General features: G+C 59.6%; 62 protein-coding genes and 1 tRNA gene (2 of these 63 cut by a window edge). 43 read left to right on the top strand and 20 right to left on the bottom strand.

Annotated features, from left to right (window positions below; all coding sequences use genetic code 11):
- The 6 genes from AC13RC_RS22620 to AC13RC_RS22595 all read left to right on the top strand — a co-directional run.
- On the top strand, positions 1–242 hold the 3' portion of the coding sequence (locus AC13RC_RS22620) for a virulence factor (RefSeq protein WP_145316129.1). Its footprint begins 1156 nt before the window's first position; only the last 242 of its 1398 coding nucleotides appear in the window; its start codon lies beyond the left edge, outside the window; the stop codon is at positions 240–242.
- Between the two features lie 141 nt (positions 243–383).
- On the top strand, positions 384–1112 hold the full coding sequence (locus AC13RC_RS22615; protein ID WP_488558456.1) for an HAD family hydrolase: 729 nt from the start codon (positions 384–386) through the stop codon (positions 1110–1112).
- Positions 1113–1217: 105 nt separating this feature from the next.
- Positions 1218–1805, top strand: coding sequence for a 5-formyltetrahydrofolate cyclo-ligase (locus AC13RC_RS22610; RefSeq protein ID WP_488558455.1), 588 nt, complete (start codon positions 1218–1220; stop codon positions 1803–1805).
- 3 nt (positions 1806–1808) lie between these two features.
- Positions 1809–2633: a TIGR00282 family metallophosphoesterase gene (locus AC13RC_RS22605; RefSeq protein ID WP_069611843.1), complete on the top strand. Its 825-nt coding sequence runs from the start codon at positions 1809–1811 to the stop codon at positions 2631–2633.
- A 237-nt stretch (positions 2634–2870) separates the two neighbouring features.
- A complete protein-coding gene (locus AC13RC_RS22600; RefSeq protein WP_488558454.1) occupies positions 2871–3713 on the top strand; it encodes an MBL fold metallo-hydrolase in 843 nt (280 codons plus the stop codon).
- A 134-nt stretch (positions 3714–3847) separates the two neighbouring features.
- A complete protein-coding gene (locus AC13RC_RS22595) occupies positions 3848–4594 on the top strand; it encodes a YebC/PmpR family DNA-binding transcriptional regulator (protein WP_069611841.1) in 747 nt (248 codons plus the stop codon).
- 54 nt (positions 4595–4648) lie between these two features.
- On the opposite strand, the gene AC13RC_RS22590 is transcribed toward AC13RC_RS22595, so the two are convergent.
- On the bottom strand, positions 4649–5446 hold the full coding sequence (locus AC13RC_RS22590; protein ID WP_488558453.1) for an anti-sigma factor family protein: 798 nt from the start codon (positions 5444–5446) through the stop codon (positions 4649–4651).
- Positions 5443–6219, bottom strand: a complete 777-nt coding sequence (locus tag AC13RC_RS22585; protein WP_488558452.1) for a sigma-70 family RNA polymerase sigma factor — start codon at positions 6217–6219, stop codon at positions 5443–5445. The genes AC13RC_RS22590 and AC13RC_RS22585 overlap by 4 nt, the downstream gene beginning before the upstream one ends.
- A 321-nt stretch (positions 6220–6540) precedes the next feature.
- Between AC13RC_RS22585 and AC13RC_RS22580 the strand changes: the two genes are divergently transcribed.
- From AC13RC_RS22580 to AC13RC_RS22570, 3 genes are all read left to right on the top strand, one after another.
- Complete coding sequence (locus AC13RC_RS22580; RefSeq protein WP_113355145.1) at positions 6541–7515, top strand: MBL fold metallo-hydrolase; 975 nt, start codon at positions 6541–6543, stop codon at positions 7513–7515.
- A 25-nt stretch (positions 7516–7540) separates the two neighbouring features.
- Positions 7541–8002: a tetratricopeptide repeat protein gene (locus AC13RC_RS22575; protein WP_488558451.1), complete on the top strand. Its 462-nt coding sequence runs from the start codon at positions 7541–7543 to the stop codon at positions 8000–8002.
- A 106-nt stretch (positions 8003–8108) separates the two neighbouring features.
- On the top strand, positions 8109–8546 hold the full coding sequence (locus AC13RC_RS22570) for a DoxX family protein (protein ID WP_488558450.1): 438 nt from the start codon (positions 8109–8111) through the stop codon (positions 8544–8546).
- Between the two features lie 63 nt (positions 8547–8609).
- On the opposite strand, the gene AC13RC_RS22565 is transcribed toward AC13RC_RS22570, so the two are convergent.
- Entirely contained in the window at positions 8610–9608 is a 999-nt protein-coding gene (locus tag AC13RC_RS22565) for an LLM class flavin-dependent oxidoreductase (protein WP_488558449.1), read from the bottom strand.
- Positions 9609–9798: 190 nt separating this feature from the next.
- On the opposite strand from AC13RC_RS22565, the gene ruvC reads away from it, so the two are divergent.
- The 8 genes from ruvC (at position 9799) to AC13RC_RS22525 (ending at position 14854) form a co-directional block, all read left to right on the top strand.
- Positions 9799–10311 carry a crossover junction endodeoxyribonuclease RuvC gene (gene ruvC, locus AC13RC_RS22560; RefSeq protein ID WP_015340996.1) on the top strand — a complete coding sequence of 171 codons (513 nt, stop codon included), beginning with the start codon at positions 9799–9801 and terminating at the stop codon, positions 10309–10311.
- A 60-nt stretch (positions 10312–10371) separates the two neighbouring features.
- Positions 10372–10623 (top strand): AbrB/MazE/SpoVT family DNA-binding domain-containing protein, encoded by a 252-nt coding sequence (locus AC13RC_RS22555; protein WP_069611835.1) that lies wholly within the window; start codon positions 10372–10374, stop codon positions 10621–10623.
- A 2-nt stretch (positions 10624–10625) separates the two neighbouring features.
- Positions 10626–11039, top strand: a complete 414-nt coding sequence (locus AC13RC_RS22550; protein ID WP_113330351.1) for a type II toxin-antitoxin system VapC family toxin — start codon at positions 10626–10628, stop codon at positions 11037–11039.
- A 12-nt stretch (positions 11040–11051) separates the two neighbouring features.
- Positions 11052–11666 carry a Holliday junction branch migration protein RuvA gene (gene ruvA / locus AC13RC_RS22545; RefSeq protein ID WP_488558448.1) on the top strand — a complete coding sequence of 205 codons (615 nt, stop codon included), beginning with the start codon at positions 11052–11054 and terminating at the stop codon, positions 11664–11666.
- A gap of 153 nt (positions 11667–11819) precedes the next feature.
- Positions 11820–12860 (top strand): Holliday junction branch migration DNA helicase RuvB, encoded by a 1041-nt coding sequence (gene ruvB, locus AC13RC_RS22540; RefSeq protein ID WP_113250509.1) that lies wholly within the window; start codon positions 11820–11822, stop codon positions 12858–12860.
- Positions 12861–13763, top strand: a complete 903-nt coding sequence (locus AC13RC_RS22535) for a metallophosphoesterase (RefSeq protein ID WP_113395230.1) — start codon at positions 12861–12863, stop codon at positions 13761–13763.
- A gap of 5 nt (positions 13764–13768) precedes the next feature.
- On the top strand, positions 13769–14278 hold the full coding sequence (locus AC13RC_RS22530) for an NUDIX hydrolase (protein WP_186449433.1): 510 nt from the start codon (positions 13769–13771) through the stop codon (positions 14276–14278).
- Between the two features lie 12 nt (positions 14279–14290).
- Entirely contained in the window at positions 14291–14854 is a 564-nt protein-coding gene (locus AC13RC_RS22525) for a DinB family protein (protein ID WP_488558447.1), read from the top strand.
- On the opposite strand, the gene AC13RC_RS22520 is transcribed toward AC13RC_RS22525, so the two are convergent.
- The 3 genes from AC13RC_RS22520 to AC13RC_RS22510 are packed head-to-tail and all read right to left on the bottom strand — an operon-like array spanning position 14799 to position 17832.
- Positions 14799–15752, bottom strand: a complete 954-nt coding sequence (locus AC13RC_RS22520; protein ID WP_488558446.1) for an NAD-dependent epimerase/dehydratase family protein — start codon at positions 15750–15752, stop codon at positions 14799–14801. The two genes, AC13RC_RS22525 and AC13RC_RS22520, sit on opposite strands and share 56 nt — an antisense overlap.
- Entirely contained in the window at positions 15749–16612 is an 864-nt protein-coding gene (locus AC13RC_RS22515; RefSeq protein ID WP_488558470.1) for a glycosyltransferase, read from the bottom strand. Before AC13RC_RS22515 ends, AC13RC_RS22520 begins: the two co-directional genes overlap by 4 nt.
- The gene (locus AC13RC_RS22510; RefSeq protein ID WP_488558445.1) at positions 16612–17832 is read right to left on the bottom strand and encodes an NAD-dependent epimerase/dehydratase family protein; all 1221 of its coding nucleotides are present in this window, start codon (positions 17830–17832) and stop codon (positions 16612–16614) included. Before AC13RC_RS22510 ends, AC13RC_RS22515 begins: the two co-directional genes overlap by 1 nt.
- A 135-nt stretch (positions 17833–17967) precedes the next feature.
- Here AC13RC_RS22510 and ybgC point away from each other — a divergent pair, with 135 nt between their 5' ends.
- The 11 genes from ybgC to glmM all read left to right on the top strand — a co-directional run bounded on the left by ybgC (position 17968) and on the right by glmM (position 30018).
- Positions 17968–18423, top strand: coding sequence for a tol-pal system-associated acyl-CoA thioesterase (gene ybgC / locus AC13RC_RS22505; protein WP_069611881.1), 456 nt, complete (start codon positions 17968–17970; stop codon positions 18421–18423).
- A gap of 416 nt (positions 18424–18839) precedes the next feature.
- On the top strand, positions 18840–19562 hold the full coding sequence (gene tolQ, locus AC13RC_RS22500) for a protein TolQ (RefSeq protein WP_047629119.1): 723 nt from the start codon (positions 18840–18842) through the stop codon (positions 19560–19562).
- A 27-nt stretch (positions 19563–19589) separates the two neighbouring features.
- Positions 19590–20048: a protein TolR gene (gene tolR, locus AC13RC_RS22495; RefSeq protein ID WP_069611827.1), complete on the top strand. Its 459-nt coding sequence runs from the start codon at positions 19590–19592 to the stop codon at positions 20046–20048.
- Between the two features lie 9 nt (positions 20049–20057).
- On the top strand, positions 20058–21281 hold the full coding sequence (locus AC13RC_RS22490) for a hypothetical protein (protein ID WP_112720710.1): 1224 nt from the start codon (positions 20058–20060) through the stop codon (positions 21279–21281).
- Positions 21282–21367: 86 nt separating this feature from the next.
- A complete protein-coding gene (locus AC13RC_RS22485; protein ID WP_488558444.1) occupies positions 21368–21697 on the top strand; it encodes a hypothetical protein in 330 nt (109 codons plus the stop codon).
- A gap of 28 nt (positions 21698–21725) precedes the next feature.
- Positions 21726–23030, top strand: coding sequence for a Tol-Pal system beta propeller repeat protein TolB (tolB, locus tag AC13RC_RS22480; protein ID WP_069611824.1), 1305 nt, complete (start codon positions 21726–21728; stop codon positions 23028–23030).
- Between the two features lie 153 nt (positions 23031–23183).
- The gene (gene pal, locus AC13RC_RS22475) at positions 23184–23717 is read left to right on the top strand and encodes a peptidoglycan-associated lipoprotein Pal (RefSeq protein ID WP_069611823.1); all 534 of its coding nucleotides are present in this window, start codon (positions 23184–23186) and stop codon (positions 23715–23717) included.
- A 161-nt stretch (positions 23718–23878) separates the two neighbouring features.
- Positions 23879–24886: a tol-pal system protein YbgF gene (ybgF, locus tag AC13RC_RS22470; protein ID WP_113330344.1), complete on the top strand. Its 1008-nt coding sequence runs from the start codon at positions 23879–23881 to the stop codon at positions 24884–24886.
- A 5-nt stretch (positions 24887–24891) separates the two neighbouring features.
- A complete protein-coding gene (tilS, locus tag AC13RC_RS22465) occupies positions 24892–26217 on the top strand; it encodes a tRNA lysidine(34) synthetase TilS (RefSeq protein WP_488558443.1) in 1326 nt (441 codons plus the stop codon).
- A gap of 116 nt (positions 26218–26333) precedes the next feature.
- Positions 26334–28277, top strand: coding sequence for an ATP-dependent zinc metalloprotease FtsH (gene ftsH, locus AC13RC_RS22460; RefSeq protein ID WP_113330342.1), 1944 nt, complete (start codon positions 26334–26336; stop codon positions 28275–28277).
- Between the two features lie 388 nt (positions 28278–28665).
- On the top strand, positions 28666–30018 hold the full coding sequence (gene glmM, locus AC13RC_RS22455; RefSeq protein WP_113330341.1) for a phosphoglucosamine mutase: 1353 nt from the start codon (positions 28666–28668) through the stop codon (positions 30016–30018).
- Between the two features lie 87 nt (positions 30019–30105).
- Here glmM and AC13RC_RS22450 read toward each other — a convergent pair whose 3' ends face one another.
- Positions 30106–30588 carry an SH3 domain-containing protein gene (locus tag AC13RC_RS22450; protein WP_233788675.1) on the bottom strand — a complete coding sequence of 161 codons (483 nt, stop codon included), beginning with the start codon at positions 30586–30588 and terminating at the stop codon, positions 30106–30108.
- Positions 30589–30986: 398 nt separating this feature from the next.
- Between AC13RC_RS22450 and AC13RC_RS22445 the strand changes: the two genes are divergently transcribed.
- Positions 30987–31838, top strand: coding sequence for an outer membrane protein (locus AC13RC_RS22445; RefSeq protein ID WP_069611818.1), 852 nt, complete (start codon positions 30987–30989; stop codon positions 31836–31838).
- 244 nt (positions 31839–32082) lie between these two features.
- Complete coding sequence (locus AC13RC_RS22440; RefSeq protein WP_488558442.1) at positions 32083–32898, top strand: outer membrane protein; 816 nt, start codon at positions 32083–32085, stop codon at positions 32896–32898.
- 10 nt (positions 32899–32908) lie between these two features.
- Here AC13RC_RS22440 and AC13RC_RS22435 read toward each other — a convergent pair whose 3' ends face one another.
- Positions 32909–33694 (bottom strand): glycosyltransferase family 25 protein, encoded by a 786-nt coding sequence (locus AC13RC_RS22435; RefSeq protein WP_229002024.1) that lies wholly within the window; start codon positions 33692–33694, stop codon positions 32909–32911.
- Positions 33695–33961: 267 nt separating this feature from the next.
- Between AC13RC_RS22435 and AC13RC_RS22430 the strand changes: the two genes are divergently transcribed.
- The 8 genes from AC13RC_RS22430 to AC13RC_RS22395 all read left to right on the top strand — a co-directional run bounded on the left by AC13RC_RS22430 (position 33962) and on the right by AC13RC_RS22395 (position 41452).
- On the top strand, positions 33962–35140 hold the full coding sequence (locus tag AC13RC_RS22430) for a phosphoserine transaminase (RefSeq protein ID WP_488558441.1): 1179 nt from the start codon (positions 33962–33964) through the stop codon (positions 35138–35140).
- Between the two features lie 139 nt (positions 35141–35279).
- Positions 35280–36875 carry a phosphoglycerate dehydrogenase gene (serA, locus tag AC13RC_RS22425; RefSeq protein WP_488558440.1) on the top strand — a complete coding sequence of 532 codons (1596 nt, stop codon included), beginning with the start codon at positions 35280–35282 and terminating at the stop codon, positions 36873–36875.
- A 208-nt stretch (positions 36876–37083) separates the two neighbouring features.
- Positions 37084–37731: a lysophospholipid acyltransferase family protein gene (locus tag AC13RC_RS22420; protein WP_488558469.1), complete on the top strand. Its 648-nt coding sequence runs from the start codon at positions 37084–37086 to the stop codon at positions 37729–37731.
- A 2-nt stretch (positions 37732–37733) separates the two neighbouring features.
- Positions 37734–38684, top strand: coding sequence for a phosphatidate cytidylyltransferase (locus tag AC13RC_RS22415; protein WP_145316169.1), 951 nt, complete (start codon positions 37734–37736; stop codon positions 38682–38684).
- Complete coding sequence (locus AC13RC_RS22410; RefSeq protein WP_488558439.1) at positions 38681–39073, top strand: hypothetical protein; 393 nt, start codon at positions 38681–38683, stop codon at positions 39071–39073. Before AC13RC_RS22415 ends, AC13RC_RS22410 begins: the two co-directional genes overlap by 4 nt.
- Before the next feature lie 13 nt (positions 39074–39086).
- A complete protein-coding gene (locus AC13RC_RS22405) occupies positions 39087–39740 on the top strand; it encodes a CDP-alcohol phosphatidyltransferase family protein (RefSeq protein WP_488558438.1) in 654 nt (217 codons plus the stop codon).
- A gap of 273 nt (positions 39741–40013) precedes the next feature.
- Positions 40014–41213 carry a tRNA 2-thiouridine(34) synthase MnmA gene (gene mnmA, locus AC13RC_RS22400; RefSeq protein ID WP_488558468.1) on the top strand — a complete coding sequence of 400 codons (1200 nt, stop codon included), beginning with the start codon at positions 40014–40016 and terminating at the stop codon, positions 41211–41213.
- Positions 41214–41375: 162 nt separating this feature from the next.
- Positions 41376–41452 (top strand) — tRNA-Met (locus AC13RC_RS22395).
- A 94-nt stretch (positions 41453–41546) separates the two neighbouring features.
- Here AC13RC_RS22395 and AC13RC_RS22390 read toward each other — a convergent pair.
- The 7 genes from AC13RC_RS22390 to AC13RC_RS22360 all read right to left on the bottom strand — a co-directional run bounded on the left by AC13RC_RS22390 (position 41547) and on the right by AC13RC_RS22360 (position 44682).
- Complete coding sequence (locus tag AC13RC_RS22390; protein WP_488558437.1) at positions 41547–41756, bottom strand: hypothetical protein; 210 nt, start codon at positions 41754–41756, stop codon at positions 41547–41549.
- Between the two features lie 212 nt (positions 41757–41968).
- A complete protein-coding gene (locus AC13RC_RS22385; RefSeq protein ID WP_488558436.1) occupies positions 41969–42223 on the bottom strand; it encodes a PilZ domain-containing protein in 255 nt (84 codons plus the stop codon).
- Between the two features lie 287 nt (positions 42224–42510).
- On the bottom strand, positions 42511–42930 hold the full coding sequence (locus tag AC13RC_RS22380) for a hypothetical protein (RefSeq protein ID WP_488558435.1): 420 nt from the start codon (positions 42928–42930) through the stop codon (positions 42511–42513).
- A gap of 100 nt (positions 42931–43030) precedes the next feature.
- Entirely contained in the window at positions 43031–43282 is a 252-nt protein-coding gene (locus tag AC13RC_RS22375; RefSeq protein ID WP_069611806.1) for a DUF6074 family protein, read from the bottom strand.
- A gap of 121 nt (positions 43283–43403) precedes the next feature.
- Positions 43404–43658: a DUF982 domain-containing protein gene (locus tag AC13RC_RS22370; RefSeq protein WP_069611805.1), complete on the bottom strand. Its 255-nt coding sequence runs from the start codon at positions 43656–43658 to the stop codon at positions 43404–43406.
- Positions 43659–43972: 314 nt separating this feature from the next.
- A complete protein-coding gene (locus AC13RC_RS22365; protein ID WP_183813135.1) occupies positions 43973–44230 on the bottom strand; it encodes a DUF982 domain-containing protein in 258 nt (85 codons plus the stop codon).
- Positions 44231–44421: 191 nt separating this feature from the next.
- The gene (locus AC13RC_RS22360; RefSeq protein ID WP_092712227.1) at positions 44422–44682 is read right to left on the bottom strand and encodes a DUF982 domain-containing protein; all 261 of its coding nucleotides are present in this window, start codon (positions 44680–44682) and stop codon (positions 44422–44424) included.
- A gap of 259 nt (positions 44683–44941) precedes the next feature.
- Between AC13RC_RS22360 and AC13RC_RS22355 the strand changes: the two genes are divergently transcribed.
- Together AC13RC_RS22355 and AC13RC_RS22350 are read left to right on the top strand one after the other, a co-directional pair.
- Entirely contained in the window at positions 44942–45637 is a 696-nt protein-coding gene (locus tag AC13RC_RS22355; protein ID WP_488558434.1) for a DNA-3-methyladenine glycosylase I, read from the top strand.
- 54 nt (positions 45638–45691) lie between these two features.
- Complete coding sequence (locus AC13RC_RS22350; RefSeq protein WP_488558433.1) at positions 45692–46723, top strand: hydroxyacid dehydrogenase; 1032 nt, start codon at positions 45692–45694, stop codon at positions 46721–46723.
- A gap of 63 nt (positions 46724–46786) precedes the next feature.
- Here the strand turns inward: AC13RC_RS22350 and AC13RC_RS22345 are convergent, their stop codons facing one another.
- The 4 genes from AC13RC_RS22345 to AC13RC_RS22330 form a co-directional block, all read right to left on the bottom strand.
- Positions 46787–47443, bottom strand: coding sequence for a methionine ABC transporter permease (locus AC13RC_RS22345; protein WP_069611800.1), 657 nt, complete (start codon positions 47441–47443; stop codon positions 46787–46789).
- Positions 47433–48515 (bottom strand): methionine ABC transporter ATP-binding protein, encoded by a 1083-nt coding sequence (locus AC13RC_RS22340; protein WP_488558432.1) that lies wholly within the window; start codon positions 48513–48515, stop codon positions 47433–47435. Before AC13RC_RS22340 ends, AC13RC_RS22345 begins: the two co-directional genes overlap by 11 nt.
- 371 nt (positions 48516–48886) lie before the next feature.
- A complete protein-coding gene (locus AC13RC_RS22335) occupies positions 48887–49735 on the bottom strand; it encodes a MetQ/NlpA family lipoprotein (protein WP_113330324.1) in 849 nt (282 codons plus the stop codon).
- 213 nt (positions 49736–49948) lie between these two features.
- Positions 49949–50452 (bottom strand): cupin domain-containing protein, encoded by a 504-nt coding sequence (locus AC13RC_RS22330; RefSeq protein WP_113355231.1) that lies wholly within the window; start codon positions 50450–50452, stop codon positions 49949–49951.
- 332 nt (positions 50453–50784) lie between these two features.
- Here AC13RC_RS22330 and AC13RC_RS22325 point away from each other — a divergent pair, with 332 nt between their 5' ends.
- Positions 50785–51174, top strand: a complete 390-nt coding sequence (locus tag AC13RC_RS22325) for a BRA0787 family protein (protein WP_069611796.1) — start codon at positions 50785–50787, stop codon at positions 51172–51174.
- A gap of 56 nt (positions 51175–51230) precedes the next feature.
- Here the strand turns inward: AC13RC_RS22325 and AC13RC_RS22320 are convergent, their stop codons facing one another.
- Positions 51231–51644 (bottom strand): carboxymuconolactone decarboxylase family protein, encoded by a 414-nt coding sequence (locus AC13RC_RS22320; protein ID WP_113330323.1) that lies wholly within the window; start codon positions 51642–51644, stop codon positions 51231–51233.
- Positions 51645–51880: 236 nt separating this feature from the next.
- On the opposite strand from AC13RC_RS22320, the gene AC13RC_RS22315 reads away from it, so the two are divergent.
- Both AC13RC_RS22315 and AC13RC_RS22310 read left to right on the top strand, forming a co-directional pair.
- Complete coding sequence (locus AC13RC_RS22315) at positions 51881–53041, top strand: CaiB/BaiF CoA transferase family protein (RefSeq protein ID WP_488558431.1); 1161 nt, start codon at positions 51881–51883, stop codon at positions 53039–53041.
- A 41-nt stretch (positions 53042–53082) separates the two neighbouring features.
- Positions 53083–54311 carry the 5' portion of an L-fuconate dehydratase gene (locus tag AC13RC_RS22310; protein ID WP_488558430.1) on the top strand. The gene runs 49 nt beyond the window's last position, so the window shows 1229 of its 1278 coding nt (coding positions 1–1229); it begins with the start codon at positions 53083–53085; its stop codon lies beyond the right edge, outside the window.

Genomic DNA, 54311 nt, shown 5'->3' with positions numbered 1-54311 from the left:
GCTGGCTTGGTGCTTCGAGCGAGGGTAAGGGCGGCAATCCCGTCAACGACCTCAAGTCGATCAATCCGAAAATGGTGCAATGCGTCTATGGTAAGGATGACGACGAAGATGTTGCCTGCCCGCTGCTGAAGGGCACTGGCGCGGAAGTCATCGCCATGGATGGCGGTCACCATTTCGACGACGACTATGAGGCGCTGGCGAACCACATCATCAATGGACTGAAGAGCCGCCTCGGCGAGTAATTGCAAGCGGCGCGCGGCATGTATCATTGCCGCGCGCCCTTTCTCATCTTTCCCCACCGTCTCCAGCCGACTTTCTCGAGCGTCCTGCGCAGCATTTATTTGCTTCTTTCGACGGCTGCCGTTAGTCGAGAAGGGCATATCATGAGCGTCGCGTTTGCCGCAGGTGCTCACCGTCTCATCCAGAAAGGTCCGCCCTTGTCCGCCGCAACGAATTCTGCCTTCACCAAGACCTTTTCCGGCTTCCTGTTCGACATGGACGGCACGATCATCAATTCGATTGCTGCCGCCGAGCGCGTCTGGGGCAACTGGGCTCGCGCTCAGGGTCTTGATGTCGAGAAGTTCATGCCGACGATGCATGGCAAGCGCGGGGTCGATACGATCGGCCAGCTGAACCTGCCTGGTGTCGATCCAGTCGCGGAAGCGCTGAAGATCACCGAAGCCGAGATTGCCGATGTCGAGGGTGTCGTCGCGCTACCGGGCGCCGTCGATTTCCTTGCATCGCTGCCGCCGGAGCGTTGGGCGATCGTCACCTCGTCGCCCTACCGGCTGGCGCTGGCGCGGCTGGACGCCGCCGGGATCCCGGTTCCGCGCTTCATGGTCACCGCCGAAGACGTGAAGGTCGGCAAGCCTGATCCGCAGGGCTATATTCTTGGCGCCCAGCGCCTTGGCCTCAGCCCTTCGGAATGCCTGGTGTTTGAAGACGTCTTGGCCGGTGTCAAGGCTGGCGAAGCGGCCGGTGCCGATGTGGTGGTCATCACGGCGACGCATTCGCACCCGATCGAAACCGGTCACACGATGCTGCGAAATTACGAAAATGTCCGCGCGCATGTGGATGGCGACGGAAAATTGTCGATCATCCGCAAGGATTGAAAGAGCAGACTTCCTTCTGCGACGGCTGGATGTCGCTTTCGCGCTTTGCAACGGGCGGTCGGCTCATTATGTTTTCGTGATATCATAGATATTTGCGAAGATCCGATGAGCCTCAAAGAGCTGAAAGCCCAATATCGCAGCGAGCGCCTGGCGGCGCGAGATGCTATTCCAGCGGAAGATCGCATCGAAAAGGCCCTCGCGATGGCGACGCATGGTGGCCAGGCAATCGATGTCGGGCCGGCGGAGATCATCTCCGGTTTCCTGCCGATACGCTCCGAAGTGGATATAAGGCCGTTGATGGCGCGGTTGCGCGAGCGCGGCGCGCGGCTTTGTGTGCCTGTTATTCTTGATCGCAACACCATCGTCTTTCGCGAGCTTGTTGCAGGCGCGCCCTTGGTTCCGGTCGGATTCGGAACTTTTGGACCGGGGCCTGAAGCGGCTGAGCTGGACCCCGATGTCATGCTGGTGCCGCTTTCCGCTTTCGACAGGACCGGTCATCGTATCGGCTACGGAGCGGGTCACTACGACCGCGCAATCGAGCGTTTGCATCAAAAAGGCCTGAATCCGCGGCTGATCGGCATTGCATTCGATTGCCAAGAAGTGTCATCAGTGCCGGCTGAGCCGCATGACGTCCGTCTTGACGCGATTTTGACCGAGAGCGGGCTCAATTTCGTTTCGGAAGTGATTGGATAGCGAATGCGGCTGCTTTTTCTGGGAGATATGGTCGGCAAGACGGGACGGACCGCGGTGTGGGAACGCCTGCCGGGCCTCGTATCCGACCTGAAGCTCGATTTCGTCATCGTCAATGGCGAAAACGCCGCCGGCGGCTTCGGTATCACCGAGGATATCTTCCTGGAAACGATCAATGCCGGCGCCGATGTCGTAACGACCGGCAACCATGTCTGGGACCAGAAGGAAGCTGTCGTTTTCTGCGAGCGCCACGACCAGTTCCTGCGCCCCGCCAACTATCCGGCCGGCACGCCCGGCCGCGGTTCCGGCCTCTATTATGCCCGTAATGGCGCCCGCGTGCTTGTTGCCAACATCATGGGGCGCGTCTTCATGCATCCGGAGCTGGACGATCCCTTCAAGTCGGCAGAAGCCATCCTCGATGCCTGTCCGCTGAAGGAACAGGCCGATGCCATCGTCTTCGATTTCCATGCGGAGGCGACGAGCGAAAAGCAGTGTTTCGGCCACTTCGTCGATGGCCGTGCGAGCTTCGTCGTCGGCACACATACGCATGTGCCGACTGCGGACGCGCAGATCCTGAACGGCGGCACCGCCTATATGTCGGATGCCGGCATGTGCGGCGATTACGATTCATCGCTCGGCATGGAGAAGGAAGAGCCGCTCAACCGCTTCATCTCGAAGATGCCGAAGGGACGTTTCGAGGCGGCTTCGGGGCCTGCCACCATCTGCGGCGTCGGCGTCGAGATCTCCGACGCAACTGGACTGGCGGAAAAGATCGCACCGCTCCGGCTTGGCCCAAGGCTTGCGGAGACCATTCCGGACTTCTGGCGCTGATCGCCGCACTAGAGCCGGATGATTTTAGGTCAGGTCGACCTAAATCTGAATCCGCTCTAGAATCAAACAAGTAGAGCGTGATGTCGTCCGAAAACCGCATACACTTTTCGGCATCACGCTCTATAATTCATCATCACCATATGATGACGCGATTGTGAGCAATCTTGTCTGATTGCCGCTGGACCCATTTCCGGTCATGCCGCATCCTTCGGTCACTATCTGGCTTGAGGGGATGGCATGTTACAGCGATTTCCTGTCTTTGCCGCGTTTTTCCTGGCGCTGATTTTTTACTGGAGCGCGGCTGACGCCCAGCAAAAGCCTTCTCGTCCGCAACCCAGCCAATGCCAGGCGATCGCGCAATCTCTTCCGAGAGCGACTTTCGCCAGCTTTTCTTCTCCCGGTCCGACGCTCGCCAATGATCCCGTTGATGGCGAGGTGAAGATCACCTTCCTCGGGCATGCTACGCTCTTCATCGAAACGCCGGGCGGCGTTTCTATCGCCACAGATTATAGCGGCGCCTATCCGCCGCCCTATACGCCTGAGGTCGTCACGATGAACAAGGCGCATCCGAGCCACTACACGCTGACGCCGGACCCGGCGATCAAATACGTGCTGCACGGCTGGAGCGACACGCCGGGGGAGCCGGCAAAGATCCGCATGACCGTCGGCGATACGTTGATCCGCAATGTCGTCACCGACATTCGCTCCTGGGGCGGCGGCATCGAAGCCAATGGCAATTCGATCTTCATCTTCGAGGTGGCTGGTCTCTGTATCGGCCATCTCGGGCATCTGCATTTCGAACTCACCGACCAGCAATATGCGGAGATCGGCCGGCTCGACGTGGTGATGGTGCCGGTCGATGGCGGCCTGACCATGGGGGCCGATAGCATGAGCCGCGTGGTGAAAAGGCTGCGTTCCTCGTTGATCCTGCCCATGCATCGCTGGGGTCCACCGGTCGATCAGTTTCTCGCCCTGTTCGGTCCCGACTTCGACGTCGCCTATGCTCCGACCCCGAGCGTCACGGTCTCGGTGAAGAGCTTGCCGCACAAGCCGCTGATCTATGTGCTCAAGGGGCTTTGACCATCGCGATCACTTTTGAGATCTTCTCGATCGCGACCGCTCTCCATCCCCATTATCCGGCTTTTCACTTGAATGAAGGCCGCTTCGCTCTTATAAGGCGGCCATTCCCAACAAAAGACGTGAACAGGGGTGCCATGGCTGGCCATTCACAGTTTAAAAACATCATGCACCGCAAGGGCCGTCAGGACGCGGTGCGCTCGAAAATGTTCTCGAAGCTGGCGCGCGAAATCACGGTCGCTGCCAAGACGGGTCTGCCCGATCCGGCCATGAACGCGAGCCTGCGTCTGGCGATCCAGAACGCCAAGGCGCAGTCGATGCCGAAGGACAACATCGATCGTGCCATCAAGAAGGCTTCCGGTGCCGACACCGAGAATTACGATGCGATCCGTTACGAGGGCTACGGTCCGGGCGGCACCGCGATCATCGTCGAAGCACTGACCGACAACCGCAACCGCACGGCGTCCAACGTCCGCTCGATCTTCACGAAGGCCGGCGGTGCGCTGGGCGAAACCGGTTCGGTTTCCTTCTCCTTCGACCATGTCGGCGAAATCACCTACAAGCCTTCCGCCGGCGATGCCGACAAGGTCATGGAAGCGGCGATCGAGGCCGGGGCTGATGACGTCGAAAGCGATGAAGAAGGCCATGTGATCATCTGTGCGTTCGAATCCCTCGGTGAAGTCGCCAAGGCGCTCGAAGCGACGCTCGGTGAAGCCGAAACCGTCAAGGCGATCTGGCGCGCGCAGAACAACGTGCCGGTCGACGAAGAAAAGGCCCAGTCGCTGATGAAGCTCATCGAAAACCTTGAAGACGATGACGACGTTCAGAACGTCTATTCGAACTTCGAAGTTTCGGACGAAGTTCTGGCCAAGCTCTCAGCCTGATCCTTTGTAGTTATTCAAAAAAGCCGGCTGCAGCGATGCGGCCGGCTTTCTGCGTTATGGGGCTGTCGCGCGGATAAAATCGTCGCGGAAGGTGGAGAGGTCCGGTGCGGCGACATCGGAGACAGCCCAGAAGACCAGTCCATCCGCATGCCATTCGACGAAATTGTAGCCCTCCTTCTCGGCATTGGTTTTAGCTCTCGCAGCACCGGGCCAGATGAAGAGGTTAATGACATGGCCATGCCGGCGATAGATCAGTGCCGCCACCACCCGCCCGTCGAGATAATCCACCCTGCCGCCGACGAGAGGGAAGCCCTGTGTCGCCAGATCGACCACGGGCGGGGAGAAATCGATCTTGCCGTTGAACCATGGTTTGACGGTGTGCTGGTCCGAGGTCAGCACGTCGGTGAGGTGATCGGCGAGCATCGAGCGCACATGGCTGGCAAGAAGCTGATCCTCGATCGTGTGGCTCTGCTGCGGCACGTTCAGAACCAGCATGAGGCTGGCGGCGAGAACGGCAAGCGAGGGCACGAAGCTCCATTCGCGCACGAGCCGCCACACACGCTGCCACCGGCTCTCCGTGTGGCTCGCGGCTGCGCGCCTCATCATGGATTGCTCCAGCGTGAGTGCCGCCTGCACGCGGGCATGGACGATATCAGGCGCCTGCCATTTCACACCCTCGCGTGCTGAAAGACGCTTGACCATCAGGGCATTCTCCATCTCGCCGGCACAGTCCCGGCAGGTCGCCAGATGCGCCTCGAAACGGGCAGCATTGGCCGCGTCCAGTTCGCCGTCGATGAAGCCGTGCAGCAGCTCGTTCCACTCGCCGTGATCATTATGGTCTCCGCCGCTCATCGTGCCGCCTCCGGTCCTTCGAGGCTATGCCAGACTTCACCGAAATCGCGGCGGGCGCGGGCGAGGCGCGACATGACGGTGCCGATCGGTGCGTCGATGATCTCGGCGATTTCCTTGTAGGAGAGATCCTCGAGTTCGCGCAGAACCAGAACCTCGCGCATGGCATCAGGCAACCGGTTGATGACCTCGCGCACCCGTTGCGCTTCCGATTTACGTACGAAGGCCGCCTCCGGCGTATCCTCCTCGGAGGCAGGATCAGGGGAGGGCGAACCTTCATCCGAATCCCGTTCGTCCGTCATCGGCTGCTCATAGCGGCTCTTGCGCCGCCCCTCCTGCAGCCAGGCGTGATAGCAGTTGCGGACGATGGTGAAGGTCCAGGCGCGGGCATCGCCATCGCGAAAGCCGCCAAAGCCGCGATAGGCGCGCAGATATGCCTCCTGCACGATATCCTGCGCGGCATCGGCGTCGCGGCTCAGGAAACGCGCAAAGTTATAGGCGGCGTCGAGATGCGGGATGATCGTTTGCTGGAAGCGGCGCATGCTCTCGTCAGGCGAGACGATGACACGTTTCAATGGCGCCGCGCTGGCAGTGGATTGAGCGACCGCCATCTGGACGGCGTGATTGCTGGGCTTCGCCTCGGCAATGAAACGACGCAGGCGAGCCAGAAATCGCGCAAACCTGCTGATCGCGGTGTTTTGCGGCGAGTGCCATGTCCATGGGTGGAACTGGCCGCCGAGCGTTATCGAACTCACAAGTCGGGCGTCTGTCATCATGATCCCCGCAAAACGCCGATACCGACTGTAAGCTTCGGATAAGGCGCTTGCAATGTTGCCTGAGAGGCTAGATCGCGCTCGCGCGGGTTTTATTCCCGGTCGGATGAAAAAATTCAACGCGAGGGAATGCGGAGTGTCCATCATCCAATCCGTTAATCTCCCGCCGCTAAAATAATCGAATGGATTTCAATGGCTTGCAAGAAATCTTCGGTCGAGGGGGAATAAGCGCTCATCACCATCGATCTTCTTCCTCAGCGGACGGCCGCAGTCGCTTGCGACCTCCGCCTGGCCCGAAAGCCATAACCCTGAGGAGATATTGCGATGTTTGATATGACCCGCCGCGCCGTGCTCGGCACGGCTGCAGCTGCGGCAGCCTTCGGGCTGTCGTCGAAGCTCGAATTCATACCGCAAGCCTTTGCCGCCACGCCGCTGGAGCCGACGGTCGGCTTCTACAAATACAAGGTCGGTTCGATCGAGGTCACAGCCATCTATGACGGCATCTGGCGCAAGCCGCACGATCCGGCCTTCATCAAGAATGCTTCCGTCGAAGACACCAAGGAAGCGCTTTCCAAGGCCGGTCTCACCACAGACTTCATGCCCATTCCGTTGACCGTCGTCGTTCTCGATATCGGTGGACGCAAGATCATGATGGATGCCGGCTCCGGTGTCGGACAGTGGCAAACCAATGCCACCCATCTGCCGGCCAACATGGCTGCCGCCGGCATCGACTACAAGAAGATCGATACGATCATGATCTCGCATTTCCATCCGGACCACGTCTGGGGCCTAATGGAAAAGGGAACGAATGCGGCCGTCTTCCCGAATGCCGAGCTGATCGTCAACGCGGCCGAATACAACTGGTGGACCGATCCCGGCCGTGTCGACAAGCTGGCGGAGGGCCGCAAGGAAGCCGGCCGGCGCATCGCCTCCGTCTTTCCGACATGGAAGAACTGGAAGCTGGTCGACGACAATGCCGAAGTGGTGCCGGGCGTGCATATGCTCGCCGCCTATGGTCACACACCCGGCCATTCGGTCTTCCTCATCGATGGCGGCAGCGAACAGCTGATGGTCTCAGCCGACATCATGTATGTGCCGGCGCTGCTTGCACCTCATCCGGAATGGGAAGGCGCCTACGACCAGGACGGCCCGATGGCCGTCGCCACCCGCCGCAGGCTGATCGACCGCGTCATTGCCGACAAGATCCGGATTTGCGGCTCGCACTTCCCATTCCCTGGCTCCGGCACCTTCGTCAAGGACGGCAATGCGTACGGCTTCACCCCCACCATCCAGGCCTGAGCGGCCAGAAAGAGGAGCAACTACCATGTTCAGACATGCCATTTTCGGGATCGCCGCCTTGAGCGTCGTCGCCATCCTGCCTGCCGCAACGGCAGGCGTCGCCTTTGCCGTCGATAATATGGAATCGACCGATGCACCGGACCTGACCTCCGTGCGTGCCAAGATCGATGCGAAGGACTATGCCGGCGCGCTTGCCGAGCTTCGCGATATCGCCGAAGAGCATCAGCAGGCTGATGTCTACAATCTGATGGGCTTCACCCTGCGCAAGACCGGCGACTTCAAGACGTCGCTCACCTACTACACCAAGGCTCTCGAATTGCAGCCTGATCACAAGGGCGCGCACGAATATCTCGGCGAACTCTATGTCGAGACCGGCGACATGCCCAAGGCCCGCGAGCAGCTGGCAACTTTGACCAAGCTTTGCCCTAATGGATGCGAGGAGCTTGAGGATCTGACCAAGGCGATATCAGCCAAGGCCAGCAACTGAACCCGATCTCCATCGTTCCGGCGGCATTTCCCTTTGACCATGTCTTGGAGGTGCTGCCGGAGATGATCGGAGCTTCGGTGAACTTATCACGGGAAGGAGAAAGGTCATGGAATTTGAAGAGGAGAATGCCATTCTGGTCAACTTCGCCGATATGGCGCTGCTGTTCGGCCGTATCCTCTTATCGCTGCTCTTTCTGGAAGAGGGTATCGAACTTGCCAGCAATTTTGACGTTGCATTGGAGGCCATGGCCAAGCTTGGCGTCACGGCTCCCATCGCGATTGCAACCATCGTGCTGCAACTTGGCGCCGGGTTTGCCATTGCGTTCGGGTTGATGACCCGCCTGGCGGCATTCGGTTTGGGCCTGTTCTGCTTGTTGACGGCAATGCTCTTTCACACGAACTTCGTCAGCCACAACGAATTGCTGCATTTCGAAAAGGATCTGGCGATCGCGGGCGGTATGTTTGCCCTGATCGTCGCCGGCGCCGGCAAGCTGTCGCTCGACATGCTCATCCGGCGTCATTGGAAGACGAGGCTGGTGGCCTGAGCATATCGAGCACCCGGTGAGCCGCGTATATGAGATCGGCTCACCGCGTAGTCTGCCTGAAAGTCAGGAGACCTTCTTAAAGCTGGGAAGCGATGCGAACAGCTCTACCGACTTCAAGCGCGCCTCGATGTCATGGATCGGCATCGAAATGATGACTTCATCGGCTTCCGTGTCCTTGATGAACTGTGAAAGCTTCGCCTCCGCTGTCGCCGGCGAACCGACGACGGCATAGCGCAGCGTATTTTCCACATTCAGTTTTTCCATCGGCGTCCAGAAATCGTCCATGTCGCTGCGTGGGCGCGGGAAGGGGCCACGCACGTTGCGGCGGAGATTGACGAATTGCTGCTGTGCGGAGGTGAAGTGATATTGCGCCTCGTCATCCGTATCCGCCACAGCACCCATCGCGCCGACCATGACATAGGGCTTGTCCAATGTGGCCGAAGGCGTGAAGCGCTCGCGATAGATGGCGATGGCGTCCATCAGGGCTTCCGGTGCAAAATGCGAGGCGAAGGCGTAGGGGAGACCGAGCATGGCGGCGAGATGGGCGCTGTAGAGGCTGGACCCGAGCAGCCAGATAGGGATGTTGGCGCCATGGCCGGGAACGGCGAGGATGATCTGGTTGTCGTCGGCTGGGCTGAAGAGATGCTGTAGTTCGACGATGTCCTGCGGGAAGCTCTGCGCGCCGGCCTCGATATTCCGCCGCAGGGCTTGCGCGGTGCGCATGTCGGTGCCCGGTGCGCGCCCAAGGCCAAGATCGACGCGGCCGGGGAACAGGGCCTCCAGCGTGCCGAACTGTTCGGCAATGACGAGCGGCGAATGGTTCGGCAGCATGACGCCGCCCGAACCGATGCGGATGCGCGAGGTTGCCGCGCCGACATGGCCGATGACGACCGATGTCGCGGCGCTGGCGACACCCGGCATGCCGTGATGCTCGGCGAGCCAGAATCGGTTGTAACCAAGTTCTTCCGCCTTCTGCGCCATGCGCTTCGAACTCTCGAAGGACTGGCTGATGGTGCTGCCTTCGGCAACGGGCGAAAGATCGAGGATGGAAAAGGGGACCATGGCAAGAAACCTGCGTGGTGGAAGGGAGGGTCGCTAACACATGTAGGAGCGCGAGTTCCTCATTCCAAACCCTGACGCCGCAATTTCGTCACGATGTTTGCAGCGCGGCTCTGGCAACCCAATCCAGGCCTTGTTTTTGTTTTGTTCACATTTTGCTGGCACATGTGAGGCCTGAAAGATAGGGTGACCCATGCAGAATACGATTCGCATCATCGGCATCGATCCGGGCTTGCGCCGCACCGGCTGGGGTATCATCGATACGCTTGGCAATTCCCTGCGCTTCGTGGCGTCGGGGACCGTGACCTCGGATGGCGATATGGATCTCGCATCCCGCCTTTGCCAGCTTCATGACGGGCTCGCTGATGTCGTTCACAGCTACAAGCCGGATGAGGCTGCCGTCGAACAGACTTTCGTCAACAAGGATGCGGTGGCGACGCTGAAGCTCGGCCAGGCGCGTGGCGTCGTCATGCTGGTGCCGGCACGCGCCGGCCTGCCGGTGTCGGAATATGCGCCAAATGCGGTCAAGAAGGCCGTCATTGGCGTCGGCCATGGCGAAAAGCAGCAGATCCACATGATGCTGAAGATCCTGATGCCCAAGGTCGAGTTCAAGGGTAATGACGCCGCGGATGCGCTCGCCATCGCTGTCTGTCATGCCCACAACCGCGGTGCCAGCCGGCTGCGGCAGGCGGCGTTGGCAGGATAGTATGTTCTTGACTTGTTCTTATGGTAATGATAATTCTTACTCTGTAATTGGAGAGTAAGAATGCGTGTGACATCCAAAGGACAGGTGACCATCCCCCGCGACTTGCGTCAGTTGGCTGGCATAGAGCTCAATAGCGAGGTCATATTCTCCATCGAGGATGGAAAGCTGGTTGTCTCGCCCAAGAACGGCAAGCGAGAGATCGAGGATCGGCAGCGGCTCGATCGGTTCATGGCTACCCTCAAGCGCCTGGAAGGCACCGGTGATCAGGATATCGACGCCGAAGCGCTGATGTCGATGACGCGTGACCGGTAGGCATGGTCACCATCGTCGACACAAATGTGTTGGTTGACCTGGCGATATCTGGTTCAGCCTGGCACGGCTGGTCCAGTGGGCAGGTTCTTTCCGCTTTCAAGCGAGGACCGGTGGTTATCAATCCCATCATCTATGCGGAATTCTCGGTGCGTTATAGCAGCATGGATCAAGTGGATGAGCTGCTGCCGCAAAGTGAATTTCGCCGTGAAAGCCTTCCCTGGCCAGCAGCATTCGCCGCAGCGGCGGCTTTTAGGGTCTATCGCCAGGCTGGCGGTGGGAAAGAGCACATTCTTCCAGACTTTCTGATCGGAGCACACGCTGCAGTGCGGGGCTACTCTATATTGACGCGAGATCCCAAGGGCTACCGCTCCTACTTCCCCTCCCTCGACCTCATCACCCCAGAAACCCATCCCTGACGGACATTATCCATGATCGGCAAGCTGAAAGGCACAATCGAAGAGATCGGCGAGGACTATGTGCTCGTGGACGTGCACGGCGTCTGCTACGTCGCCTATTGCTCGGCCCGGACGCTGTCGAAGCTCGGTTCCATCGGCGAGGCCTGCATTCTCTTCATCGAGACCTATGTGCGCGAAGACCAGATCCGCCTTTTCGGCTTTATGACGGCGCTGGAACGCGAGTGGTTCAATATCGTGCAGACGGTTCAGGGTGTGGGCGCGAAGGTGGCGCTGGCGCTGCTGTCGACGCTGACGCCGGCCGAGCTGGCCAATGCGATCGCCTTGCAGGATCGCGCCGCCGTTTCGCGGGCGCCGGGTGTCGGTCCGAAGGTTGCCATGCGCATCGTGACGGAACTGAAGAACAAGGCACCCGCCTTTGCCGGTGATGTCGCCAATATCGGGCTCAAGCAGGAGCTTGGAGAGGGTGTTGCCGCAGCACCCGTTGCCGACGCGGTTTCGGCGCTCACCAATCTCGGCTATTCCCGCGATCAGGCCGCCAACGCCATTGCCGCGGCGATGAAAACGGCCGGTGAGGGCGCCGACAGCGCAAAGCTGATCCGCCTCGGCTTGAAGGAACTGTCGCGGTGAGGCTTTGCACCTTCCGCAATCCTGACTATTGTCGCAAAGTCGGGAGATCGACATGGGGTGCTTTGTTGTCGAAGACTATTTTGAGTGCGGCAGAACGAATGCTGCCTTCGGCGCGGGACCTGCGAAACGCATACCGGGAATGGAACCTCTGACATGAGTGAAGCCGCACGTCTGATATCGCCGGAAAAGCGGGGCGAAGACATCGATGCGACGCTCAGGCCGCAATCGCTGGACGAGTTTACCGGCCAGGCGGAAGCGCGCGCCAATCTGAAGGTCTTCATCGAAGCGGCCAAGGGGCGCGGCGAGGCGCTGGATCATGTCCTGTTCGTCGGCCCGCCCGGCCTCGGCAAGACGACGCTGGCGCAGATCATGGCAAAGGAACTCGGCGTCAATTTCCGCTCGACGTCCGGTCCGGTCATCGCCAAGGCGGGTGATCTTGCGGCGCTGCTCACCAATCTCGAAGAGCGGGACGTGCTCTTCATCGACGAAATCCATCGTCTCAATCCGGCTGTCGAGGAAATTCTTTACCCGGCGATGGAGGATTTCCAGCTCGATCTGATCATCGGCGAGGGCCCGGCGGCGCGTTCGGTGAAGATCGATCTCGCCAAGTTCACGCTGGTCGCCGCGACTACCCGCCTCGGCCTGCTGACAACGCCGCTGCGCGACCGTTTCGGCATTCCGGTGCGGTTGAGCTTCTATACGGTGGAGGAGCTGGAGCTGATCGTTCGGCGCGGTGCCAGGCTGATGGGCCTCGGTATGACCGACGAGGGCGCGCGCGAGATTGCAAGACGCGCTCGCGGCACGCCGCGCATTGCCGGCCGCTTGCTGCGTCGCGTGCGCGATTTTGCCGAAGTCGCCAAGGTCGAAGCGGTGACGCGCGAGATTGCCGACGAGGCCTTGACCCGGCTTCTCGTTGATAATGTTGGTTTCGACCAGCTCGACAAGCGCTACCTCAATATGATCGCGGTCAATTTTGGCGGCGGGCCTGTCGGTATCGAAACTATTGCAGCCGGGCTTTCCGAGCCGCGGGATGCCATCGAGGATATTATCGAGCCCTATATGATCCAGCAGGGCTTTATTCAGCGTACACCGCGCGGCCGTGTTTTGACCGCGATTGCCTGGAAACATCTCGGCATGCAGCCGCCCAAGGATTTGGAGGCCGCGCAGTTCGGGTTGTTCCGGGAGGAAGATTGAATGCTCGGCCGTCGTGCCTTCCTGAAGCTTTTCGGCGGCAGCATATTCGGATTGATGGCACTCGGGGGATATGCCCTCGGATACGAGCCGGTCGTTCGTCTCAACGTCACCCGCTATGCGCTGACCCCACCGGGATGGACCTCCGGATTGAAACTCAGAATCGTTGCACTCGCCGATTTCCATGCGTGCGAGCCGTGGATGAATGCCGAGCGCATCGCATCGATCTGTGCCCGCGCCAATGAGCTTGGTGGCGACATCATCTTGCTGCTCGGCGATTACACGTCAGGAACAGATCTCATTACCAGCCGTGTCGATCATCGCGTCTGGGCGGCAGAGCTTGCGAAGCTGAAGGCGCCGCTCGGTGTCCATGCTATCATCGGCAATCACGACTGGTGGCATGATTCGACTGCGCAAAGAACCGGTCATGGCCCGACATTCAGCCATCGGGCATTGGAAGCTGTCGGTATTGAAGTCTATTCCAATCGCGCGGCGCGCCTGGAGAAGAATGGACAAGGCTTCTGGCTTGCCGGCGTCGAGGACCAGTTGGCCTTGCGCCGCAGCATGCGCTGGAAGAGGCCGCTTACCAAAGGACTGGACGATCTCGGCGGCACGATGGCGCAGATCGGCGACGACGCACCGGTCATCCTTCTCGCCCATGAGCCCGATATCTTTCCTGCCGTTCCCCAGCGTGTCTCGCTCACTTTGTCGGGGCATACGCATGGCGGGCAGGTGAGGATTTTCGGCTGGTCGCCTTATTCGCCCTCGCGTTACGGTGACCGGTATGTTTATGGCCATATCGTCGAGGAGGAGCGCCATATTATCGTGTCCGGCGGCCTTGGCTGCTCCATCGCGCCGGTACGCTTCGGCGTGCCGCCTGAAATCGTCGTGATCGACGTGGGATAGGGATGATGTCGAAACGCAAGCTCATCAGATTGAATGCCGGTTCCCAGCGCTTCCAGATGCGCATCGCGGGGCTTGGATTTCGCGACGGCCATGTCTTGGTGCATCGCGCCGTGCATGAGACGTTTTGGACCTTTCCGGGCGGTCGGGCGGAGATCGGCGAGACCTCGGAGGAGACCCTGCGGCGTGAGATGATGGAAGAGATCGGCGTTAACGTTACGGTCGGGCGTCTGCTCTGGTCGGTCGAGAATTTCTTCCATTACGAAGAGATGGATTGGCATGAGCTCGGCCTCTACTACCTGATGGAGATTCCGGCGGATTTTCCCTTCGATCCTGCGAAGATCGTGCATCGGATCCAGGATGGCGCTGATGAGCTGGAGTTCAAATGGGTGCGAGCGACACGGGAAGCGCTGGTGGCGCTCGATATCCCACCCTACTTCATCGCCGAAGAAATCGAAAACCTGCCGCTGATGTCTCGCCATCTTGTCTGGCGGGATGGTGATCTCGACAAGGCTTGAGGAGGAGGCTTTATGTCCGCTTTCGATCCGGTTCGCAGCTTTCGCAAGCTTGCCTATAACAGCGCATTGGCGAATGTCCGGCTGCATCGTGCCTGTGCGGCCCTGCGGCCCGGCGAATTCGAGGCCAAGCGCGTCAGCTTCTTTCCGTCGATCAAGGCAACCCTCAATCATATCCTGACGGTGGATTGGTTCTATGTCGATGCGCTGGAAGGCGGGACTCTGGGCCTCAAAGCTTTTGACATCGAGGAGCCCTATGATCGGCTGGACGAGCTGAGCCAGGAACAGGCCGATGTCGATCGCAGGCTGGTCGCGTTCTGCGAGGTGCTGACGCCGGAGACTGCGATGCGGATCATCGATATCCAACGCGACGGCCGCATCCAGCGCGAGAGGGCGGACGATGTGCTGAACCATCTGTTCCAGCATCAGACGCATCATCGCGGGCAGGTGCATGCGATGCTCGCTGGAACCAGCGTCGCGCCGCCCCAGCTCGACGAGTTCATCGTTTCAGACGATGCGCGCTTCAGGGGCGATGAATTGGCAGCGCTTGGTTGGGACGAAACGAAGCTGATGCGTTGATACAGGCCTTTTGGTGCGCCGATTTAGCCAGTGTCTCTATTGTTTGTTTGAGCAGGGCCTTTCCGCCGCCTTGCCAGCCAAGGGCTTGGATTTTTGACGTATCCATGACGTTGACTGCGCCGCGCTCCGCTGGCGCCGGCGGCGCGTGCGGACAGCCGGTTGCTGTCTGGAGATGGCTAAGGATCTCGCGCGTGTCGGTCAGAATATCCGACAAGTTGAAGGCCTCACCGTCCATGCGGCCGGCTTCTGTTTCCAGCAGAAGACGAACCGCACGACCGAGGTCGCGGCCGTGAACCTCGGTTCCTGACCGGAAAGGAACCGGCTTGCCATCCAGATAATCGTCGAACAGGTCATCCCATTTATTGGGCCGCAGGTCACCATAGACGCCCGTCGCCCTCAAGCTCGCGGTTATGAAACCGGGTGCGGACAGAGAAAAAAGTGCGTGTTCGGCGTCGCGCTTCACCTCGCCGTAGAGCGTGTTTGGCATCGGCTTGATCGCCTCGGTCAGCTCCTCTCCGGAAATCCCGTCTCCATAGACGGCGCGGGAGGAGAGAAAGATGCAGCGACGAATGCCGGCCTTCCGCGCCGTCTCGAATAACTTAACCGTCCCATTGAGATTGAGCCGGCGAAAGCCTTCCGGATCTTCCCCTTCGCCACCGCGATATTTACCGGCGACATGGCTAAAGGCAGCGTGCACAAAAAAATAGGCATCGTCGAAAGCGCCGCTCTGATTTCCCGTTGGATCAAGGCTCAAGGGGACGAAAGAGACGGGCTGAGAAAAGAGGCCCGATGGAGGCGGATTGCGCCCGCCGATCGCAACCTTGTATCCGGCTGATAGCAGCTCTTCGGCGATGTATCGGCCGACGAGGCCTGTTCCGCCCGAGATGAGGACCTTCATGCCGCGGCCTGCGGATTTGTAAGTGTGGCGATATCGGGCAGGCTCCGGCCGGTATGGAAGCTATGCCACAGCTCGATCAGCGGTCTCAGCTGCTCGGCCTTGGGATGGTTTTCCTCCCAGGGCTTTTCATATTGATAGTGCAGGATCGAGATGCTGTTCCAGTTCCAGAGCTCAGGCATGCTGAACCAGACATATTGCAGCATGTTCATGAAGATCGGCAGTCCGTGCCAATCCGGGAAGAAGGCCTCGAGAAAGGTCTGGTCCGTGCGCCGCCAGAAGACGTCGGGGCGATCGAGCCGTTCCAGCATGTGCCGAAAGGTCGCAAGCGACGGCTTGGCGACGAAGACGCCGGAATTCAACCGATGGAAATCGGCAAGGCTTTCGTAGACATTCGGTGCTGCCGAAAATTCCGGATAGTCGAAGAGCCTGTCGACATTGCGCAGCACCAGAGCATCTGCATCGATGAAGACACAAGTGTCATATTCGATCAGCTGCCAGAGCCGCAGTTTGCAGAAATTGTCGAGCGGCGTGTGGAAGGAAGGCTTGCGACCCTTGGTAAAGGGGGCGGCGGTGTGCAGGTTGCCGCGGGCATGCCGCTCGTTGAAGGCATCCGACAAGGGAAGATGCTCGACTTCCACCAGCCGGCAGTCGAGTGCTGCCAATGGGGCGAGGTCGTTTTCGCTAACCCCTTCCGTATGCAGCACGACGATATCGGCCTTGGTGCCGCTGTGGACGATCGAGCGCGCCAGCGCAACGGCACCCATGGCATAATCAGCATTCGTGACGAGCGTCACAAACGCTTGGCCGGCGCGGGGCCGGGTTTGCGGGCGCAATCCCTGCAGCATTTCGCTACCCGGCATCATGACACGGATTTCAACCTCTTGCCTTCGGGATCATGGTTGACCGTCGCGGCGAGATCCTTGGTCCAGGCGGAGATGGCCGGGACGCGCGAGCGGTCGACGCGATAGGCATATTTCCTGGCGACATCAACGATTTCGCCGAGAAGACCCGCCTCGAGTGTAATCGGCGCAAGGCCGAGATCGAGGAATTTGTCGTTCTTGACGATCAGCTCGTTCTCCGGAGCTTCCTTGCGCGGATTGGGTAGGCGCACGATTTCCGCGCCGCTCATCTTGGCGATCATCTCGGCGAGATCGCGCACCCGATGCGTTTCCGTCATCTGGTTGAAGATTTCCACGCGGGCGCCGCGGGCCGGCGGGTTCTTTAGCGCCAGTTCGATGCAGCGCACCGAGTCCTGGATATGGATGAAGGCGCGGGTCTGGCCGCCGGTGCCGTGCACGGTTAGGGGATAGCCGATCGCCGCCTGGATGAGGAAGCGGTTGAGCACCGTTCCATAGTCGCCGTCATAGTCGAAACGGTTGATCAATTGTTCGTGACGGCGCGTCTGCTCCGTATGGGTCCCCCAGACGATGCCCTGATGCAGATCGGTAATCCTCAGCCCGTCATTCTTGGCATAAAACTGAAAGAGCAGCTGATCGAGGCACTTCGTCATATGGTAGATGGAGCCAGGATTGGCCGGATAGAGGATCTCCTGGCTGACGGTGCGGCCATCGGTCGTCTCGATGCCGACCGGTAGATAGCCTTCGGGGATAGCGGCGCCGATCGTCGAATAGCCATAGACGCCCATCGTGCCGAGATGCACGAGATGCGAGTCGAGGTTGAGCTCGACGAGCGCGTTCAGGAGATTATGCGTGGCGTTGACGTTGTTGTTGACCGTGTAGTTCTTGTGCCGGTCGCTCTTCATCGAATAGGGGGCGGCGCGCTGCTCGGCGAAATGCACGATGGCATCGGGGCGATGCTCGGCCAGCCACTTCTTCAGGAGCTCATAGTCCTTGGCCAAATCGATCAGGTGGAAATGGATCCGGCGGCCAGTTTCGGCGTGCCATATGCGGGTGCGTTCCTGAATCGAATCCATCGGCGTCAGCGACTGGACACCCAGCTCGGTATCGATCCATCGGCGGGAAAGATTGTCGAGGATATGGATCTCATGACCGGCGTCGGAGAGGTGAAGAGAGGTTGGCCAACCGATGAATCCGTCACCGCCCATAACCGCAATTTTCATAGGATCTTCCTTCCATGCCGATCCGCTAGCCGGTGCGATTCCGGATAGTCGGAGTTTATGACAATTGTTCAAAGCTTGCTTGATGGCAGAACTTCGGCCAAAGAGGTGCCGGACATTCAAGGAGATGCGGCAACGATGAACAGCCCCTTTCTGATTGCTGGGGAACTGGAAGCCGGAAGCCACCGGCTGGTGCAGCGAGTCTACTACGAGGATACGGATTTTTCCGGGCTCGTCTATCACGCGCGCTACCTTCATTTCCTCGAGCGGGGACGCACGGACTATCTGCGTTGTCTCGGCGTGGAACAGCGTGAACTCCTGAATGCCGACGAGGAGGGGCTGGTTTTTGTCGTCCATCGCATGGAGATCGATTTCAAGGGGCCGGCGCGCATGGATGACGTGCTGACGATCCGGACCGTCACCGAAAAGGCTGGCGGCGCCAAGATGGTGCTGTCCCAGGAGATCCGGCGCGACGATATGCTGCTGATAGCAGCTAAGGTCATCATCGCTGTCATCAACGCCAAGGGGCGCCCGCGCCGGCTGCCGGAAAAGCTGGCGGCACAGATGCTGACCGCATCGGAAAGTGCCGGTTGAACTCAAGTTCTCCTTGATCAGTGACGACAGTCTCGTCGAGGGCCGACGGTGATTGACAACTGGCAGCTTGCAATAACTTGAGTTTTATGTGAAGGAATTCGCCGCGCAAGATTTGTCTGCGTTTGCCGCCGGTTTCGTCCGGTCAGTTCTTCCCTGGAGTTAGAATAACCTTCGCCGCCGTTAAATCCTTCATGTTTCGACGCTAACATTCTTTTAACCATAATAGTGTCTTACTGGTTATGTCGGAGTTTGTGCGGTGCACGCCTTCCTTTGACCAAATTTGACGGCAAGAAGGCAGTTGTAAGCTTGGAAGGCTTGACCAGGGCGTTCAGCGGCGGCTGCCAAACAATTCTTGTGAGATCACTTTTAGCCGCCCGGTCTAGCGCCGGGCGTTTGGATTCGGGGATTTTGGATCAATGGAACAAGTAGCACTGGCAGCGGCCACCACACCGGACATCACCCTCTGGTCGCTCTTCATGCAGGCGGGCCTGGTGGTCAAGCTCGTTATGATCGGCCTGCTGGCAGCGTCCGTATGGACCTGGGCGATCGTCATCGACAAATATCTGAGCTACGCGCGGGCACGCCGGCAGTTCGATCATTTCGAGCAGGTCTTCTGGTCTGGCCAGTCGCTCGAAGAACTCTACCGCACGCTTTCGGAGCGCAACAATACGGGCCTCAGCGCCATCTTCGTCGCGGCCATGCGCGAATGGAAGAAATCCTTCGAGCGCGGCGCCCGTTCGCCGATCGGCCTGCAGATGCGTATCGACCGCGCCATGGACGTGACGCTCGCGCGTGAATCGGAACATCTGGTCGCCCGCCTGGGTTCGCTTGCCACCATCGGTTCGGCCGGCCCGTTCATCGGTCTCTTCGGCACCGTCGTCGGTATCATGACCTCGTTCCAGGCGATCGCCGGTTCGAAGTCGACCAACCTTGCGGTTGTTGCGCCGGGTATCGCCGAAGCGCTGCTCGCGACCGCCATCGGTCTGGTCGCGGCTATTCCCGCGGTTATCGCCTACAACAAGTTCTCGGCCGATGCCGGCAAGCTCTCGGGGCGCATGGAAGGTTTTGCGGATGAATTCTCCGCCATTCTTTCGCGTCAGATCGATGAGAAGCTGCAGCCGCGTCAGGCAGCACAGTAAGTAGCGGACAGAACCGGAGTAATTCACATGGCAATGTCTGTTGGAGGCAAGGGTGGCGGCGGTGGCCGCCGAGGCGGTCGTCGCGGCGGCGGCCGGGGCGGCCCGATCGCCGATATCAACGTGACGCCGCTGGTCGACGTCATGCTCGTGCTGCTGATCATCTTCATGGTGGCGGCGCCGATGATGACGTCGGGCGTGCCGATCGACCTGCCGCAAACGCAGGCGGGCGCGCTGAACGCCCAGACCCAGCCCATCACCATCTCGATCAAGGCAGATGGCCAGGTGTTCCTGCAGGAAACGCAGATCGACGTCGCCGAAATCGCCGCCAAGCTGCAGGCGATCGCGACCACGGGCTACAACGAACGCATTTTCGTGCGTGGCGACGGCAAGGCGCCCTACGGCGTGATCGCCGACGTCATGTCGCGTATCCAGGAAGCCGGTTACAAGAATATCGGCCTGGTTACGCAGCAGATAACGGACCACTGACGAACCGACATGAAGCGCAGTCTTGCTACCTCTGCTGTCATTCACATCCTGGTGCTGATCGGCGCCATGGTGACGCTGAGTGCGCCGGCGCCGCTTGAGACGCCGGAAAGCACGGCGATGGATGTCGATATCGTGACGGCGGATCAGCTGCAGCAGGGCGAAAAGAAGGCGCCGGTGACGGATCACGCCGCACGCAAGCCGACGACCAAGCAGGATCAGGTCGCCAACGCCCAGAATACCGGCGAGAACAAAGTCGATATCAAGAACCCGGTCGTGCCGACGCAAAGGCCGGAGAGCGAGACTGCGGCCCTGGCGCCGAAGAAGGTGGATGCGCCCGTTCCGCAGGACGATCCGAAGCCGAACGACGTCAAGACGATCGAACAGAAGGATACCGAAGCCGCGCCCAAGGAAGTGGCCGCCATTCCGCAGCAGAAGCCGGATGTAGTGCCGACGCCGAAGCCCGATCCCACGCCGCCGACCCCGAAGGCCGACGCCACGCCGACCCCGCCGACGCCGCAGCCGACGGAACAAGCTGAAATTCAGCTGCCAAACAACGTCCCCGTGCCGGATGTGAAGCCGCAGCCGACGCCGCCGAAGGCTGCCGAGCCGAAGCCGGAAGTAAAGCCGACGCCGAAGCCGGACGTGAAGGTCGCCGACGCCAAGCCGACGGACAAGACGACGACGCAGAGCACAAGCAAGACCACCTCGGCAGACGACGGCAAGAAGGACGCCGACAAGAAGCGCCAGACGCCAAAGGCCTCCAGCAAGGGCCTTGACGATGGTCTCGCCGATCAGATCAACGATCTTCTCAACAACACCTCGTCGAAAGGCGGCGCGAAGCGCTCATCGCAGCAGGCTTCCGCAGGCGCCGATACCCAGGTCGCTTCGCTTGGCGGCAAGAAGTCGCTTGGCGCCGGAAAGCTCAGCCAGAGCCAGCAGGACGGTTTGCGCGATCTGATTCAGAAATACTGGAACCTCCCACCCGGCCTTGAAGGCGCTGGCGACGTGCGAATCAAGGTGCACTTCAAGCTCGACAAATCCGGACAGATCGTCGGTCAGCCGGAAGCCACGACGAATGGCGGACCGGCTTCGACACAAGGTGCCATGCAATCTGCCGCTGTACGCGCGGTTCTTCGCGCGCAATCGGAGTTCATGACGATTCTTCCGGCGGACAAATATGAGGATTGGCAGGAAGTCGTCGTCAATTTCAGCGCAGCGGATCTGGGGATGTGATGCGGGGAGTGCGGCTTTTGACGAACCACTGTCCCCGTCTCGGCATGAGCTTGCTTGCGGCTTTGGGGATGATGTTGGCTAGTTCCATGTCGGTGCAGGCTGCAAGTCCTACGCAGCCGCATGAAAATTCGACCAGGGACAGTATTCGCTACGCCGTCGCGAGAAACTGGAATGTCGCTCCTGGCCTGGAGGGAGCGAAGCATGTCCGCGTCCATGTGCATTTCAAGCTCAGCCGAAGCGGAGAAATCGCGGGCGAGCCAAAGGTTACCGCAACCGGCGGTCCCAAGGCGACACAGCAAGCCATCGCGGCAAGCGCGATGCGAGCCGTGCTCCGGGCTGCCCCGTTCAAGAATCTGCCAACAGATCACTATGACGACTGGAAAGAAGTCACCCTCAACTTCGAACCGGCTCTCTGACGAATTAATGCTGAAAGGCTTGATACATATGATCAGAAACTCCCTCGTTCGTCTCCTGCTGGTGCTAGCAGGCCTGATGGCTGTGGCATCCACTCCGGCCTATGCCGTGGTCGAGCTCAACATCAACAAGGGCAACGTCCAGCCCATGCCGATCGCTATCACAGACCTTCTGTCGAATGATACGCTCGGCCCGCAGATCTCGAGCGTGATCGCCGCCGACCTGCAGCGCTCCGGACTGTTCGCTCCGATCAACAAGCAGGCCTTCATCGAGAAGATCACCAACCCGGATTCGACCCCGCGCTTCCAGGACTGGACCTCGATCAACGCGCAGGCTCTGGTGACCGGTCGCGTCACGCAGGAAGGCGGCCGCCTTCGCGCCGAATTCCGCCTCTGGGATACGTTCGGCAACAGCCAGATGATCGGCCAGCAGTTCTTCGCCCAGCCGGATAACTGGCGCCGTGTCGCGCATATCATCGCCGATGCGATCTATCAGAAGATCACCGGCGAAAAGGGCTATTTCGATACCCGCGTCGTTTTCGTCGCCGAAAGCGGTCCGAAGACGGCCCGAAAGACGCAGCTCGGCATCATGGACCAGGACGGCGCCAATGTGCGCATGCTGACCGACGGCAGTGACCTCGTGCTGACGCCGCGCTTCTCGCCGAACCGGCAGGAAGTGACCTACATGTCCTTCGCCAACCAGCAGCCGCGCGTCTATCTGCTGCAGCTGCAGACGGGCCAGCGCGAACTGGTCGGCAACTTCCCCGGCATGACCTTCTCCCCGCGCTTCTCGCCGGACGGGCAGCGCGTGATCATGAGTCTGCAGCAGGAAGGCAATGCCAATATCTACACGATGGACCTGCGCTCGCGCACCACGACACGCCTGACGTCGACGGCCGCGATCGATACCTCGCCGTCCTATTCGCCCGACGGCACGCAGGTCGCCTTCGAAAGCGACCGCGGTGGACAGCCGCAAATCTATGTCATGAATGCCGATGGCTCCAATCAGCGCCGCATCTCGTTCGGTAACGGCTCCTACTCCACGCCGGTCTGGTCGCCGCGCGGCGATCTCATCGCCTTCACCAAGCGTGCCGGCGGCAATTTTTCCATCGGTGTCATGAAGCCGGACGGTTCCGGCGAGCGAATCCTGACCTCCGGCTCCTACAGTGAGGGACCGACCTGGGCGCCGAACGGCCGCGTCATCATGTTCTTCCGCGCGCCGTCCGGCGCAAGCGGGCCGCAAATTTATTCGATCGACCTGACCGGTTATAACGAACAGAAGATCCCGACGCCGGGCTTCGCTTCTGACCCGGCATGGTCGCCGCTTCTCGAGTAATGAAGGGCTCGCCACTTTATCGCCGCAAAGTCCTGTGACTGGACCGTTTGGCGACAATTTTAGGACATCATTAACCATACTTGTTGGAATCGGATTAACCGAACCCGGTTACAGTCTGGCAACCCTGATAGAGACTTATAGGAGAGACCGGCCATGAGCCGTACCGCAACCCAGGCCGTTGGCCACATGCAAAACCTCGCACGCAACCCGATCATGATCGCGCTTTTCGTCGGCCTTTCTCTGGCTGGCTGCGCTTCCAAGAAGGGTTTGCCGAACGATGCCAACGGTCTTGGCCTGAACGGTGCCGGCAATGCTACTCCGGGCTCGCCGCAGGACTTCACGGTCAATGTCGGCGACCGCGTTTTCTTCGTTGTTGATAGCTCCTCCATCAGCTCCGAAGCTGCCCAGACGCTCGATCGTCAGGCCCAGTGGCTCGCCCGTTATCCGAACTACTCCATCACGGTCGAAGGTCATGCCGACGAGACCGGCACGCGCGAGTACAACCTTGCTCTTGGCGCACGTCGCGCAGCAGCTGCGAAAAACTACCTCGCTTCGCGCGGTGTTCCCGCGAACCGCATGAAGACGATTTCCTACGGCAAGGAGCGCCCGGTCGCTACTTGCGACAACGAATCCTGCTGGTCGCAGAACCGCCGCGCTGTCACCGTGCTCAACGGCGCCGGCTCCTGATAGGCGAAGAAAGAGCGATCGAAATGCAAAAGGCGGCCTCCTGGCCGCCTTTACTTTTTTGACCACACTTTGGCCGAACTCCGTTGCTTTTTGAGAGCAATTGTAAAAATCTCCTGTTCGAGCCCTCCGGCCCGAAGAATCAATAGGACAGGAAGATCCATATGAAAAAACTTGTCGTGGCGAGCATGCTTTGTCTCGCTGCCGTCGTGGGCAGCGAACGCGATGCTTCTGCCTTGTCGTTGTTCGGAATCCATCTCGGGGGCCGCGAGGCTTCCGCGCAATCGGCTTCCGGCAATTCCCAAAGACAAGCACAATACGGCCAGGCGCCGGTCATCAACGTTCAAAACAGCGATGCCGAAGTTCGCCTGCAGCAACTTGAGGACCAGATGCGCCAGCTGAATGGCCGTGTCGAGGAAATGAGCTATCAGCTGTTGCAGATGCAGGAGACGATCCGCAAGGCGCAGGAAGACAATGAATTCCGCTTCCAGCAGCTTGAAAAGCGCGGCGGCGGTGCTGCGCCGGCTGCCGGTGGAACGATGAAGAAGAGTGAGGCCGACGCGCCTGCCCAGAGCGGCGGCCAGCAGGACGATATTGCCGGCGTCATCACCGATTCGCAGAACGGCAGCGCCGCGCCGCGCGGCGCCGGCGGTGGCAAGCCGCCGAGCCAGCTTGGCTCTATCCAGTTCGACCAGAGCGGCGATCAGATCGGTTCCTCGATGACGGGGGCCAACAATGGTTCGGGCGCGCCGCCAAGCGCGGGCTCCGGCTCGCAGACGGCTTCGCTCGGCAGCGAGAACGACCAATACAAGGCTGCCTACGGTCATGTCCTGTCCGGCGACTATAGCGTCGCCGAACAGGAGTTCCGTCAGTATCTCGACAGCTACCCGAGCAGCTCCCGGGCTGCGGATGCGAATTTCTGGCTCGGCGAAGCGCTTTATTCACAAGGCAAGTATAACGAGGCCGCCAAGACTTTTCTGAATGCGCATCAGAAATATAGCACCTCCGAAAAGGCGCCCGAAATGCTGCTGAAGCTCGGCATGTCGCTTGCGGCGCTCGACAACAAGGACACGGCCTGCGCCACGCTTCGCGAAGTGACCAAGCGTTATCCCAAGGCCTCCAAGGCTGTGACCGGCAAGGTTGCCAGCGAAGAGAAGCGGCTTGCCTGCTGATTGCCATGCCCATTGACGCTGTGACCAGCGGTGCCACAGTCCTGATGCCCGAAGCCGCCGCGACGGAATTTCTTCATTCTCTTTCGAAGCCTGCTCATGTTCTGGTCGCCGTTTCCGGCGGCAGTGATTCCACCGGGCTTCTGATTGCCCTTGCCGAGCGGCTGAAATCTCATCCTCACAAAGATATTACTCTGAGCGCTGCGACCATCGATCATGGTCTGCGCGCCGCAGCAGCAGATGAGGCGCGCGAGGTTGCGGCATTCTGTGCTTCGCGCAGCATTTCGCATTTCGTCCGCCGCTGGGAGGGGGAAAAGCCCGAGACCGGCATCATGGCGGCTGCGCGCGAAGCGCGCTACGGATTGCTCGCAGGCCTGGCCTCCGATGTTTCGGCCGATGTGATCGTAACAGCCCATACGCTTGATGATCAGCGCGAGACGATGGCGATGCGCAGCGCGCGCCGCGGGCAGGGCGGTCATGGCACAGGCATTGCCGATGCGGTCTTGTTCGATCGGCGTATCTGGATCGTCAGGCCGTTTCTCGCCTGTCGGCGGGCGGATATCAGGGCTTTTCTCAAGACGCAAGGCCTATCCTGGTTCGACGACCCAAGCAATGAGGATATAAAATACGAGCGTGTGCGTACGCGCAGAGATCTCCAAGCGGAGCCGATGGCAGGTGTGCCTGTGGATGGCAGCGCCGATCGCGCAGCTCTTTCCAAGAGAGCGGCTGCATGGCTCGATGATTGGGTCACAATTCACGCACAGGCGTCTTGTGTCATCGATCGAGCCGGACTTTCGGCGGATCGGGCAGCTGTCGCTTATGCGCTTTCCTATCTTGCCGCCGTCTTTGGCGGTAAGGCGTATGCGCCTGGACATGTGCAAATGGAGCGCGTTCTCGAATTTGTGAACGGTGCCAGCCCCGGTCGACGTACGGCCGGCGGCGTGGTGTTCGACCTCAGGCGCGATGGACTCTATCTTATGCGGGAAAGCCGCAATATCGCGCCGCTGAGGCTGTTGCCGGGCGAGAAAGGCATTTGGGACGGTCGTTTCGAGATCAGTAATTCGGGCAAGGCCCCGGTTCGGATCGTCGCAGCAGGCACGGAAAATATGATGATTTTTCCGGCGACTATGCCGAAGGGCGTGGTGCTGCGCGCCCGGGCGGCGATGCCGCTCGCGGCGATGGAAGGGGAGGCAAAGGCGGCAGCGGTGACGGTTGTGCCCTATCTTGCGCCCTTCGACCGCTTTTTGACACGATTTGACCTCACATTCGCCAATCGCCTTTCTGCGGCCTTTGGCCGCGAAGCCTATATGCGGCTGCCGCTTTCGGCCCTATAGACGGAAAAAACATGCGGCGATGCGGTTTGCCTTGGCAAGGGCTTGGCGCAACCCTATGTTAGGGATCAAGTAATGCCGTCGCTCAAGCGGCGGAAGTTTCAGTGCTGGGGAGTTCGATGAACCCTAATTTTCGTAATTTCGCTCTGTGGGCAATCATAGCTCTGCTGTTGATTGCCCTGTTCAGCATGTTTCAGAACGCGCCGGCACAAACAGGCTCCAGGGAAATACCGTATTCGCAGTTCCTCCGGGAAGTTGATTCCGGTCGTGTTCGTGACGTGACCGTCACGGGCAACCGCGTTGTCGGCAGCTATGTCGAAAACGGCACGCCCTTCCAGACCTATGCTCCGGTCGTGGATGACAGCCTGCTTGAACGCCTGCAAAGCAAGAACGTCAACATCGTCGGCCGTCCGGAATCGGATGGCTCCTCGAGCTTCCTGAGCTATCTCGGCACGCTGCTGCCGATGCTCCTGATCCTCGGCGTCTGGCTGTTCTTCATGCGGCAGATGCAGGGCGGCTCGCGCGGCGCCATGGGCTTTGGCAAGTCGAAGGCAAAGCTTCTGACGGAGGCGCATGGCCGCGTCACCTTCGATGACGTCGCCGGTGTCGACGAAGCCAAGCAGGATCTGGAAGAAATCGTCGAATTCCTGCGCGATCCGCAGAAGTTCCAGCGCCTCGGCGGTCGTATCCCGCGCGGCGTTCTGCTCGTCGGGCCTCCCGGTACCGGTAAGACGCTTCTGGCGCGCGCCATCGCCGGCGAAGCCAATGTGCCGTTCTTCACCATTTCCGGTTCCGACTTCGTCGAAATGTTCGTCGGCGTCGGTGCAAGCCGTGTCCGTGACATGTTCGAGCAGGCCAAGAAGAATGCGCCTTGCATCATCTTCATCGACGAAATCGATGCCGTCGGCCGTCATCGTGGTGCCGGTCTCGGCGGTGGCAACGACGAACGCGAACAGACGCTCAACCAGCTGCTGGTCGAGATGGACGGCTTTGAAGCCAATGAAGGCATCATCCTGATCGCCGCGACCAACCGTCCCGACGTTCTCGACCCCGCGCTGCTGCGTCCGGGCCGTTTCGACCGCCAGGTTGTGGTGCCGAACCCGGATATCGTCGGCCGCGAGCGCATCCTCAAGGTTCACGCCCGCAACGTGCCGCTGGCTCCGAATGTCGATCTCAAGACGCTCGCCCGCGGTACGCCCGGTTTCTCCGGTGCGGATCTGATGAACCTCGTCAACGAAGCCGCTCTTATGGCCGCCCGCCGCAACAAGCGACTGGTGACGATGCAGGAATTCGAAGACGCCAAGGACAAGATTATGATGGGCGCCGAGCGCCGCTCTTCGGCCATGACCGAGGCGGAAAAGAAGCTCACCGCCTATCACGAAGCCGGTCACGCGATTACGGCGCTTAATGTCGCTGTCGCAGATCCGCTGCACAAGGCGACGATCATTCCGCGCGGCCGTGCGCTTGGCATGGTCATGCAGCTCCCCGAGGGCGACCGCTACTCGATGAGCTACAAGTGGATGGTGTCGCGCCTCTGCATCATGATGGGCGGCCGCGTTGCCGAGGAGCTGACCTTCGGCAAGGAGAACATCACCTCCGGCGCATCCTCCGATATCGAGCAGGCGACCAAGCTTGCCCGTGCGATGGTCACGCAGTGGGGTTTCTCCGACGAGCTCGGCCAGGTCGCCTATGGCGAGAACCAACAGGAAGTCTTCCTCGGCCACTCCGTTTCGCAATCCAAGAACGTTTCGGAAGCAACGGCTCAGAAGATCGATAACGAGGTTCGCCGTCTGATCGACCAAGCCTATCAGCAGGCCAAGGATATCCTCACCTCCAAGCACGATGAGTTCGTCGCACTGGCGGAAGGCCTGCTCGAATATGAGACGTTGACGGGCGAGGAAATCAAGGCGCTGATCCGCGGCGAAAAGCCGGCGCGCGACCTCGGTGACGATACGCCGCCGAGCCGTGGTTCGGCCGTGCCGAAGACCGGCGCCAAGAAGGACGGTTCAGTCGGTGCCAAGGGCGATGAACCCGAAGGCGGTTTCGAACCACAGCCGCGCTAAAGGCGCGAGGCGTTCAATCTCGGTTGAGAGGCCAGCCACCTGTTTCAGGTGACTGGCCTTTTGTTGACTAGCCTTTTGTTTAGGAGAGGGCAGAAGGACGTAACGCTTCCGATGTTGATCAGCCCTTGTGGCAACTGGCGGGTGGGGCAAAGTAATGCGGAGGCAGTAGGCTGTGAATTGGACTATTGTCGGTCTCGACCTGGTATGGTTTTTTAGTGCTTATTAATGGTAACGCGTTGTAATAGGCGTTCTCGGTAATTTAAGTGCCGAGTTTTACAATCTGTGGCATGAGCCACAAGCATCGATGTTTGCAGTGTCGCTTGCTTTGGGGCGGCGATATCGATGCCGCTGCAGTCCCGATGAGGACGCGGCAACGACAGGAGTGCATATGAAACGTCGTTATTTCGGAACTGACGGAATTCGCGGTCAATCCAATATCTATCCGATGACGCCGGATCTTGCCATGCGCGTAGGTATCGCTGCCGGCACGATCTTCCATCGAGGCAGCCATCGCCATCGCGTCGTTATCGGCAAGGACACGCGCCTTTCCGGCTATATGCTGGAAAACGCCATGGTGGCGGGATTTACCGCGGCCGGTGTCGATGCCTTCGTTCTCGGCCCTATCCCGACACCCGCTGTCGCCATGCTGACGCGCTCGCTGCGCGCCGATATCGGCGTGATGATCTCTGCCTCGCACAATCCCTACGAGGATAACGGCATCAAGCTTTTCGGGCCGGATGGCTACAAGCTCTCCGATGATCTGGAAATGAGAATCGAGGAGATGCTCGACAAGGACATGTCGGAGCATCTTGCCAAGTCGGAGAATATCGGTCGCGCCAAGCGTATCGATGGCGTGCATGACCGTTATATCGAACATGCCAAGCGCACGCTGCCGCGCGATGTGACGCTGCAGGGTCTGCGGATCGCCATCGACTGTGCCAACGGCGCCGCCTACAAGGTCGCTCCGGCCGCTCTTTGGGAGCTTGGCGCCGACGTCGTCACCATCGGCAATGAGCCGAACGGCACGAATATCAATCTGAACTGCGGCTCCACCAGCCCCGTTGCCCTGCAGAAAAAGGTGGACGAAGTCCGCGCCGATATCGGTATCGCGCTCGATGGGGATGCCGACCGTGTCATCATCGTGGACGAGACCGGCACGATCATCGATGGCGACCAGCTGATGGCCGTCATTGCCGAAAGCTGGGCCGAGAGCCAGACGCTGCGCGGCAATGGTATTGTCGCAACCGTGATGTCCAATCTCGGCCTCGAGCGCTTCCTGGACGATCGTGGCATGTCGCTTGCGCGCACGGCCGTCGGCGACCGCTATGTCGTCGAGCATATGCGCCAGCACAATTACAATGTCGGCGGCGAGCAGTCCGGCCACATCGTATTGTCCGACTATGGCACGACGGGCGACGGCCTCGTGGCTGCGCTGCAGATCCTTGCTGCGGTGAAGCGCACGGGCAAGCCGGTCAGTGAAGTCTGTCGCCGTTTCGAACCGGTACCGCAGCTGCTGCGCAATGTCCGCATTTCCGGCGGCAAGCCACTGGAGGACATTCAGGTGCGCCAGGCAATTGCCGATGCGGAAAGCGAGCTTTCCCGCAACGGCCGTCTGGTGATCCGCCCTTCCGGCACCGAGCCCCTGATCCGCGTCATGGCGGAAGGCGACGATCGCGGCCAGATCGAACGTATCGTCGGCGGACTGATCGACGTGATCTCGAGTGTGCGTTCGGCCGCTTGAGCAAACGAAAGAAGTAATTCCGGAATAATACTATGGCCGCCTCGTCGAGGCGGCCATAGCATTTTCAGTTTCGGCATGATGGTCAGCCTACTGGAACATTTCTCCGGGATAGGCGCCCCAAAGCTTGTCCTGCCTGACATAGCCTCTGGCGGAATGCTCCCGGACCGAAACACGACACCAGGTTCCGGTGCAGGATTGCAGCGAGACCAGTACGCGCGGCTGCAGCTCCGCGATTGCCTTGGCGGCGGGATTCGGATCGGTGCGCAGCATGGCATTCTTCGTCAGCCAGGGGGCGACTACGGCCGTCCGTGTTCCGGAGAGCAGGGCGCTGTGCATCCAGCCGGTCACTCCGGTATCATCGCGGACCTGTCGCCAATGGCCGTATTCATCGATGATTTCCAAGGGAAGACCCGGCTTCATATAGATCCATTTCGTGGCATAGATCGTTGAAGGTCCGACGCGCATGCGCGCCTTATGAGCTCGGAGCGAAACGTAGCGCGGGATCGGCAAGCCCGTCTCGCGCCCTTTGTTCCAAGCAGTGGCCGTGGCTGCCGCCGGCTTGACCGGCATCGTGCCTGCCAGTGTGACGGAGCTCAAGAAGATAAGAGCAAGGCCCAGGCTGGCCCATATTGTTCGACGGTAAGTCAGCGACTTCCTCCTGAATTATCTCCCGGCCGAAGCACTGTAATGGTTCGTTTCTTGCCAATTGGTTTAGAGGGTCGGGCCTGGCTTTGTGCCCGGACGCTGTGTTCCTGTGAGGAAATAGAGGAAGCGGGTAATCGTATCCCATTCTCTTTATTTAAAAATCAATGTTCTCTAATATATAAAATAAAGTATAATTTCTGAATAAACAGGGTAAATATTCGTAGTTAATCAGGTTTTAACTCCTTTTCATCATTATCCCTGTCATGTCTTTTCAATTGGCAAGCATTTGCTGTGCCAAGGGCAAGAAATTTGGAGCCAAAGCCATGATGAAAACCCTGATAGGGGCACTTGCCACTTTGCTTGTTGGCACGTCGGCCTTTTCTGCTGATCTCTATACACCGGAACCGGTTCAGCCGGCGCCGGAAGTGACCGTCGCCCAATCCAGCGGCTGGTATCTGCGCGGCGATGTCGGCTATGCCTTCACGAACCTGCGCGGTGCCAACTATTTCCAGGGCTCCAATTCCAGCCTGGTCGATTTCGATCGTGCGAAGCTGGACGGCAATGTCACGCTCGGCGGCGGTGTCGGTTACCAGATCAACAACTACCTGCGCACGGACTTGACGCTCGATTATCTCTTCAAGTCCGACTTCAAGGGCTCCACGAAGGGCGATTGCGGCGCCTGCGGCCCGGGCTTTACTCCGACCGCGGCGACCTCGCGCGATCTCGCTTCGCTGACGGCCTATAGCTTGCTTGCCAACGCTTATGTCGATCTCGGCACTTACGGCATCTTCACCCCCTATGTCGGTGGCGGTCTCGGCGGCACCTATGTCAAGTGGAGCAATCTGAAGAACACGTCGTGCTCGGACGCCAACCCGGATTCCTGCGACGGCTCGGTCACGCATAATGGCCGCGGCAGCTGGCGCTTCACCTATGCGCTGATGGCCGGCACATCCATCGACCTGAGCTGCAATCTCAAGGCCGATGTTGGCTATCGCTACCGTCACGTTCAGGGCGGCGACATGTTCGGCTACAACGAGAATGGCGGTCCCGGCTACGACAAGGGTCTGAACCTGCACGAAGCCCGCATCGGTGCCCGCTACACCTTCGGCGGCTGCCAGACCGCAAGCTACATGCCGCCGGCCGATATCCCGGTTCAGCCGTCGGTCTACAAGTAAGCAATATCCAATCCAGGTTATTAAAAAGCCGTCCGGTTTCTTCCGGGCGGCTTTTTCTTTTTCCCATTCCGTTAAGTAATTCCGCGCTGTTTTAAAGCTTCATTAACCATGAATTCCCTATGGTTAATGAAATGAGAATGGCCGCCTTCCTGCATCGGATCCTCTTTTTGAGGATATTGCGAGGAAGCACAGGCCAGCCGATTCGACGCGCGGGCGTCGGCCCGAGGATGGAAGGCGAGGGGTAATGATCCGTTTTGACGCTTTGGCGCTGGCCGCAGCGATGGCAGGCGCATCGGCGGGTATTGCCTTTGCGGCCGATGCAGCACCACCGGAAATCAAGATGCCGGAGGTCAGCGTCAAGGATGCCAGGGGATGGTATGTGCGCGGCGATGTGGGCTATGCGGTCAACGCCAGCCGCACGGATACGAGACTTCGTGCCTATGATCCTGCGGGTGGCGATTACAGTTCGAGCAGTTTTGATTCCACCCGGTTCGGCGGGGATTTCTCCGGCGGCCTTGGTATCGGCTATCAATTCAACGATCTGTTTCGCGCCGACGTGTCAGGCGATTTCTTCAGCGGTGATTTCAATGGCCGCATTTCGAGCGATTCGCCGTGTTCCGGCGGGGCCGGCGGCACGGGATGCTCCACGAAGGCCCGTTCCTCCTTCAGGGCCGGCAGCCTCATGGTCAACGGCTATGTCGATCTCGGGACGCTTGCGGGTTTCACGCCCTATGTCGGCGCCGGTCTTGGTGCCACGCGGGTTTCCTGGAACAGCGTCAATGTCACCGGCTCCTGTCTTGATGGCGCATCGGGTTGTGGCGGTGCTGCGTCGGTCAGTGCTCGATATCCTGGCGAAAGTGACTGGCGCATGACCTATGCCTTGATGGCGGGTGTCGCCTATGAAGTCGCGCCGAATGTGAAGGTCGATCTCGGCTATCGCTTCTCCCATATCGCCGGCGGTGACATGTTTGGCGATTCTGCGGCCAGCGCCACCACAGGCCGCGACGGGGCATTGTCGCGTCACGAAATTCGTGTCGGCCTGCGGATCACCACTTGGTAAGGCTCATCGCCTATGGCGTCGTCAGCACATAGGCGATGCGGCGAAAGAAATCCAAGGTTCGAAAAATGTGCGCCGGAAAACGCCGCAGGGCAGAAGATTTGGCTGCTCGATAATCGCGGCGCCAGCCGATCATGGTCGTTCTCTGCAGCCGGCTGAAACCGGCAATATTCGCGCGCGTGCTGACGATGGATATATGCATGTCCCAGCCGCGCTCGACGGCTACATCCCAGGGGAGCGACATCACAGAGAGCGATTTCACGATCTTCTCGGCGCCGCGGCGCGTGACGAGATAGCAGGCGGTGGAACCCTGTGGACCGAACAGGCAACGCCCGACGATATCTCCCTTGAGGCTGCGCGCCATGGCGCGAAAGCCGTTCCAACGGTGATTGACAAGCTTGATGAGATCGGCGGCTGGCGCGGCTTCCCTGGCTGCCGCGGCACGTGCCAGAAACTCGGCATCCAAGGCGACATCGTCTTCGATGATGATGGCTATTTCGCCGCCATTTGCCAGAAACTGGCGCAGAGCCGTCAAGTGACTGCGGTAGCAGCCGTATTCGCCGGGCAGAATGGTCCGGCCATGTCGGCGCTGGAAACGGACATGGTCGACATCGATCCATTGGTCGCGTGGGACGAGCGCGCCATCGATGCCATCGATGCGTTCGAATCGGAAGCCGAATTCCTCGCTTTGCCGCTGGATCTCGGCCAGCCGCTCTGCCGCGCGATCGATATTGATCAAATAGACCGGCATGGCCTGTACGGGCATCAAAGGGTTTTCGGCGAGTGCAGTTAGGGACATCGGGCACACTTGTTATTTCTATCGGCGCAAAATTGGCGCGCTCACCGTCTTATATGATTGCGCGTCTGCACGGAATCCAGCTTTTATGGAGCCAAATTTGGCTTATTTCCATTGCGCGTAACTTGCATGTCATCACACTTTCTGCACGACTTCGTGAGGGAGTGCCATCCATAATTTTTACTATTGCGCTTGCGGGCGGCTTCCAATATATCCGGCGGCGGGACACCCTTCCCCAACGAAGGGCTTTCTATCTGAGAGGATAGCATCATGACGAAGCTCGCCAAGCCGGACATCCGTCCGAATAATACCCATTTCTCTTCTGGTCCATGCTCGAAGCGCCCCGGTTGGACGCTTAACGCTCTTTCCGACGCGGCTCTTGGCCGCTCGCACCGCGCGAAAGTCGGCAAGGCAAAGCTGAAGCAGGCCATTGATCTCACTCGCGAAATTCTGGAAGTGCCTGCGGATTACCGCATCGGCATCGTTCCCGCTTCCGACACCGGTGCCGTCGAGATGGCGCTCTGGTCGCTGCTCGGCGAACGCGGCGTCGACATGCTCGCCTGGGAAAGCTTCGGTGCCGGCTGGGTCACCGATGTCGTCAAGCAGCTGAAGCTCAAGGACGTCCGCAAGCTCGAAGCCGGCTATGGCGAGCTGCCCGATCTTTCCGCTGTCGATTTCGACCGCGACGTGGTCTTCACCTGGAACGGTACCACCTCGGGTGTTCGTGTTCCGAATGGCGATTTCATCCCCGCCGATCGCAAGGGCCTGACGATCTGCGACGCCACCTCGGCAGCCTTCGCTCAGAACCTCGATTTTGCCAAGCTCGATGTCGTCACCTTCTCCTGGCAGAAGGTACTTGGCGGCGAGGGCGCCCATGGCGTCATCATCCTGTCGCCGCGCGCCGTCGAGCGCCTGACGACCTATCAGCCGGCCTGGCCGCTGCCGAAGATCTTCCGCATGACCAGCGGTGGCAAGCTGATCGAAGGCATCTTCACCGGTGAGACGATCAATACGCCCTCGATGCTCTGCGTCGAAGACTATATCGATGCTCTCCTCTGGGCGAAGGATCTCGGCGGACTCAAGGCGCTGATCGGCCGCGCCGATGCCAACGCCAAGGTCATCCACGATTTCGTTGCCGCCAACGACTGGATCGCCAATCTCGCCGTCAAGGCCGAGACAGCATCCAACACCTCCGTCTGCCTGAAGATCGTCGACAAGGATGTCGTCGCTCTCGATGCCGATGGCCAGGCGAATTTTGCCAAGGGCCTGGTTGCACTCCTCGAAAAGGAAGGCGTCGCCTATGACGTCGGCCATTACCGCGACGCGCCGTCAGGCCTGCGCATCTGGGCCGGTGCGACGATCGAAGTTTCCGACATGCAGAAGCTGATGCCCTGGCTCGCCTGGGCTTTCGAAACGCAGAAGGCGACGCTCTCCCAGGCTGCTGCCTGAGGTTTGACGCGTTTATGGCTCCGCCGGTGAGGCGGAGCCCAGCATTCCGAATTCTCATTGTTTTCATGCAATTCTGACCGGAAAGCCGTTTCGCATTTCGTGGGATTGCTCGTCTTAGCTGACTTTTCAGGAGGCCTCCATGGCACCTCGCGTTCTCGTATCCGACGAACTGTCGGAAACCGCCGTCCAGATCTTCCGCGATCGCGGCATCGAAGTCGATTTCCAGCCGCAGCTTGGCAAGGACAAGGACAGGCTGTTCGAAATCATCGGCAACTACGATGGTCTTGCCATCCGTTCCGCCACCAAGGTGACGGAGAAGATCATCGAAGCGGCCAAGAACCTGAAGGTCGTCGGCCGCGCCGGTATCGGCGTTGACAATGTCGATATCCCGGCCGCCTCGCGCCGCGGTATCATCGTCATGAACACGCCGTTCGGCAATTCGATCACGACCGCCGAACACGCTATCGCACTGATGTTTGCCGTTGCCCGCCAGCTTCCGGCTGCCGATGCCTCGACACAGGCCGGCAAGTGGGAAAAGTCGAAGTTCATGGGTGTCGAAATCACCGGCAAGACGCTCGGCATCATCGGCGCCGGCAATATCGGCTCCATCGTGATTGCCCGCGCTCTCGGCCTGAAGATGCACGTCCTTGCCTATGACCCCTTCCTGTCGAAGGAGCGCGCCGAGGAAATGGGCGTTACCAAGGTCGAGCTCGATGAGCTCTTCGCCGGCGCCGACTTCATCACGCTGCATGTGCCGCTGACCGACAAGACCCGCAACATCATCGACGCCTCTGCCATCGCCAAGATGAAGCAGGGCGTGCGCATCATCAACTGCGCTCGCGGTGGTCTCGTCGATGAGGCAGCCCTTGCTGCCGCCATTAAGTCCGGCCACGTCGCCGGTGCCGCTTTCGACGTCTTCGAAGTCGAGCCGGCCAAGGAAAGCCCGCTCTTCGGCCTTCCGAATGTCGTCTGCACGCCGCATCTCGGCGCTTCCACGACCGAAGCCCAGGAAAACGTCGCGCTTCAGGTCGCCGAACAGATGTCGGATTACCTGATGAAGGGCGCCGTCTCCAATGCCATCAACATGCCCTCGATCACGGCGGAAGAAGCGCCGATCCTGAAGCCGTTCATCAAGCTTGCCGATGTTCTCGGCGCTTTCGTCGGCCAGGTTACGGACGATCCGATCAAGGAAATCGAGATCCTCTATGACGGCGTCACCGCCAACATGAACACCAAGGCTCTGACGAGCGCGCTGCTCGCTGGCCTGATCCGCAATCAGGTTGCCGATGTGAACATGGTTTCGGCGCCGATCATGATCAAGGAAAAGGGCATCGTGCTTGCCGAAGTCAAGCGCGACAAGACCGGCGTCTATGACGGCTATATCAAGCTGACTGTGACCACCGACAGCATGACGCGCTCCGTTGCCGGTACCGTCTTCTCGGACGGCAAGCCGCGCTTCATCCAGATCAAGGGTATCAACCTCGATGCCGATGTCGGCAACCACATGGTCTATATCGCTAATACCGACGTTCCCGGCATGATCGGCTTCATCGGCACGACGCTCGGCTCTGCCGGCGTCAACATCGCCAACTTCCAGCTCGGACGCGACAAGCAGGGTGGCGATGCCATCGCGCTTCTCTATGTCGACGGCCCGATCAGCGATGACGTTCTTGCCAAGCTGACGGCACATCAGGCGATCCGCCAGGCAAAGCCGCTGGTGTTCAACGTCGACTGAGCCTATCCGCCCTGAAGAAGGGTGGCAGCCACAGAGTTCGCTCCTCCCAAGAGCCAGTCTGAAAGCCCGGTGCGACGCGAGTTGCGCCGGGCTTTCTTTATGGTTGTGAGGGTTGTGGATAAGCCCGGTGCGCAGACTATCGGGGGCAAGGAAACGCGCCTATCTCTATATTATGGAGGCTTTGCGGAAGAACATCCTCGGGGAAGGAATGGGCACGCCGATCGAATGGCTGGCAAAGCCGGTCTCGGTGGCGATCGTGCTGTTTGCGCGCGCCATCACCGCCGTTCGGGCGATCTGGTCTGAAAGCGGCATGCAAACCCGCCGCTGCGTCTATTTCGCCAATCATTCCAGCCATGGCGATTTCATCCTGATCTGGACCGTCCTGCCGCCACGATTGCGCCGACGCATGCGCCCGGTAGCGGGTGCGGATTATTGGCTGAAATCGCCGTTGAATAGTTTCATCGGCCGCGACGTTTTCAACGCCGTGCTGATCGAGCGCGATCGCGAAGCGCGCAAGGAGGATCCGGTCACGCAGATGACGCAGGCGCTCGACGCCGGTTCCTCGCTGATCCTGTTTCCAGAGGGCACACGCAATCTGACCGATCAGCCGTTGCAGCCTTTCAAGAGCGGGCTTTTCCATCTTGCCCGGGCTCGCCCCGATATCGATCTCGTGCCCGTCTGGATCGACAATCTTAATCGCGTTATGCCCAAGGGCGAGTTCGTGCCTATTCCGCTCATCTGCACCGTCACCTTCGGTGAGGCGCTGCATATCGGCGCGACCGAGGAGAAGGCGGACTTCCTGGCGAGGGCGCAATCGGCTCTCTTGGCGCTGGCACCCAAGCGAGCGGGAGACTGAGCATGAGTGCGGCAAGCGCCGATCTGATCCATCTCGTTCTCGGCATTTTCGGTGTTCTGATCGTCGCCTCGGTCATTGGCTACGTGCTGGAACAGCGCCTGTCGCCCGACGGATCGAATGCGGCGATCGAAAACCTCAATGCGCGCATCAAGGCCTGGTGGGTGATGGTGGTGCTGATCGGCATTGCCTTCATTGCCGGGCGTGCCGGCGTCATCCTGCTGTTCGCCTTCTGCTCCTTTGCAGCACTGCGCGAATTCGTGACGCTGATCAATACGAAACGGGCGGATCATTGGGCGCTTGCCGCGGCCTTCTTCGTCGCCTTGCCGGTGCAATATTACCTGCTCTGGGCCGAGCAATACGGCATCTATTCGATCTTCATTCCCGTCTACGCCTTCCTCTTCATGCCGATCATCGCCGTGCTGCGCGGCGATACCGAGCGGTTTCTCGTGCGCATCGCCGAGGTGCAATGGGCGCTGATGATCTGCGTCTTCTGCGCTTCGCATGTGCCGGCGCTGCTGACGCTGCATATTCCGGGATATGAAGGCCGCAACGTGCTGCTGATCGCCTTCCTGGTGATCGTCGTGCAGCTCAGCGACGTCTTGCAATATGTCTGGGGCAAGCTCTTCGGAAAAACCAAGATCGCGCCGCGTCTGTCGCCATCGAAGACGGTTGAGGGTTTTGTCGGCGGCGTCATCAGCGCCTCGTTGATCGGGGCGGCGCTCTGGTGGGTGACGCCATTTACGCCGCTGCAGGCCGGGCTTCTCGCCTTTATCATCACCATCATGGGCTTCTTCGGCGGGCTTGTTATGTCGGCGATTAAACGGGATCGCGGCGTCAAGGATTGGGGCCATCTCATCGAAGGGCATGGTGGGCTAATCGACCGGCTGGACTCGGTCGTCTTCTCCGCGCCGATCTTCTTCCATCTCGTGCGCTTCTGGTGGTCGCTGTCATGAGCGGAAAGGTGAAAGCGCTTGCCGGCAGCAGCATCGTGCACGTGCTTTTCGCCTTCCTTGCCATGGGCGGCTGGGCCGTCTTCGCCAATCGTATGCATCCGATGCCGCGGCCGCTGGTATCGGGCCTCGTGCAGGGCGTGCTTTCTGGCTGCCTGACGCTGTTCCTGAAATCCGTGGTCGAGGCTTTGTCGCGGCGATTCAGCGGCCTTGTGCGCCTTTGGGCGCCGCCACTTATCGCCTGCCTGGGCTCGGCGACCATCCTGGTTGTCATCCATGCGCTGAGCGGCACGCCGGAGATCCTGAAGACCATCGCCGTGCCACTGCTGGTCTCCTCCAGCTATGCGGCGATCTATAATTATTCAATTTCAGGCAAGGCCGCGAAGTCATGAAAGGTGAGGGGCGATGACAGGCGAGGGGATGGGCGACAGACGACCGCTGGCGAGCCGCAACACGCGATGGGCTCAGACGCTGGCGCGGCGCATGACCGCGCTTTCGGTAACGCCGAACCAGATCTCACAGGCGAGCATGCTCATGGCAGCGCTGGCAGGGGCTTCGTTCTGGCTCTCCGGCGTCGCGGAAAGCGTCGGGATGCGGGTGGTCCTGCTGATCCTTGCCGCCTTGTTCTGTCAGATGCGTCTGCTCTGCAATCTGCTCGATGGCATGGTGGCAGTCGAAGGCGGAAAGGCTGAAGCCGACGGGCCGTTCTGGAACGAATTTCCGGATCGGATCGCCGATATCCTCATCTTTGCCGGTATTGGCTATGGAATCACAATGCCAGGCCTCGGCTGGGCGGCGGCTGCCTTTGCTGTGTTGACCGCCTATGTGCGCGAGCTTGGCCGCGCCGCAGGCAACCCCAGCGATTTCGGCGGTCCGATGGCCAAGCAGCATCGCATGGCGGTCGCGACCGCTGCGGCTTTGCTCTCGCTCGTCGAGGCGCTATGGGGCGGCGGCAGCTGGGTTTTGACCGTTGCGCTCTGGATCGTCGCCATCGGCTCGGCGGTCACGGTGTTGAGGCGCAGCCGCAATCTGATCCGGCATTTGAAGGCAAAGGGATGATCCGCGATTTCGCTCACCCCTTGCATGGGTTGGCAATCCTTTCTATATCCGTCCACAATTGAGGCAGGCTGCAAAGAGCGGCTAAAGGCCCTTGTGATGAAAATTCGCCGCTTTTGCATGGCATCCGGCGGCAAGAAGCATGATCCCGAAAAGTGTGCAGCGGTTTTTGGATCAGATCGTGCGAAATGAAATCGTGAGAGCGTGACGACGTTTCGAAGAAAGGTCATCCTGCTCGGCAGCATCGAAGATCGTTCAAGACTGGCGGCAACGACCGTGAATACACTGGATTTTGACAAGAGGCCGGAAGATACCCGCGTCGTCGTCGCCATGTCGGGCGGTGTCGACAGCTCCGTCGTTGCCGGTATTTTGAAGCGGCAGGGCTATGACGTGCTCGGCATCACGCTGCAGCTCTATGACCATGGCGCCGCCGTGCATCGCGCCGGCTCCTGTTGCGCCGGCCAGGATATCGACGATGCGCGCCGCGTCTGCGAAACGCTCGGCATCCCGCATTACGTACTCGACTATGAAAAGCGCTTCCGCGAGACGGTGATCAATCCTTTCGCCGAGAGCTATGTCGCCGGCGAAACGCCGATCCCTTGCGTTGCCTGCAACCAGACCGTCAAGTTCGCCGATCTGCTGGCGACCGCCAAGGAACTCGGCGCCGATGCGCTGGCAACAGGGCATTATATCCGCTCGCGCCCGAACCCATCGCCAGAGCATCCGCATCGCCGCGCGCTCTATCGTCCGGCCGATGCCGATCGCGATCAGAGCTATTTCCTCTTTGCGACAACGCAGGAGCAGATCGACTATCTGCGTTTTCCACTCGGCGGCATGCCAAAGGCCGAGACCCGCGCGCTTGCCGAGGAGATGGGTCTCGTCGTTGCCAAGAAGGCTGACAGCCAGGATATCTGTTTCGTGCCGCAGGGCAAATATTCCGATGTCATCGCTAAGCTGAAGCCGAATGCGGCGCTTGCCGGCGAGATCGTCCATCTCGACGGCCGCGTGCTCGGCCAGCACGAGGGCATCCTGCATTACACGATCGGCCAGCGCCGCGGCATCGGTGTGGCTACAGGCGAGCCGCTCTATGTCGTCTATCTCGACGCCCGCTCGCGCCGCGTCATCGTCGGCCCCAAGGAAGCGCTGGAAACGCATCGCGTCTATCTGCGTGATGTCAACTGGCTGGGCGATGAGCCGCTGGAGCAAGCCGCTTCCGGCGAGGGCTTTTCCTGTTTCGCCAAGGTCCGCTCCACCCGCGCACCGTCGCCTGCCGTGCTGCATGCCGATGCCAGCGGCATCTATGTCGACCTCACCGTCGGCGAGGCCGGCGTGGCTCCGGGCCAGGCCTGCGCGCTCTATTCGGCACCCGGCGACGACGCTCGCGTCTATGGCGGCGGCTTCATCGAACGCTCGGAACGGGAGCCGATGGCGGAGGCCTCGTTGAAGGCGCTGCTGGCAAGCCCGGTCGCGGCTTGAGCGGCCGATGACCTTGGTTTGGAGAAACCACTGATTTTTCCAAATCATCCGCTTGACACCAAGCCGAACCGCACCTTATAAGCCGCTCAACCGACGAGCTAGCGCTTTCGAGCAACGGTTCGTTTGACCTTTGTGCTTGGTATTCGACATCAAGCGCAGCGTGGCGGAGTAGCTCAGTAGGTCAGAGCAGAGGAATCATAATCCTTGTGTCGGGGGTTCAAATCCCTCCTCCGCTACCATACGTCCCCAACAATTCTGCACGGCTGTCTAAGAAAGCGCTCGTTTGTTATGAGCGCGAAAGCTAAACCCTTTCGACGTTTGAAAGGGCCGAATTCAGGAGCCGGCCGCGCCAATCCCCTTGGGGCCATCGAGACGAGCGACTTCGTCATCCAAGGTTCTTACTGCCGCTGCCAAGGTTGCTAGTGCCGACATCATGAGGGCGTGGTCTTGGCCTTCCTGGGATTGCGATTGGGACAGAGCAAGAGCTCGATCATGAAGCTGCTGGCTGATGGTATCGAGCCGATCGATAGTGTCTTGGTTCATAGCCGTCTCCTTCACAAACCAATTCGGCAGAGCGCCATATGTTTGGGAATGCAGGCTGCGGCTTATTTGTTCCGGGCGAACCTGATCGGCAGGGCGGCAACTGCGATTTGGGATATCGCCGGCAACTCCATATCGATCAGATTTGGCTGATAGCTCTTCCGGTACCTATGTTTTGCAAGGCGGCCATAGGCATTAGCCGCCGAGGGACGGCCTCATACAAATTCGACGCCCATGCTGTTGATTTTTCGCCAGCGCACTGCGCAGGCCAATAATCTCTCGTCCGAAAGTTGCAGTTTGAAGATGTTGGGTGCGGCGAGGGGGTTTTCGATTTGGATCATGGCGCCGGTATCGGACAGATTTCGGACGAGGCAATCGAAGACCGAGTAGCCGTCGTTAAATATGATTTTCGCGCCGAGAAGCGTTCGCTTTCGGGTGGCTACCCGGCCTTCGGGTGAGAATGCCGTCATCGCGCTGGCTCCTTCAGTCCTGTTTTTCACTAATATGGCATGTTCTAATATCGAAGATATTAATGGGAAGTCGCAAATTGAGCGCTTTCCGCCGTCAGATGCAGCGAAGGGGAGTGGCGGGCATTGGCAAGATGCCGGCTGGACGGGGCGGGCCCAGCCTGTGGCGCATCGGCACCGCCATATCTACGAGAGCCTGTCTCTCCGGTTTCATCGCAAGCGGAATATCTCAGCGATGTCGGATGAAGGCAGCCACCGGCGAACAAGTTGCCGTCAATTGCGTTGTATTTTCAAACGGCCAATGGAAATCCTTGCAACATCTCTTGCAAGACGAAACACGCTCTGGCACCGTGCCGCCATAGGGGATCGGGATTTTCAATGAGATTGTTTTTGGCAGCGGCCACCATGCTGGTGATCGCCAATTCCGCGATGGCTGCAGACGATGCCGTGAGCAATGCGTTCCGGGTCTGCAAGATGATCGACAATACCGGCTTGTTTACAGCACCTTGCCAGGTTTCCAGCCGGAGGTACGCCGTCCTGGCGACCATAGATCTGCCGAGCGCCGATGCCAGGAAGGCCTGCGCGCAGATCACCGGCGTGGTTTCGTCAAAGGGGCTCCATTTTCCCGGGGGGGAATGGACCGTGCAGATCAAGTCACCGACCAGCGGCGACAAATCCATCGCATTTTGCAGATTGCCGAAATAGAGCAACTCCAGGAAAACTGCGTAGCGGTTTTCCGTCCGGAACTGCGAAAAAACAAAGAGATAGAGCGTTCTCGCAATTCAAGGAAGCGGAGAGGCTCTAACGCCGTCAGGCCGAGGCGTTCAGTTCCTCTTCGGCATAGGCAAGCTGCAGTTCCATCTGGACCGCATGCATGAAGAGGCCGGCTTGCCGCGAGATTTCGCCGTCTTCCACTCCTTGTTCGCGCAAGGCGTTGGCAAAGAGTGCCATTTCCGAGCGCCAGAAGCGGTTTGCCGCCTCACCATGTAGCTGCTGAAGGGCTGTGGCACACCGCCTGACATCACTGGTACGCCTGTCGGCCGGGAATGGTAGAAGCGACATATTCTCTCCGTCATCGGCAGGGGCGAATCGCCTGCCTCTGTTGGCAAAGATCGCCGGCACTCGTTCATAAAAAGTGAATAATGTCAGAGAGATCCCGCGTGCGCGGGAAGGATGGGTGATTTCACTGCATTACGGATATGCCTGCTTCCCGAGCAGCCTTGATCAAGGCCTCTCTTACGGCTTCGGCAGGGACGGCGCCAAGCATCGCTTCGAGGCAGATCCGTACCGCTGCGACATAGTCTTCGCCATTTGCCACCGGCCAATGTTCCAGCAGCAGCTCTGCAACCTGATGCACCGAATTGACGCGGCGGGTTCCGCCATTCTCACCCATGACAAGCGTGACAGCTGGAAATGGTCGTAAAGTGTTTCGTTTCAAAACGCATTACCTCCGAAACGTTCATGCTTCGGTAACACAGCAAGAAGCGTTCCGATTCGGACGCTTTCCGGCCGAGGTCAGTGAAACAGGTTCCGCTCTTTTGTATGTGGCGAGCAAATTCACTTCGTAAATTCTCGTAATGATTGTAGAAATGCGGCGAATTATCGTACCTTTCCGGCAGAACTGGATAGGTCTTGGGAGGGCTTGTGGTCATGCACGCATGGTGGCCGACGACCCTATGCCGAGATACCGCATGCAGAGCACGGAAGCTTGCGTACTCAAACACGGATCGGCAACAGGTTCAGTATCGCTATCTAGTCGAGCACGCCGGCTTCGATACAGGCTTCGATGAACACCTTCCTGGCGTACTCGCAAAGAAAGGGGTCGGTCTCGGCTTCAAGGCAGAGGCTTCTGGCCGAATCGTATTTTTCGCCTCTGACGGTCGGCCAGCGGAAAAGGAGGTGATTGTGGGCTTCCTTCGGGCTTCGGATTGCTTCCGGCATGCCGTGGCCGATGCGCAGATATACGGGCTCAGGCCAGCGGCTTGCGCCGGCCCTAAAAGTCATTTTCATTTCGATGATGCTCCGACATTGCGAGTGAAACTCCTGCCATGGCAAAAAGTTTCGCAATTTCCGGAAAATCGGTCCGCACCATTTCTGTAAGAGCGGTGCGGCGCCCAACAGTGTGGCAACCTACCGGACTATGCGCCAATCAAACCTTGTGAAAACGGTGCGCAGCAGGTCTCGAAACAGGGCAGCAATTCCTACTGAATCACTGGCATCTCAAGGGGGACGCCAGCCTCCGATGCTGCAGCGACAAAGCTATTGCGGGCTTCCAGCGGTTGTCCCTGGCCTCTTTCGACATCGGCACAGACCTGCAGAGCCATCATGAAAGCCTTGCCCTCTGCGACAGGCCATGCGTTCAGCAGCATGTCCAGCGCTTCCTTGGTGTTCGCGACCGTATAGACTTTTCCGGTGCGCTTGCAGATGACCATGATGGGATAATTCCAGTCTTTATTGTTCATGGCAGGAGGCTCCGATCCGACGCCGCCGAAATTAACGCTACGGTGTGCGGAATCTCAAGTTAATTTCAAGACGATATCTGGAGCACTTCGGAATTGTTTCAATCGTCGGGAAATCAATTCGAATGCCGGTGTGATCAACTTTCGAGTCATAACTTTCGACGTCGTGTTTTTCACAGGAAATCATTGCGCGGAGATTACTTGCACTGGGCGATGAGATCATAAAAGACTTGGCCCACAGCGTGGCCGACAGGAGAGGGTGATGGGAAGCTTTGCCGAGATCAGGGAGCGGGCCGAGAAGCGCAAGGGAGGCGCCGACGGGTTAAAGGCGCTGATGCCCAAGGTGCCGAACCATGAAGTGCTGCGTGCTCTGCCCGATGATCGGATCTTGTCGGAGATGACGCGCTACATCTTCTATGCGGGTTTTGTGCGCAACGTCATCGATTCGAAATGGGCTGGTTTCGAAACGGCATTCTCCGGCTTCGACCCCGCTTTTCTCAATCTGGCGCCGGATGATTACTGGCATGATCTGACCTCGGACGCACGGATCATCCGCAACGGCGCCAAGATCATGTCGGTGCGGGCCAATGCACAGTTCATCCGCGCGATTGCAGATGAGCACGGCAGCGCCGGCCGTTTCTTCGCCGATTGGCCGCTAGAGGATCAGATCGGCCTGCTTGCTCTCCTGGACAAGCAGGCGAACCGGCTCGGCGGCATGACCGGGCAGTATCTCCTGCGGGCAATCGGCCGCGACAGCTTCGTCATGAGCCATGACGTTCTCGTCTGCCTGCGGCTTTCCGGCCTCCCTATCTCGGAGAATAAGCCCACCAAGAAGGATCTTCGGCTGATCCAGGATCAGTTCAGCGCCTGGCACGCAGAGACGGGCATGCCGATGACTTATCTCTCGCGCATCTGCGCCTTCTCCGTCGGAATGCAGGGAGAAGAGGACGAGGCCTGATTGATCTCATCCATCGAATGATGTTGGATCGCGCCGCGAGATTGGAGGAGCAGAATGACGAATGATAGCAGACCCTTGGCCATCAGCGCGCCGGAGCCGCGCTCGCTCGAGCTTATCTTCACCAAGGATGCACTGTCGCTCCTTCATTCGAAATATCGCCTCGTCGAGGCGGATCCGGACAATATCGCCGGACTGGGCGACGAGGTGCTCGCTGAGGCGCGCTACATCATCGGCCAGCCGCCACTATTGAGGGAAACGCTGGACCGCATGCCGCAACTGCGCTGTATCCTGAATGTCGAGAGCAATCTCATCAACAACATGCCCTATGAAGTGCTTTTCGAGCGCGGCATCCACGTCGTGACCACTGGCCTCGTTTTTGCCGAGCCGGTCGCCGAGATCGGCCTTGGGTTTGCTCTGAGCCTGGCGCGCGGGATCGTCGATGCCGATGTCGATTTCCGCGAGGGCAGAGAACTCTGGGGTGGCGATGGCAATGCGAAGGCCCGGCTTGTTGCCGGCAGCGATATCGGCATTGTCGGCTTCGGTGATCTCGGCAAGGCACTGAACCGCGTGCTTTCCGGCTTCCGCGCCAATATCAAGGTGTTCGATCCCTGGATGCCGCCTTCGATCCTCAGAGAGTACGGTGTGCAGCCGGCCGGGCTGGACGAGGTGCTGTCCACCAGCGACTTCGTATTCGTTGTTGCCGCAGTCACCAGCGAGAACAAGGGATTTCTGGGTGCCGAGGCTTTTGCCAGGATGCGCAAGGGCGCGGCCTTCATCCTGCTCAGCCGGGCCGATGTCGTCGATTTCGATGCACTGATGGCGGCTGTCGCCTCGGGCCATATCGTGGCGGCAAGCGATGTCTACCCCGAGGAGCCGCTCGGCTCCGATCACCCGGTACGCAAGCTCAAGGGCTTCCTCCGCTCCGCCCATCGTGCCGGTGCGCTCGACAGCGCCTTCAAGAAGATGGGCGACATGGTGCTGGAGGATATGGATCTGATGGATCGCGGCCTGCCGCCGATGCGCTGCAAGCGCGCCGAGCGGGAAACGGTATCGCGCATGCGCTCGAGGCCGGTGACGCGCAACTGATCTTTCGTCTTCACTCCCGGAGCAATGTCTTTCTGTACCGGGAGTGGATTCGTATCGACGAAGCTAGCGGCGATCAAGCCTATTGGCGAGGCGATCGCCCAGCCATTGCATGCCCCAGACCAGAATGATCAGGATGATGACAACGGCGATCATGACGCTCGTCTCGTAGCGTTGATAGCCATAGCGGATGGCAAGGTCACCGAGGCCGCCGCCGCCGATCGTGCCGGCCATGGCCGAAGCGCCGATCAGTGTGACCATAGTCACGGTGAAGCCGGCGACGATGCCGGGCATCGCTTCCGGTATCAGCACTTCGCGGACGATCGTCCAGCGATTGCCGCCCATGGCGCGCACGGCGTCGATCAGGCCGCGATCGACGTCGCGGAGCGAGACCTCTGCGACGCGCGCGTAATAGGGGATCGCGGCGATGGTCAGCGGCACGATCGCGGCTGTCGTGCCGAGCGCTGTACCAACGATCAGGCGCGTCAGCGGGATCAGGGCGATAAGCAAAATGATGAAAGGCACGGCCCGGAAGCCGTCGACCAGGATGCCCAGGACGCGGTTGATCGCACCCTGTTCGGCGATGCCGCCGCGGCTGGTTGCGACGAGAGCAAGGCCGAGCGGCAGGCCGATAATGAGGGAAAGAAAGCCGGAGGCGCCCGTCATCCAGACGGTTTGCCAGAAGGAGCGCCAAAGCAGGCCGAGGATTACATCAGTTGTCATAGCCTAGAACCTCCACTCGTGCGGAGCGGGCTTTCAAGAAATCACCGACTTGGGTCGGCAAGGTCGCGTCGCGCGTCGGCACCGCGACGAAGAAGCGGGCAACGGGCTGGTTCTGGATATGGTCGATGCCGCCATGGACCAGCCGGAAGGAGCGGGGAAGAGCGGCCGAGAGTTCGGCAAAGAGCGCACCCTGCGCGGCAGGGCCGGCAAGATCGACGCTGAGGATGGCTTCGGCACCCGATGTCGGGGAAAGGCGGGCGGCAATATGGTCTGGAAGCTGCGGGCGCGCGCCGCTGAGCAGGCTCGCGGTGATGTCCTGCTGGGGATTGGCGAAAACCGTCCATACCGAGCCCTCCTCGACGATCCGGCCGGCATCGATGACCGCGACGCGATCGGCGATCGAGCGGATCACTTCCATCTCGTGGGTGATGAGCAGGATCGTCAGGCCGAGCTTGCGGTTGATGTCCTTCAACAATGCCAGAATGGATCGGGTTGTTTCCGGGTCGAGCGCCGATGTGGCTTCGTCCGACAGGAGAATTGCGGGCCGGGCGGCAAGGGCGCGGGCAATGCCGACGCGCTGCTTCTGGCCGCCGGACAGGGCGGACGGGTAGGCCTTGGCCTTGTCGGCAAGGCCGACGAGTTCGAGCAGTTCGCGGGCGCGCTGTAATCGTTCCGCCTTGGCGACGCCCTCGATTTTCAGCGGCAGTGCGATGTTTTCCTCGACCGTCCTGGAGGACAGCAGATTGAAGTGCTGGAAGACCATGCCGATGCGGCGCCGCAGCGGTTGCAATTCCTGTTCCGAAAGGGGGGCGATATCGCGGCCCTCGATGTGGATCTCGCCGCTATCGACACGCTCCAGCCCGTTCAGGCAACGGATCAGCGTCGATTTGCCGGCGCCGCTGCGGCCGATGATGCCGACGATTTCGCCGCGGCGTGCGGTCAGCGATATGCCATCCAGCGCTGGCGTCGCGCCGAACCGGCGGCGGACATCGACCAGGCGGACGATCTCGTCGCCTGTCGCTTCAGGCGGCGCCTGTCCGTCGATCGATGCGGCTGGGGTGAAAGAATTCATAGTGCTTCTCTTTGTATAAAAGCGGCCTCCGAGTTCGTTGAGGCCATTGTACCTCCCTCTGTCACTTCGTGACATCTCCCCCACAAGGGGGGAGATCGTTGGGAGTTTGTTGCGCGCTTAGCAGAACAATCGGCAATGTGTCAGCAGATGCGATGCGTGTTTCTGGCAATGGCTTGCCGCGTATTTCCGATCTCCCCCCTTGTGGGGGAGATGTCCCGAAAGGGACAGAGGGGGGTGCACACTCTCCACGAATTTCTCGGCCAATTTCAGTTACACTTCATCGCATCCTGCCGGGGAAAACATCAAAGGCGGCCCGGGCAAGATGCCCTGGCCGCCCGCCGTTCAGCGCTGTCCCCCGCGCCGTTCTGAGATCAATAGGCGCTCTGACCGGTGCCCTTGTAGACCTTGTCGAACTCGGCCTTGACGGTGTCGTTCTGATAGGAGGCGACCAGCGTTTTGACCCAGGCTTCATTCTCGCTGCCCTGCTTGACGGCGATGAAGTTGCGGTACGGATTGTTTTCGGTCTGCTCCTGCGCGATGCGGTCTTTCGCCGAGAGCCCTGCTTTCAGTGCCCAGTCGGTGTTGACGACGGCTGCATCGAGATCATCGATCGAACGGCCGACGATGCCGGCATCCAGTTCCTTGATGTCGACGTTCTTCGGGTTTTCAGCGATATCGGCAACCGTGGCGAGGATGCCGGTGCCTTCCTTGAGCTTGATGATGCCCTCATGCTGCAGAACGAGCAATGCGCGGCCTTCGTTGGACGGATCGTTTGGCACCCCGATGGCAGCACCCTTCGGAAGGTCGGCTACCGTCTTGTACTTCTTCGTGTAGAGGCCGATCGGCCAGATGCCCGTGTAGCCGGCAATCGCGATGTGATAGCCGTGCTGCTTGATCTGGTTGTCGAGGTAGGGCTTGTGCTGGAAGGCGTTGGCGTCGATTTCGCCGCGCTCGAGTGCTTCGTTGGGCTGGGTATAATCGTTGAAGACGACCGGCTCGACCTTCAGGCCCTTCTTGGCGGCCTCGGCGACCACGACGCGCCAGACATCCTCGTCCTCGCCGCTCATGATGCCGACCTTGATCGTCTTGTCTGCAGCGAAAGACGGCATGGCGGTTGCTGTCAGGCCGAATACGGCGACAGCGGAAGCGAGGATGGCGGCAAGGCCGGCGCGGCGGGAAAGGCGCAGCGCAGCGAAACCTCTAGAAAGCTTTTCAGTCATGGGAAATCCCTGTTCCAGATGATCGAGATCGTTCTCTCGTTGACAGCAGGATCATTTCAGACGCGTGCTCAATCCGCGAAGCAGGATCATGCGTTGTGCACTGCGGTTCTGAAAAACTCTTTTCAGTGCAACGCAAAAGAGCAAACTTATTTTCTATAATTACTATAGATTACTTATGCGGCAAAATAGGCATTTGCTCAAAAATTGATCGCCTCAGCGGTGGATTGGGTCCTTCCAGAGGACCTCTTCCGGCTTTTCGACCGGTTCGATATCCAGATTGACGACGACTGGCTCCTGCCCGGAGCGGACAAGCACGCATTCCAGCGTTTCGTCGCGGCTTGCATTGATCTCCTGGTGCGGCACATAAGGCGGCACGAAGATGAAATCGCCAGGCCCGGCTTCGGCGACGAATTCCAGGTTCTCGCCCCAGCGCATCCGCGCCCGGCCTTTGACCACATAAATGATGCTTTCGAGATCGCCGTGATGATGGGCGCCGGTCTTGGCGTTGGCGTGGATCGTCACGGTTCCCGCCCAGATCTTTTCAGCGCCTGCGCGGGCATGATTGATTGCGGTTGCGCGGTTCATGCCCGGCGTCTGCGCCGTATTCGGGTCGAGGGCATTGCCCGGAATGATCTTGACGCCATGTTCACGCCAATCGACCTGTTGGTGGCTATGATCGTGCCCGTGTTGATGCTCGTGTTCATGATCGCCGCACATGGTCGCGTCCTTTCGGCCCTGAATGGAGATTCGCATGCCTTCCACAGATGCGCTGTCATTTCACTCTACGTGAAGCCATTCAAAAATAAAGAGAATTGCAGAAAGTTATCATTGAGGCTTTTCAAGTCGAGATTAATCTATAGACTTGATCAAGTTACATGACCGGTGGGAACATTTCGTGTGCGTCCCGCGTTGCGCCGGTCACAAGATGGTTTGCCGCGCCGCTCCCCCCATTTAAGGCGCGCCAAACTGAAGAAGCAGCGCTTGGGTCTCGGAGGAGAGACCATCAACTTTCATATATGCGCCGGACTTCCAATTGAAAGGAGACAGACATGTCGAATGCCTTGCCGCCCCTTCATGAGGGTCATGCCCCCATTACCCTGCAGCAGCTCTTCCGCGAAGCGCTCTATGCCTTCGAGGAATGGGACAGCGAAGTAACCGAACCGATCGTGACGTTCGAGGGACGTATCCATCCCATTAGCGTCGTGTTCGAAGCTATGCGCGAATGCACTGATATCGTGCCCAACAATATCGTCTCGGCCGTGACCGAGCGGCTGACCAAGCCTTGGGAGGGCGAGGGTCCGCTCGACACGATGACCTTTTCGACCGCCGCCCGCGTGATGGGCGTTCTGGTTCGCAAAAGATTGCTGGTCGTGAACAACGGCGTCAACGTCGCTGCCATTGCGGCAGATACCCAGGCGGCGGAAACGTCGGATCGCTAACAGCGAAGATTGTTTATGGAAGGCCCGCCGGCATGTGCCCGCGGGCCTTTTGCGTGTCATCGGCCGCCGACATCGAATTCCGGATCGACGGGGATCTGCATCGCCGTCACGAGATGATTGGTCTGTCCGGCAAGTCCGATAACCGCCAGCAGTTCCCCATGCTGGGCGTCAGTCATGCCCTTTGCTCTGGCGGCTGCGGTATGCGAATGGACGCAATAGGTGCAGCCGTTGGCCGTGGAGACGGCTATGTAGATCATCTCGCGCACGAGCGGATCAAGTGCGCCGTCCGCCACCATGACCGCTTTCAGGCCCTCCCAGGTGCGCTTAAGCAATGCAGGATCGTTGGCGAGGCCGCGCCAGAAATTATTGACGAAATCGGATTTTCTTACCGCGCGAATGTCGTCGAACACAGCCTTGACCGCCGGGATTGCCTCGGCTTCCGCATCATCGAGTAACTTGACCGTCGCCATTCCTTATCTCCCTTCATTTCGTCAGCTCTCATTATGTGGAACCATAATCTATTTCCTGACGACATGGGCGCGGGAGCTTCCATTATCCTTCCTCTTTTCGTTTGCAAATGTCATCCATATGTGAAAATACTATTCACATAAGAAGATTGAGGTTGACGCAGGAACCGGTGACGAGGATAGTCCTCAGGGCGGAGAGGCGCTTTGGGCCGGGGTGATGTCGGGGAGCGGGAATATCAATGACACTGAAGAGGGACTTGCCGCTGGCCGGACTTGTCGTCGTCGACATGAGCCAGTTTCTGTCGGGTCCCTATTGCTCGCTGCGGCTGATGGATCTCGGCGCCAGGGTGATCAAGATCGAGCGTCCCGGTGGCGGCGATCTTTCGCGCGGGCTTTATCTCAGCGACGATGAAAGCGGTGATTCGACGATCTTCCACGCAATTAACCGCTCCAAGGAAAGCCTGGCGGTCGATCTGAAAAACGAGCGCGATATGAGCGCGCTGCGCAAGCTGGTCTCCAAGGCCGATGTGCTTATTCAGAACTTTCGCCCCGGCGTGATCGAGCGTTTGGGGCTGGATTACGAGGCCGCAAGCAAGCTCAATCCGCGTCTCGTCTATTGCTCGATCAGTGGCTACGGCGAAGAGGGACCATGGGTCGGGCGGCCGGGGCAGGATCTTCTGGCACAATCGCGTTCCGGCGTCATGTGGCTGAACGGCGACGAGGGAGAGGGGCCGGTGCCTTTTGGTCTCGCGATCGGCGATATGCTGGCGGGTGCGGCTGCCGCCCAGGGCATTTTGGCGGCGCTGGTGCGGCGCGGCGTGACGGGCGAGGGTGGACTGGTGGAGACCAGCCTGCTGGAAGCCCTGGTCGATCTGCAGGTTGAGGTGCTGAGCGTTCACATGAATAATGGCTATAAGCTGCCCGAGCGCTCCCATGTTCGTAGTGCCCATGCCTATCTTTCCGCCCCCTATGGCGTCTATCCCGCTGCCGACGGCTATCTCGCCATCGCTATGACGCCGATTTCCAAACTTGCCGATCTGCTCGGGATAGACGAGCTTGCGGCCTATCGCGATCATGAGAAAAGCTGGTTCACGGCGCGCGATGAAATCAAGGCGCTGATCGCTGCGCGCATCGCCAGCCGCAACGTTGACGACTGGCTGGCGATCCTCGAACCTGCTGACATCTGGTGCGCAAAAGTGCTGAACTGGCCGGAGCTTCTGGGCAGTGAAGGTTTTCGCGTTCTTGACATGCTGCAGACGGTCGGGCGCGATGATGGCGTCAGCCTGCGTACCACCCGCTCGCCTATCCGTATCGATGGGCAGCGACCGAAATTCGAGCGTGCGGCCCCGCACGTTGGCGAGCATAATGCGGCACTCTGGGAGGAGTTCGACCTTGGCTGAAGGGGTCGAGAGGCCGCGATGGATTTAGAAGGAGTTTTCCAATGACGCGCATCACCAATCTTCGCGTTTTCGATTTGCGCTTCCCGACATCGCAGAGCCTCGACGGTTCGGACGCGATGAATCCGGATCCGGATTATTCGGCAGCCTATGTCATTCTCGAGACCGACAGACCACGTCTTGCCGGTCACGGCCTGACCTTCACCATCGGCCGTGGCAACGACATCTGCTGCATGGCGATCGAGGCGATGCGGCATCTTGTCGTCGGCACGGAGCTTGCGACGGTTCTGGAAAACCCCGGCAAATACTGGCGGCATCTGACCAGCGACAGCCAGCTGCGCTGGATCGGCCCGGAGAAGGGCGCGATGCATCTGGCGACGGGCGCGGTCGTCAATGCTGTCTGGGATCTGCTTGCCAAGGAGGCCGGCAAGCCGGTCTGGCGGCTAGTTTCGGAGATGGATGCCGAGCAGATCGCCGATATCGTCGATTATCGTTACCTGACCGATGTGCTGACCCGCGACGAGGCCGTCGCCATTCTGAAGAAGACGGAAGCCGGCAAGGCGGACCGCATCGCCACGCTCGAGCGCGAGGGCTATGCCTGCTACACGACATCTGCCGGCTGGCTCGGCTATGACGACGCCAAGTTGCGCCGCCTGTGCCAGGAGGCGATCGACGCTGGCTTCAACCATGTGAAGATGAAGGTCGGCCGCGATCTCGAAGACGATATCCGCCGCCTGACCATTGCCCGCGAAGTCATCGGTCCCGACCGTTATCTGATGATCGATGCCAACCAGGTCTGGGAAGTCAATCAGGCGATCGACTGGGTGAAGAAGCTCGCTTTCGCCAAACCCTTCTTCATCGAAGAACCCACAAGCCCGGATGATGTTGCCGGACACCGCAAGATCCGCCAGGCCATCGGCCCGGTGAAGGTCGCGACGGGCGAGATGTGTCAGAACCGCATCATGTTCAAGCAGTTCATCGCCGAGGGCGCGATCGATATCGTGCAGATCGATTCCTGCCGCATGGGCGGCCTGAACGAAGTACTGGCGGTGCTGCTGATCGCCGCCAAGTATGGATTGCCGGTCTGGCCGCATGCCGGTGGCGTCGGCCTTTGCGAATATGTGCAGCACCTGTCGATGATCGATTATATCGCCGTTTCAGGCACCAAGGATGGCCGCGTGATCGAGTATGTCGATCATCTGCACGACCATTTCATCGACCCCTGCATCATTCGCGACGCAGCCTATATGCCGCCGAGCCTGCCGGGTTTCTC

It is taken from the genome of Martinezella sp. CNPSo 3890 (assembly GCF_057784455.1).
The sequence above is the reverse complement of the archived record's forward strand: the minus strand, read 5'-3'. Positions and strand labels throughout refer to the sequence as shown.

What these genes read in the sequence shown, in the direction of transcription:
- AC13RC_RS22615 (WP_488558456.1), top strand. Translation starts at nt 384, where the DNA reads ATGAGCGTCGCGTTTGCCGCAGGTGCTCACCGTCTCATCCAGAAAGGT.
- AC13RC_RS22610 (WP_488558455.1), top strand. Translation starts at nt 1,218, where the DNA reads ATGAGCCTCAAAGAGCTGAAAGCCCAATATCGCAGCGAGCGCCTGGCG.
- AC13RC_RS22605 (WP_069611843.1), top strand. Translation starts at nt 1,809, where the DNA reads ATGCGGCTGCTTTTTCTGGGAGATATGGTCGGCAAGACGGGACGGACC.
- AC13RC_RS22600 (WP_488558454.1), top strand. Translation starts at nt 2,871, where the DNA reads ATGTTACAGCGATTTCCTGTCTTTGCCGCGTTTTTCCTGGCGCTGATT.
- AC13RC_RS22595 (WP_069611841.1), top strand. Translation starts at nt 3,848, where the DNA reads ATGGCTGGCCATTCACAGTTTAAAAACATCATGCACCGCAAGGGCCGT.
- AC13RC_RS22590 (WP_488558453.1), bottom strand. Translation starts at nt 5,446, where the DNA reads ATGAGCGGCGGAGACCATAATGATCACGGCGAGTGGAACGAGCTGCTG.
- AC13RC_RS22585 (WP_488558452.1), bottom strand. Translation starts at nt 6,219, where the DNA reads ATGATGACAGACGCCCGACTTGTGAGTTCGATAACGCTCGGCGGCCAG.
- AC13RC_RS22580 (WP_113355145.1), top strand. Translation starts at nt 6,541, where the DNA reads ATGTTTGATATGACCCGCCGCGCCGTGCTCGGCACGGCTGCAGCTGCG.
- AC13RC_RS22575 (WP_488558451.1), top strand. Translation starts at nt 7,541, where the DNA reads ATGTTCAGACATGCCATTTTCGGGATCGCCGCCTTGAGCGTCGTCGCC.
- AC13RC_RS22570 (WP_488558450.1), top strand. Translation starts at nt 8,109, where the DNA reads ATGGAATTTGAAGAGGAGAATGCCATTCTGGTCAACTTCGCCGATATG.
- AC13RC_RS22565 (WP_488558449.1), bottom strand. Translation starts at nt 9,608, where the DNA reads ATGGTCCCCTTTTCCATCCTCGATCTTTCGCCCGTTGCCGAAGGCAGC.
- ruvC (WP_015340996.1), top strand. Translation starts at nt 9,799, where the DNA reads ATGCAGAATACGATTCGCATCATCGGCATCGATCCGGGCTTGCGCCGC.
- AC13RC_RS22555 (WP_069611835.1), top strand. Translation starts at nt 10,372, where the DNA reads ATGCGTGTGACATCCAAAGGACAGGTGACCATCCCCCGCGACTTGCGT.
- AC13RC_RS22550 (WP_113330351.1), top strand. Translation starts at nt 10,626, where the DNA reads ATGGTCACCATCGTCGACACAAATGTGTTGGTTGACCTGGCGATATCT.
- ruvA (WP_488558448.1), top strand. Translation starts at nt 11,052, where the DNA reads ATGATCGGCAAGCTGAAAGGCACAATCGAAGAGATCGGCGAGGACTAT.
- ruvB (WP_113250509.1), top strand. Translation starts at nt 11,820, where the DNA reads ATGAGTGAAGCCGCACGTCTGATATCGCCGGAAAAGCGGGGCGAAGAC.
- AC13RC_RS22535 (WP_113395230.1), top strand. Translation starts at nt 12,861, where the DNA reads ATGCTCGGCCGTCGTGCCTTCCTGAAGCTTTTCGGCGGCAGCATATTC.
- AC13RC_RS22530 (WP_186449433.1), top strand. Translation starts at nt 13,769, where the DNA reads ATGTCGAAACGCAAGCTCATCAGATTGAATGCCGGTTCCCAGCGCTTC.
- AC13RC_RS22525 (WP_488558447.1), top strand. Translation starts at nt 14,291, where the DNA reads ATGTCCGCTTTCGATCCGGTTCGCAGCTTTCGCAAGCTTGCCTATAAC.
- AC13RC_RS22520 (WP_488558446.1), bottom strand. Translation starts at nt 15,752, where the DNA reads ATGAAGGTCCTCATCTCGGGCGGAACAGGCCTCGTCGGCCGATACATC.
- AC13RC_RS22515 (WP_488558470.1), bottom strand. Translation starts at nt 16,612, where the DNA reads ATGCCGGGTAGCGAAATGCTGCAGGGATTGCGCCCGCAAACCCGGCCC.
- AC13RC_RS22510 (WP_488558445.1), bottom strand. Translation starts at nt 17,832, where the DNA reads ATGAAAATTGCGGTTATGGGCGGTGACGGATTCATCGGTTGGCCAACC.
- ybgC (WP_069611881.1), top strand. Translation starts at nt 17,968, where the DNA reads ATGAACAGCCCCTTTCTGATTGCTGGGGAACTGGAAGCCGGAAGCCAC.
- tolQ (WP_047629119.1), top strand. Translation starts at nt 18,840, where the DNA reads ATGGAACAAGTAGCACTGGCAGCGGCCACCACACCGGACATCACCCTC.
- tolR (WP_069611827.1), top strand. Translation starts at nt 19,590, where the DNA reads ATGGCAATGTCTGTTGGAGGCAAGGGTGGCGGCGGTGGCCGCCGAGGC.
- AC13RC_RS22490 (WP_112720710.1), top strand. Translation starts at nt 20,058, where the DNA reads ATGAAGCGCAGTCTTGCTACCTCTGCTGTCATTCACATCCTGGTGCTG.
- AC13RC_RS22485 (WP_488558444.1), top strand. Translation starts at nt 21,368, where the DNA reads ATGTCGGTGCAGGCTGCAAGTCCTACGCAGCCGCATGAAAATTCGACC.
- tolB (WP_069611824.1), top strand. Translation starts at nt 21,726, where the DNA reads ATGATCAGAAACTCCCTCGTTCGTCTCCTGCTGGTGCTAGCAGGCCTG.
- pal (WP_069611823.1), top strand. Translation starts at nt 23,184, where the DNA reads ATGAGCCGTACCGCAACCCAGGCCGTTGGCCACATGCAAAACCTCGCA.
- ybgF (WP_113330344.1), top strand. Translation starts at nt 23,879, where the DNA reads ATGAAAAAACTTGTCGTGGCGAGCATGCTTTGTCTCGCTGCCGTCGTG.
- tilS (WP_488558443.1), top strand. Translation starts at nt 24,892, where the DNA reads ATGCCCATTGACGCTGTGACCAGCGGTGCCACAGTCCTGATGCCCGAA.
- ftsH (WP_113330342.1), top strand. Translation starts at nt 26,334, where the DNA reads ATGAACCCTAATTTTCGTAATTTCGCTCTGTGGGCAATCATAGCTCTG.
- glmM (WP_113330341.1), top strand. Translation starts at nt 28,666, where the DNA reads ATGAAACGTCGTTATTTCGGAACTGACGGAATTCGCGGTCAATCCAAT.
- AC13RC_RS22450 (WP_233788675.1), bottom strand. Translation starts at nt 30,588, where the DNA reads ATGCCGGTCAAGCCGGCGGCAGCCACGGCCACTGCTTGGAACAAAGGG.
- AC13RC_RS22445 (WP_069611818.1), top strand. Translation starts at nt 30,987, where the DNA reads ATGATGAAAACCCTGATAGGGGCACTTGCCACTTTGCTTGTTGGCACG.
- AC13RC_RS22440 (WP_488558442.1), top strand. Translation starts at nt 32,083, where the DNA reads ATGATCCGTTTTGACGCTTTGGCGCTGGCCGCAGCGATGGCAGGCGCA.
- AC13RC_RS22435 (WP_229002024.1), bottom strand. Translation starts at nt 33,694, where the DNA reads ATGTCCCTAACTGCACTCGCCGAAAACCCTTTGATGCCCGTACAGGCC.
- AC13RC_RS22430 (WP_488558441.1), top strand. Translation starts at nt 33,962, where the DNA reads ATGACGAAGCTCGCCAAGCCGGACATCCGTCCGAATAATACCCATTTC.
- serA (WP_488558440.1), top strand. Translation starts at nt 35,280, where the DNA reads ATGGCACCTCGCGTTCTCGTATCCGACGAACTGTCGGAAACCGCCGTC.
- AC13RC_RS22420 (WP_488558469.1), top strand. Translation starts at nt 37,084, where the DNA reads ATGGGCACGCCGATCGAATGGCTGGCAAAGCCGGTCTCGGTGGCGATC.
- AC13RC_RS22415 (WP_145316169.1), top strand. Translation starts at nt 37,734, where the DNA reads ATGAGTGCGGCAAGCGCCGATCTGATCCATCTCGTTCTCGGCATTTTC.
- AC13RC_RS22410 (WP_488558439.1), top strand. Translation starts at nt 38,681, where the DNA reads ATGAGCGGAAAGGTGAAAGCGCTTGCCGGCAGCAGCATCGTGCACGTG.
- AC13RC_RS22405 (WP_488558438.1), top strand. Translation starts at nt 39,087, where the DNA reads ATGACAGGCGAGGGGATGGGCGACAGACGACCGCTGGCGAGCCGCAAC.
- AC13RC_RS22390 (WP_488558437.1), bottom strand. Translation starts at nt 41,756, where the DNA reads ATGAACCAAGACACTATCGATCGGCTCGATACCATCAGCCAGCAGCTT.
- AC13RC_RS22385 (WP_488558436.1), bottom strand. Translation starts at nt 42,223, where the DNA reads ATGACGGCATTCTCACCCGAAGGCCGGGTAGCCACCCGAAAGCGAACG.
- AC13RC_RS22375 (WP_069611806.1), bottom strand. Translation starts at nt 43,282, where the DNA reads ATGTCGCTTCTACCATTCCCGGCCGACAGGCGTACCAGTGATGTCAGG.
- AC13RC_RS22365 (WP_183813135.1), bottom strand. Translation starts at nt 44,230, where the DNA reads ATGAAAATGACTTTTAGGGCCGGCGCAAGCCGCTGGCCTGAGCCCGTA.
- AC13RC_RS22360 (WP_092712227.1), bottom strand. Translation starts at nt 44,682, where the DNA reads ATGAACAATAAAGACTGGAATTATCCCATCATGGTCATCTGCAAGCGC.
- AC13RC_RS22355 (WP_488558434.1), top strand. Translation starts at nt 44,942, where the DNA reads ATGGGAAGCTTTGCCGAGATCAGGGAGCGGGCCGAGAAGCGCAAGGGA.
- AC13RC_RS22350 (WP_488558433.1), top strand. Translation starts at nt 45,692, where the DNA reads ATGACGAATGATAGCAGACCCTTGGCCATCAGCGCGCCGGAGCCGCGC.
- AC13RC_RS22345 (WP_069611800.1), bottom strand. Translation starts at nt 47,443, where the DNA reads ATGACAACTGATGTAATCCTCGGCCTGCTTTGGCGCTCCTTCTGGCAA.
- AC13RC_RS22340 (WP_488558432.1), bottom strand. Translation starts at nt 48,515, where the DNA reads ATGAATTCTTTCACCCCAGCCGCATCGATCGACGGACAGGCGCCGCCT.
- AC13RC_RS22335 (WP_113330324.1), bottom strand. Translation starts at nt 49,735, where the DNA reads ATGACTGAAAAGCTTTCTAGAGGTTTCGCTGCGCTGCGCCTTTCCCGC.
- AC13RC_RS22330 (WP_113355231.1), bottom strand. Translation starts at nt 50,452, where the DNA reads ATGTGCGGCGATCATGAACACGAGCATCAACACGGGCACGATCATAGC.
- AC13RC_RS22325 (WP_069611796.1), top strand. Translation starts at nt 50,785, where the DNA reads ATGTCGAATGCCTTGCCGCCCCTTCATGAGGGTCATGCCCCCATTACC.
- AC13RC_RS22320 (WP_113330323.1), bottom strand. Translation starts at nt 51,644, where the DNA reads ATGGCGACGGTCAAGTTACTCGATGATGCGGAAGCCGAGGCAATCCCG.
- AC13RC_RS22315 (WP_488558431.1), top strand. Translation starts at nt 51,881, where the DNA reads ATGACACTGAAGAGGGACTTGCCGCTGGCCGGACTTGTCGTCGTCGAC.